Below are 56,178 nucleotides of genomic sequence, written 5' to 3' on the forward strand. Positions count from 1 at the left end.
CCGGTCGAGGGCCTGTTCGCCCGCGAGTCGGTCCAGCGCATCGCCAACATCATGCGCGACTAGCGTCTGGTCCGCCGTCCGGACAGATTCGTCCCGGAGCCAGACGGGCACAAGGAAAACGAGAAAACGTCCGATCCTATAGGGTCGGACGTTTTTCGTTCATCCGGACGTCTGTTGGCGTCCGATCCTGTAGTATCGGACGTTTCATGTCACGCGTAGAGCCTCTTTTCGTCCGATTCTGCAGGATCGGACGTGCTTCGGCGTGTGTGGCACGCCTCGACACGCCCGGTGCGATGTCATGCCCGGCGATATACTAGTGGATTGTTGTGTTTCCCTAAGGGGTCCTTCAAAGCGCTTTCCCACTCGCCATCGAGGACTTTCAGGGAGCCCACGGATAAAGAGGTCTGAGGCCTCTCGGGCCGCGCGTCTCCTACACGCACGCCGAGCAGCCGAAGCCCGGAACACAATATAGAAAAGGTAGAACAGTGAAGACTTTCACTCCGAAACCAGCCGATCTGACTCATGACTGGTACGTCGTCGACGCCACCGACGTGGTGCTCGGCCGTCTCGCCTCCCAGGTTGCTACCCTGCTGCGTGGCAAGAACAAGCCGACCTTCGCGCCGCACGCCGATTCTGGCAACTACGTTATCGTGATCAACGCTGACAAGATCGCGCTGACCGGCAACAAGATGGGCAAGGAACTCTACGCGCACTCCGGCCGCCCCGGTGGTCTGCGCCGTGACACCTACGCCCAGCTGCTCGCCAACAAGCCCGAGCGCATCATCACCGCTGCCGTCAAGGGCATGCTGCCGAAGAACCGTCTGTCCAAGGTGCAGCTCACCCGCCTGCGTGTCTTCGCCGGCGCCGAGCACCCGCACACCCCGCAGAAGCCGCAGGTCTTCGAGATCCAGCAGGTTTCTCAGCAGGCTAAGTGAACCGAAGGGAGATAGAGAACATGGCTGAAAACACCAACAACTCCGCGGTTCAGGAAACCGAAGAGGAGCTCACCAGCTACACCACCGAGACCAACGCCGGCGCTGGCACCGGCACCTCCGCGATCGAGCCGGGCTACGGCACCGGTCGTCGCAAGGAGGCTGTCGCCCGCGTCCGTCTGGTTCCGGGCTCTGGCAAGTGGACCATCAACGGCCGCACCCTGGAGGAGTACTTCCCCTCCAAGCTGCTGCAGCGTGAGGTCAACTCCCCGATCGTCCTCCTCAAGCTTGAGGGCAAGTTCGACGCTATCGTCCTCGTCGACGGCGGCGGTACCACCGGTCAGGCCGGCGCCATCCGTCTCGGCGTGGCCCGCGCGCTGAACGCCATCGATCGCGACGCCAACCGCGCCGCGCTGAAGAAGGCCGGCATGCTGACCCGTGACGCTCGCGTCGTCGAGCGCAAGAAGGCCGGTCTGCACAAGGCCCGTCGCGCTCCGCAGTTCTCCAAGCGTTGATTTTCGCGCTTGTCGCTGCACGCGATACGAAACCCCGTCACCGTTCGTTCGGTGGCGGGGTTTCGCCGTATCAGGGCCCGCGAGATTCGGCGGGCGGACCCGTCTAGTTCAGAAGCTGCTTCATCAGGGTGATGCTCAACGCCGGGAACGTCCAGACATTGTCGTCGGGAATCTCCTCGGGGACCTCTTCGAGGGACTCCTCGGACGCGGAATGCACACCGAGATCGCCCACAGTGGTGTCGTCGGCTTCGACCGAAGTCTCGTCCGAGGCTTCAGCGGCACTTGCACTCGTGGTTTCCACCGGCGTCATGCCGGCATTGCCGCCAGCATCGACGGCCTCTCCGCGAGCCGCCGACTCGGAACGTTCACCCGATTCATCGTCCGATTCATCGCCCGCAAGCGTGGCGTTTGCCTTCTCTGCGGCCCGCTGCGCCGCTTCGGCCAACGCCACCGCCTTCATATCCGCGTCGAACGCGTCGGTCAGATCTTGCATCTGCTTGGTGGACGGATCGGACTGCATGCGTTCCACCAGCTCGTGAATGTTGCTATCCTCCGGCACATTGCTCGCCCAGGTCGACTGGTGTTCGCTGAGTCGAACATCCTGCACGCGCAACCCGTGCCCGGGCAGATGTCCGGTGCTTTCGGCGGAACACCACGCCGGAGTCCATGAGCTGTCCGCCGGCAGACGGAACTGCCTGTCCTCCGGGACTCCGTTGATGACGATGATCACATCGGTTTCGCTCGCGTCGAGCAGCTGCATCGCGAAGCTGCGCTGCCCCAGATCGAACCAGTCGCGTTCCATCGGCGTCGTGCCATCCGGCAGGAACCACTGGATGCGGCTGGACGGCTTGAGCAACCCCAGCTGGGTCAGACGCGTGAAGAACCCCTCCTGATGGTAGAGATCCAGCGACTTGCGCAGTGAGATGAGCTTGGAGACGGTTTCGAGGCGATGCATATGCCAGTTCTTCTCCGCCGTGTACAGCCAATCCCATTTCAGGTAGCTGATCGGACCGTCCTGGCAGTACGCGTTGTTGTTGCCGGCCTGCGAATTGCCGTATTCGTCGCCGGCGAGCATCATCGGCGTGCCGAGGCTCAGCAGCAGCGTGCCGAGCATGTTCATCGCCGCGCGTTCGCGTCGGGCGATGATCGTCATGTCGTCCGTGCGGCCCTCCACGCCGAAGTTCGTGGAGTTGTTCACGTTCGAACCGTCGTTGTTGTTTTCGCCGTTCGCCTCGTTGTGCTTGTTCGTGTAGCGGGTCAGATCGGTGAGCGTGAATCCGTCGTGGCAGGAGACGAAGTTGATCGACGACGCGGCTCCACGCCCGGGATCGGTGGCGAACAGGTCGGCCGATCCGCACAGTCGGGTCGCCATCTCCTGCATGCCGATGCGCCCGACGCGACCGCCTCCGGCCACGTCGGTGAGCCAGAACTGGCGCGTGGTGTCGCGGAATCGGTCGTTCCATTCGGCGAACGGCAGGGAGAACTGTCCGGTGCGCCAGCCGAGATTGCCCAGATCCCACGGCTCCATGATGAGTTTGAGATTGCCGAGCAGCAGGTCCGAACGCAGCGCGTACAGGAACGGGTGATGCTGCGTGAACTCGCCGTTGAGCCTCGCCAGCGAGACGCCCAGATCGAAACGGAATCCGTCGATGCCGATGCGCTTGGCCCAGTATCGCAGCGAGTCGATGGCGAAGGTCACGACGTGCGTGTTCGTGAAGTCGAAGGTGTTGCCGCAGCCGGTCGTGTCCTCCAGCCGGGCGATGTTGTTCTTCTGACGCCGGTAGTAGGAGATCGCGTCGAGTCCACGCCAGCAGACGGTCGGCCCTTCGACGCCGCCCTCGCACGAATGGTTGTAGACGACGTCCATGATGACCTCGAAGCCGGCCTCGTGCAGCGCGCGCACCATGTGGAGAACCTCCTCGCGCACCGCCTCGGCGCCCTTCTCCTGTGCGGATTTCGTCGCGTAGGAGGGTTCGGGCGCGAAGAACCCCAAGGTGTTGTAGCCCCAGTAGTTGACACGTCCGCGCTCCTGGAGGAACACCTCGTTCTGCTTGGCCTGGATCGGCAGCAACTCGATCGAGGTGACGCCGAGCCCCTGCAGGTAGGCGAGCGTGGTCGGGTGGGCGAGTCCGGCGTACGTGCCGCGCAGCTCCTCGGGCAGCCACGGCGCCTGCGCGGTGAAGCCCTTGACGTGCAGTTCGTAGATGACGGTCTTGCTCCACGGGATGTGCGGGTGCACGGGGTCAGCGTCGTGCTTGCGCTCGTCGCGGTCGTCGATGGCCACGGAGATCGGCATGTGACCGAGCGAATCGACGGTGCTCATCGCGCCGAACGCCGAACCGGTCACGCGGTTGTCCTTCACCTCGCATTCGTAGGAGAACGCGGCGGGGGAGAGCTCCATCTTCCCGTCGATGCCCTTCGCATACGGGTCGAGCAGCAGCTTGTACGGGTTGAACCGCACACCGTGCTGGGGATCCCACGCGCCATCGACGCGGAACCCGTAGTGCATGCCGCTCCACGCCTTGGGGATGTGCACGTACCACAGGCCGTAGTTTGGACCTTCCATGCGGAACAGCGTCTCGCGCACGTACTGGTCCTCGATCAGGCGCATGCAGACCGGGAACTCGTGGATCTGGTCGACGAACGACACCCCCGGTGTGTCGAAGAGGCGGATCGCGTCCTGATAGAAGGCGGTGGGATCATCCAACGACTCGATGACGCTCAGCCACACCTGGTCGGCGGTCTCGGAACGGACGATGACGTCCGCGCCGCCGTCCTCGGTGAAGTAGAAGCCCGGGCGTGTGGCGAAGCGATGCAACGATGGATTTCTCATACACCCATTGTAGACGTGGCCAGTTACTACCCCATTCACCGCTGTACCATGCGGCCGTATCGCGGTGACAGGCGGTGATCGGCGGTGCTCGGTTACGGATAAAGTACCGGATTCCGACGAAAAGCGCGGCGATGTCCGTTGGCGGCATCCGCCGGCCGGCCGTACACTGAAGCCACATTCAATGCAAAGGAGAACCATCATGGCCAAGCCGATGACCGCATTCACCACCGATCTCCAGCATTCCGGCATGATTGCCAGGGATCTGGATGAGACCATCGAGTTCTATACCAAGAAGCTCGGTTTCGAGCTGGTCGGTGTCTACCCGAACGGTGAGAACCGTTGCGCGTTCCTGCGCTATGGCCACCTGACCATCGAGACCTGGGAGGGTGAGGAGGCGCCGATGCAGGCTGGTGCCATCAACCACTGGGCACTTGACACCCCGGACATCGAGGCCGCGTGGGCCAACGCCAAGGAGCTGGGTCTCGAGACCCGCGAGGACGAGATCGCCTCGATCCCGACCTTCTGGAAGAAGGGCATCCGCTACTTCAACGTCTTCGGCCCGAACCGCGAGACCATCGAGTTCTGCCAGATCGTCAAGTAGCTTCGATTCACTCCCCCATCGACTGATCCTTCAACCAACAACGGCGGACGGCCGGCATCCCCACACTCTGGGCATGTCGGCCGTCCGTCGTTTAGTCATACTCCTTTCTGTGATTCCGGCTTACAAGAAAGTATCAATTGTTGCCGATTGTCACGGAGAAAGACCGTGATTATTCGCTGGAAAATATAACTAACGCTCCAAAGACGAGCGGAAGTTGACAGTGATGTTGTATATGTTCTTGCAGGTAAGGAGAACGCATGGCACAGGGGCTTATGCGAAAGCTGTTGCCGGGATTCTTGGCGATAGCGGTATTCATGACAGGCGATGGTTTCGAATTGACGTTCCTGTCGAAATATGTGGTGGATCAGGGGTTCTCATCGGCGCAGGCGTCATTGATGTTCACCCTGTACGGTCTGGTGGCGGCGCTTGCCGGCTGGTCGTCCGGCGTGCTGGCCGAGTTGTTCGGAGCCAAGCGCATCATGATCGTCGGCGCTGGATCCTGGATCCTGCTGCATCTGGTGTTCATCGGCGTCGCCCTCCCGAGCCACCTCTATCCGTTGATGCTGGGTACGTACATGCTGCGCGGTATGGGGTATCCGCTGTTCATCTACTCGTATGTGGTGCTGTTGGCGCAGACCGTCGATCCAGGCAAACTCGCGTCCGCCATGGGATGGTTCTGGACTGCCTATTCATTCGGCATCGGTGTATTCGGCGCTTACCTGCCTGCATTCATCACACCGGTGATCGGTGAGTACTACTCGCTGTGGTTGTCTCTGCCGTTCGCCATCGTTGGCATGCTGATCTGCATCATGTTCGTGCCGACGACAGCCAACGTCGAACTTGAGACGATGAGCACGGCCGATAAGCTGCGTGAACTTTCCCGCGGTGTGACCATCCTCAAGGACAATCGTCAGATTGCCTTCGCCGCCGTGCTACGTGTCATTTGCAACTTGACCTTGTACGGATTCCCGGTCATCATGCCCCTCTATCTCTCCACTCACACCAATGGTGGTGGCGCATGGTTCAAGGTCACCGAATGGTCGACGATCTGGGGACTGCTGTTCGTGGTCACCGTATTCGGCAACGTGTTCTGGGGTCGTATGGGAGACCGTTTCGGATGGATGCGGCAGATGCGTTGGTGGGGATGCTGGCTCTCCGCGATCGGTACCCTTGCCATGTACTACGTTCCACAGTTCCTTGGACATAATCTGCCGGCGATGTACGCATGCGCGGTCGTACTTGGTCTGGGCATTTCGGCGTTCGTTCCCATGGGAGCTGTGTTCCCTGCATTGGAACCCGACCACAAGGGTGCCGCCGTTTCCGCCCACAATCTCGCGTCGGGTCTGACGACCTTCTGCGGCCCGTTCATCGCCACGCTGCTGCTGGAAACCGTGGGATTCGCCGGAGTGTGCTGGGCGTATGCGATCTGCTATATCGGAGGATCCGCTATTTCGCTGTGGATTCGCCCCCGGCAGCCTGGGTTCGATGAACGCGGCCGTCGCGTCGCGGTCAAGGAGCCTGTGGCCGACGCCGACCCGATGATCATGGTCGCGGCTCCGCAGACCGTCTGACCTCGCGTACAGGCGCGGATGGTCAAGTCGACGAGCCGATACTCAACGAAGCTAATACTCGACAAACCAACAACCAACAAACCAACAACACAAGGAGAAACATCATGAAGGCAGTGGTTCTGGAGAAGAAGGGCGTGATCAACGTTCGCGAGGTTCCGGATGTGCAGGCGCCCGGCCCCGGTGAGCTGCGCATCGCACCGCATACCGTGGGCGTGTGCGGATCCGATCTGCACTACTACACGCATGGCCGAGTCGGCAAATACGTTGTCGAGAAGCCGATGATCCTTGGACATGAGGCCGCGGGCACCGTGTTGGAGGTCGGTCCCGGCGTCACTGGATTCAAGCCGGGCGATCGTGTCGCTCTCGAGCCGGGCATCCCGGATATGACCTCGCGTGCGAGCCGTCTGGGCATGTACAACGTCGATCCGGCCGTCCGTTTCTTCGCCACTCCGCCGATTGATGGTTGCCTGTGCGAGGAGGTCGTCCACCCCGCCGCCTTCACCTACCACCTGCCTGATACCATGAGCTACGGCGAAGGCGCCCTGCTCGAGCCGACCGCCGTGGGTATGTGGGCTGCCACCAAGGCCCGTATCAAGCCTGGTGATGTGTGCGTGGTCACCGGTTCCGGCACCGTCGGTATGCTGACCGCGTCCGCGGCGCTCGCCGGTGGCGCGTCCAAGGTGCTCGTCTCCGATGTCTCTGCCGTCAAACTCGGCATCATCGGACAGATTCCCGGCATCATCCCCGTCGATCTGACCAAGGAGGATCTGGTCGAACGGGTCCGTGAGGAGACGGACGGATGGGGTGCCGACGTGGCGTTCGAATGCTCCGGCGCGCCGAAGGCGTATGAGACCTTCTGGAAGCTCATCGCTCCTGGTGGCTGTGCCGTCTTGGTAGGCATTCCAGTCAATCCGGTGTCCATCGACATCACCGAGTTGCAGGCCACCGAGGTGCGTATCGAGAACATCTTCCGCTATGCGAACGTGTATCAGAAGGCCATTGATCTGGTCGCCAGCGGCAGGCTGAACCTCAAGCCCTTTATCACCGACACGTTCGCGATGGACGATGCCAAGGCGGCCTTCGATCGCATGGACGAGGGGCGTCCGGGAGACATCAAGCTGCAGATCACGGTCGATCATCGTTGATGTGTCGAATGTCGTCCTTTTGGGCGCTGTCTCTTTGACGGCGGGTGAAAGGGAGTCCGAGTGTCCATTCGGTTGACGGTGATCACCAAAAAGATTCCAGTTGGTGTTCGCCGTCGCCGGTCGACGCTCGAACTCCGTTTCGTCATATGCAGGGCGTACGCCGACAATATATAAGCTGTGGATCAGCGGAGTGAGGAGGTTGGCTGTGACTGGTTCGGAAGGATTCGTCTCGTCGGGTACAGGTGCGGGTGTCGGTTCTGGTTCCCTGGAGGTCATTGTTCCTGATGCCGGTGCGGCGATTCGATGGGCGTGCCATGGCTATCCGAATTCATTGGCGAAATGGCATTACCATCCCCAATTCGAGATCCACCTGATTCGTGAGGGGACCGGTCAGCTGATGGCCGGTGACGGGCTGTTGCCATTCGAGCCGGGGCATGTGGCGTTGATAGGCTCCAATTTGCCGCATAATTGGCTTTCCGATCTCATGCCAGGGGAGCGGCTGGTGAACCGTGATGTGTTATGCCATGTCAGACTGCAGACCATTCGTATGCTGTCGTCGGCGTTCCCCGAAACCTCCGGTTTCGAGCAGGTGCTGCGGCGGGCGTCCCACGCGCTGGTCCTTTCCGGCGGATCGGCCCGTGACGTCGCTGATGTGCTGGTGGGGATGGGTGATCATTCGCCATCTCGGCGTGTGGCCGATTTGATCACCATGCTTTCGGTCTTTGAACAGGCTCCTGCGGGTGAGAGCCGAACCGTGGTCACTCCGGAATACAACCCGGCAGTGGCGGTGGGCGCCGAAAGCGGCGTCAATGCCGCGATCACTTATATTTCAGCGCATCTTGACGATGTGAGTCTGGAGGGTGCCGCCAACGCCGCATCGATGAGCGTGTCCACGTTCTCACGCTTCTTCAAACGTGTGGCGGGTGTCGGGTTCGCCGACTTTGTACGACGTCTGCGGGTCGGTCGCGCCTGTCGCATGCTGATTTGCACGGACATGCCGATCTCTCGTATCCAGCGGATCAGCGGCTATGACAACGCCTCTAATTTCAACCGTCGTTTCCGTGATGAAACCGGCATGACCCCTTCCGCGTATCGGAAGATGCACGCGATGCGGTGATGGATTTCTCATGCAGCCGTTGTTGGTGTGACGTGGTCAGTGGTACGTCACGCCCGAACCGGTGAAGTGCAGGGTGCATTGAACTTACGACACGCCGGTATGAACTTGTTTTAGAAAACAGATTTGCAAAATAGGGATAAGGAAGTTATAGTGTGAGTCAACACCCCGCAAGGAACGCGGGATGGCAGCCGAACGTCGCACCACATCCGACAACACGCCTTCGTAGTGGAAGGCGGTAGAAAGGAACCACCATGAAGGCACTCGTGCTCACCGGAGTCAAGCAGTTCGAGATCCGGGACCTGCCCACCCCCGAAATCAACCCCGACGAAGTGCTCGTCAACACCGCATACGCCGGCGTGTGCGGCACCGACCATGACCTGTACGCGGGCCGTCCCGGCTCCGCCGCCGCCGTGCCGCCGATCGTGCTCGGCCATGAGAACTCCGGCGTCGTCGCCGCAGTGGGCGCCGCCGTAACCAACGTGAAGCCCGGCGACCGCGTCGCCGTCGACCCGAACATCTACTGCGGCCAGTGCGACTACTGCCTCACCCAGCGTCCCGAACTGTGCGACCACCTCTCCGCCGTAGGCGTGACCCGCGACGGCGGCCTCGCCGAACAGTTCACTGCACCTGCGTCCGTGGTCTACAAACTGCCGGACAACGTCTCTCTCAAGTACGCCGCCGCCATCGAGCCGATCTCCTGCGCCGTGCACGGCGTCGATCTGCTCAAGCTGCGTCCCTACCAGAAGGCGCTCGTCATCGGAGACGGGTTCATGGGCCAGCTGTTCGCGCAGATCGTGCAGGCCTACGGCGTGCATCAGGTTGACCTCGCGGGTATTTTCGACGACAAGCTCAAGCGCAACCAGGAGCTGTTCGGTGTGAGGAACGTGTACAACACCACGCGCGAGTCCATTCCGGAGGAGTCCTATGACGTGATCATCGAGGCCGTGGGGCTGCCGACCACGCAGGCGCAGGCCGTAGCGGCCGCGCGCAAGGGCGCCCAGGTGCTCATGTTCGGCGTCGGACCGCAGGAGGCGCACTTCGAGATGAACACCTATGACATCTACAAGAAGCAGCTGACCATTCAGGGCTCCTTCATCAACCCGCTCACCTTCAAGGACGCCATCAGCCTGCTCGAATCCGGCAAGTTGGACGTCGCGCCGCTCATCAGCCATGAGCTCGGACTCGACGAGGTTCAGGACTTCCTCGACGGGAAGATCAAGGGCGTCTCCAAGGCCGTCGTCAAGTTGGGCGACTGAGCTTCACCATACTTGGCCGCCGGTTTTCCCTTTTCCCGGCGGCCATCATCTTTTCCTCTGTCTGTTCTTCTCGTGATTCGTCCTTTCCGTGACCCACATTCGACAACGACGTTCCTGTAAGGGTTATCTATGATTCGATTCTTTGAAAAATTCGGCATCCCCCGTGCGCTGCTGCTCGGATTCCTCGCCGTGGCCATCTTCATGACAGGCGATGGATTCGAACTCACCTTCCTGTCCAAATACATGGTCGATCAGGGCTTCACCGCCGCACAGGCGTCCGGCCTGGTCACCGTCTACGGCTTGTTCGCTGCGCTTGGCGGATGGACGGCCGGCGTGCTTGCCGAGATGTTCGGCGCCCGCCGCGTCATGATGTTCGGCGCCTGCTGGTGGATCGGCGTCCATCTGGTGTTCCTCGCCTTGGCGTTGCCGAGCGGCGTCTACCCGTTCGTCCTGTCCGTCTACGCGGTGCGTGGACTCGGTTACCCGCTGTTCATCTACAGCTTCGTGGTACTCATGGCGCAGTACATCAGCCCTGCGCGCCTCGCCTCTGCCGCCGGCTTCTTCTGGACCTGCTTCTCGCTGGGCATCGGCGTGTTCGGCGCTTACTTGCCGAGCTTCATCATGCCGGTCTTCGGCGAATACCGGACCTTCTGGTTCGCACTGCCGTTTTCCATCGTTGGCACCGTCATGTGCTTCCTGTTCGTGCCGAAGAACAAGGTCGTCAAAGGAGAGGGTCTGAGCACCAAGGAAAAATTGAGGGAACTTACCGACGGTGCCACCATCCTGTTCACCAACCGCAAGATCGCCGTCTGCGCCATCATCCGCATCATCAACAATCTGCTGCTGTATGGTTTCCCGGTCATCATGCCGCTCTACCTGTGCACCACGAAGTATGGTGGCATCAACATCTTCAAAACCGAGGAGTGGATGCGTATCTGGGGCTTCGTGTTCGTCGTCACCCTGATCTTCAACACCTTCTGGGGCTGGTTCATGGATCGCTTCGGATGGGTGTGGCCGATGCGCTGGTTCGGCTGCGGCGTGCTCGCTGTCGGGTCCGTCGCCTTCTACTACATCCCGCAGTGGTTCGGTGCGAACGCGGCGATGATGATCGTCGCCTCCATCATCGTCGGCATCGGCACCTGCGCGTTCTCCTGCCTGCCGACCATCATGACGCTCGAGGCCCCGGGCAAGCAGGGCGCAGCCCTTTCCGCCTACAATCTGGCCGCAGGCCTGACCACGTTCGTCGGTCCCGGCATCGCCACGGTTCTTCTGCCGTCGATCGGCATCGAAGGCATCTGCTGGACGTATGCAGCGCTGTATGTGGTGGCGTTCCTGCTCACCTGCACTCTGCATCCGAAGCAGCCCGGCTTCGACGAGAGGGGACGCCGTATTGCAAACGAAGGGTCGACCGATGGCGAGACGGCGCAGGCGCCGGCCTCCTCCGTCTCCGATATGCGTCCGGTCGAGGTGACCGTGGTGGCAAGCCGTTCCGCGGTGGACCTCGTCTGAACACGGGGCCGGCGCGATATTTTGGGCCGTATCGATTCGATCACATTCAATTCAAAGGAAACTATCATGACCAAGTCTATGACCGCATTCACCACTGATTTCCAGCATTCCGGCATGATCGCCAGGGATCTGGACGAGACCATCGCCTTCTACCGTGAGAAGCTCGGCTTCGAACTTGCCGGTCTTTATCTGAACGGCGGGAACCGCTGCGCGTTCCTGCGCTACGGCCACCTGACCATCGAGACGTGGGAGGGTGAGGAGGCCCCGATGGCCGCCGGCGCCATCAACCACTGGGCGTTCGACACCCCGGACATCGAGGCAGCGTGGGAGAACGCCAAGGAACTGGGGCTCAGATTCAAGGAGACTGAGATCCAATCGATCCCTACGTTCTGGAAGAAGGGCATCCGCTATTTCAACGTCTATGGCCCCAACGGTGAGACCATCGAATTCTGCGAGATCGTCAAGTAGATTTGATCTCGCGTCGCGTCGCGATCCATCGGCCGGTGCGCTCCATTGCGCATCGGCCCTTCGCATATGTGAGGAGGGTCAGCGCTTCTCGATGGCCTCGATGGCGTTGAGGGTGGATTCGCTGTAGCCTGCCTGGGCGAGGGCGTTCACGCCGCTGACCTCGAGTCCGCGAAGCACGGCCGCCATGATCTTCTTCTTGTTCAACATGATTGGTTCCTTTCCGTTGTTTGCATCCTAGGATGTGATCGGCCGGTGTCTTCGGTCGTCGGTGACAGCGTAACGCTTGACCGCGACTTATATGAATTGTTTTTCAAAAACCTAATTGCATTACAGATCGAATCTATTCGCTGCAGATCCCGTTCAGATAGGTCTCGACGTAGCGCAACGCCGCGCCGATGATGTTCTGATCCTCCGCGCAGTGGCTGCGGCGTAACGTGAACCGTTCGGTGCCGAACGGTGTGTGATCGACGACACGGCGTCTGAGATCGTCGATGTCATCGTCCTCCAGATACTGTGCCGCCTCGCCGCCGACGATCACATCCCCGGCGACGACCGACCGCGCGTTGACGATCGCCTGCGTCACGTAGTCGAGCCATTCGTCCATGCGCTCGCGGTGATGCTGTTCGCCCTGTTCGAGCACGCTGAAGAATCCGGGAATGGATTCGTAGTCCTCTGGCAGCGATTCCGGTGAGCAGTAAGGGTCCATGCACCCGCGCTGGCCGCAGTAGCATTCGCGTCCTCCCGGCACGAGCGTCATGTGCTCGATCGCCCCGTTGCACAGGTTCGGTCCCTGGTTCAGCTTGCCGTCCACGATCACCGCGCCACCGGGGCGTCGTTCGAGGTAGATGCACACGGCGTCGGTGATCGTCTTGTCAAACCACAGCTCCGCCATGGCGGAGGCGTCGGAGTCGTGAATCATCATGCAGGGACGGTGTATGGACTGTGCGAGGGTATCGAGCGTAAGCCCGGTGTTGTGCATGATATTGCCGAAGACGATCGTGCTTCCGTCGTGGCAGATGATGCCTTGAATCGCAAAGGATACGCCAAGCACGGGGCCGTGCCGCTTCTCGACGTCCGCCGCAAAGTTCTCGATGATGCCGCCGATGCGCTGGTAGTAGGCGTTCATGTTGCGGTAGGGGAGCGTGCGGCTGAAACGCTCGACGACGGTGCCGGCGAGGTCCACCGCGCACATGCGCACCTCGTTTGCCCGCATGGTCACGCCGATCGCGGTGCGGTGGTCCGGATTGAACTCGTACGCCTGCGCTTTTCTGCCGCCTGTCGACTCGCGAAGGTCGCCTTTGCGGATGATATCGTCCTGTTCGAGGGCGCGCAGGTTCTGCGTGATGGTGGGCAGGCTTAGCCCCAACTCGCGTTCCAGCTCCTGCTTGGTGACGTGATTGTGTGCGTACAGGTATTGAGTCATCGCCTTGCGGTTGTGCGCTTTGACCGCCGTCGATGGCATCGCCCTCATGTGGTGACCTCCGCTGTGATGTCGTTCTATCCTTCGTCGGTGCAGCCATTATACAAGATTACTTTGTAAAAGCGTGTTCTCGTTCATTGGAAGAGGGTGTCCGGGGTGCAGGGCAGTGGATGTAGGCTTCGAGGAGTAGGAGATGGTGAGTCGTCGTTGATCGCCCATCTTTTTGTAACTGGCTTTCTTGAATTGTGAATGAACTGTATACATTTAGAAAACAACTTTCTAAAAGATTGTGCAAGCAATGTTTGGTTCTTGTGGTTGAATTATCAAAAAATGAACAAAAGGCATCAATATGGAGCTGTTTTTTTGATTTTGTGAGGTTTTCTGAACAGGAAATCACAAAAATCTCTCATAAACTCTCATGAAACGCCGACGTTTTTGTGCGTATGCGCCACTGCGTGGTCTTCGATATATTGTGACCTAGGCCACATGCGGATGGTCGTGCGCCGGAAGCGACGGACGGGACCCGCATGCTGGAGATGTCCATACATATGACATGTTGTGCAAATACCACCGATCGAGGAGGATTCATGGCAGACGCTAAGAAGGCCGACACCCCCACCAAGCCGACTCCGGAGGAGAAGCAGGCGGCGGCTGAGGCCGAGGTTGACGCGCTGGTGAAGAAGGGCCTGAAGGCCCTGGCGGAGTTCGAGAAGCTGGATCAGAAGCAGGTCGACCACATCGTAGCGAAGGCGTCGGTCGCGGCGCTGAACAAGCATCTGGTGCTGGCGCGCATGGCGGTCGAGGAGACCGGTCGTGGCCTGGTCGAAGACAAGGCCACGAAGAACATCTTCGCGTGTGAGCACGTCACGAACTACATGGCGGGTCAGAAGACCGTCGGCATCATCCGCGAGGACGACGTGATGGGCATCGACGAGGTCGCCGAGCCGGTGGGTGTGGTCGCGGGCGTGACCCCGGTGACGAACCCGACGTCGACCGCGATCTTCAAGTCGCTGCTGGCGCTGAAGACCCGTTGCCCGATCATCTTCGGCTTCCACCCGGGCGCCCAGAAGTGCTCGGTCGAGGCCGCGCGCATCGTGCGTGACGCCGCGATCGAGGCGGGCGCGCCGGCGGATTGCATCCAGTGGATCGAGCACCCGTCGATCGAGGCGACCGGCGCGCTGATGAAGCATGACGGCGTGGCCACGATCCTGGCGACCGGCGGTCCGGGCATGGTCAAGGCCGCGTACTCGTCGGGCAAGCCGGCCCTGGGCGTGGGCGCGGGCAACGCGCCGGCCTATGTCGATGCGGACGTGGACATCGTGCGCGCCGCGAACGACCTGATCCTGTCCAAGCACTTCGACTACGGCATGATCTGCGCCACCGAGCAGGCCATCATCGCCCACAAGGACGTGTACGCGCCGCTCGTCAAGGAATTGAAGCGCCGCAAGGCCTACTTCGTGAACGCCGACGAGAAGGCCAAGCTCGAGCAGTACATGTTCGGCTGCACAGCGTTCTCCGGTGGCACGCCGAAGCTCAACTCCGTGGTGCCGGGCAAGTCCCCGCAGTACATCGCCAAGGCCGCCGGCTTCGAAATCCCCGAGGACGCGACGATCCTGGCCGCCGAATGCGCGGAGGTGTCGGATAACGAGCCGCTGACCCACGAGAAGCTCGCCCCGGTGCAGGCCGTGCTCAAGGCCGACAACAAGGAGCAGGCGTTCGAGATGTGCGAGGCTATGCTCAAGCTGGGCGCCGGCCACACCGCCGCGATCCACACCAACAACCAGGACCTCGTGCGCGAGTACGGCCTGAGGATGCACGCGTGCCGCATCATCTGGAACCAGCCGAGCTCGCTGGGCGGCATCGGCGACATCTACAACGCGATCGCCCCGTCGCTGACCCTGGGCTGCGGCTCGTACGGCGGCAACTCGGTGTCCGGCAACGTGCAGGCCGTGAACCTGCTCAACATCAAGCGCATCGCCCGGAGGAACAACAACATGCAGTGGTTCAAGATCCCGCCGAAGACGTACTTCGAGCCGAACGCCATCAAGTACCTGCGTGACATGTTCGGCATCGAGAAGGCCGTCATCGTGTGCGACAAGGTCATGGAGCAGCTCGGCGTCGTCGACAAGATCATCGACCAGCTGCGCGCCCGCGCGAACAACGTGACCTTCCGCATCATCGACTACGTCGAGCCGGAGCCCTCGGTCGAGACGGTCGAGAAGGGCGCGGAGATGATGCGCGAGGAGTTCGAGCCGGACACGATCATCGCGGTCGGCGGCGGCTCGCCGATGGACGCGGCCAAGATCATGTGGCTGCTCTACGAGCACCCGGAGATCAGCTTCGGCGACGTGCGCGAGAAGTTCTTCGACATCCGCAAGCGCGCGTTCAAGATCCCGCCGCTGGGCAGCAAGGCCAAGCTCGTGTGCATCCCGACCTCGTCCGGCACCGGTTCGGAGGTCACGCCGTTCGCGGTGATCACGGACCACAAGACCGGCTACAAGTACCCGATCACCGACTACGCGCTGACCCCGTCGGTCGCGATCGTCGACCCGGTGCTCGCGCGCACCCAGCCGCGCAGGCTCGCCTCGGACGCCGGCTTCGACGCGCTGACCCACAGCTTCGAGGCGTACGTGTCGGTGTACGCGAACGACTTCACCGACGGCATGGCGCTGCACGCGGCCAAGCTGATCTGGGAGAACCTGGCCGAGTCGGTCAACGGCGAGCCGGGTCTGGCCAAGACGGTCGCGCAGGAGAAGATGCACAACGCGGCCACGATGGCCGGTATGGCGTTCGGTTCCGCGTTCCTGGGCATGTGCCACGGCATGGCCCACACGATCGGCGCCCTGTGCCACATCGCGCACGGCCGCACGAACTCGATCCTGCTGCCGTACGTGATCCGCTACAACGGCCAGGTGCCCGAGGAGCCGACGAGCTGGCCGAAGTACAACAAGTACGTGGCCGACGAGCGCTACCGCGACATCGCCCGCAACCTGGGCGTGGACACCGGCAAGACCCCGGCCGAGGCCGTGGAGAACCTGGCGCGCGCGGTCGAGGACTACCGCGACAACAAGCTCGGCATGAACAAGAGCTTCCAGGAGTGCGGCGTGGACGAGGACTACTTCTGGAGCGTGCTCGACCAGATCGGCATGCGTGCCTACGAGGACCAGTGCACGCCGGCCAACCCGCGCATCCCGCTGATCAACGACATGAAGGACATCGCCATCGCCGCCTACTACGGCGTCAGCCAGGCCGAAGGCCACAAGCTGCGCGTCGAACGCGAAGGCGAAGCCGCCACCGAGGAAGCCTCCGAGCGCGTCTGAGTCAAGTCTGCCAGATCGCAGGCTGAGCTGATCATCGGCTGAGCTCATCGTCCACCGAAACAGGGTCGGTTCCCGAACATCAATCGGGAGCCGACCCTGTTGCCGTATGGTTGCCGTAAGTCCGCGCGCTATCTAACGGTGCGTGTCGCCCTCCGCGTGCGTGATCGCCTCGCCGATGTTGTCCTGACTGAAATCGTGATTGCGATAGTCGGGGTTGTCCACCGGCAGGTGCGTGACCAGCGTGTCGAACACCTGACTCAATATCTCACCGCGCTCCAGCACCGCGTCGAGCACATGCCCGCCGATCGAATGATCGTCGGCGAGGAAATGCTCATGGAATCCGGCCACCGCGGCGCCATGGAACATGACGGGGGAGAAGTAGCCGAGCATCACGCCGCGCACGTCATGGCCCAGGAAGATCGCCTGACGGTCGGCCACCTCCTCCAGTGTGGGGTATGGGGCCTGCTGCTTGATGACCGCACGTGTCTTGATGAAGCTGAACGTGCCGCGCACGATCACCGAGAAGAACGTGTTCGCGCGTCCGTTCGCCTCCACGATGCGTCGGTTGAGCTCCTCCAGACCGATATCGCTGCGCTCGCACTGGTATTGGAACGCCGCGCGATGGATGTTCGCGAACGGCAGCGTCAGATCATCGGGAACGGCTTCGACCGCGCCGGTGCGTCCGACCTTCCACGCCTTGCCGTCAAGTACGATGATCTCGCCGTCGAGTCCCTCGCCGGTGCCGATGCCGGTGTCTCCATGGGTGAGTAGTTCGCCCATCGTGGTGGTGCCCTCCAGAAGGCCCGGCACCAATAGCGCCAGTGTGCCGTGCTGATAGAGGACGTTCGCCCTGTGCTCGTGGATCGGCTCGATGGCCTTGCCTTTGAGTTCGCTCACAATTCGTAATATAAAGGTCTCGCGATTCGTCCCTCAAGACCTCGCGCAACGCAATGGACGTGACTTGTCTCACATGCTTGTCCGCACTCATGCCCGTGGCGTAATCCCCTGTAACGGTACAGAGGTGGGTATAGCGTATCCGAGTGCTTTCAGGGGGCGCCCGACAAGAACGTCGGTGCAATCCCGGTGCGGCACGGGAAGAAGTATGCGGCATATGGCAACCAAGCGCGGTATCGATACGGTGCTCACCAGCGAGGAATCGTACGTCGACGGCAAACTCACGCACACGGCGTTCGTCTCCCTCGCGATTCTCACGTTCATCACGTTCGTCGGCAACTTCACCCAGCTGCAGCTGAGTGCGGCCCTGCCGTCGATCGTCGACGAGTTCGGCGTCAACGTCACCACCGGCCAGTGGCTCACCTCCGTCTTCCAGCTCGTGATGGGCGTGATGGTGCCGCTGACCGCGTTCCTGACCCGTCGATTCTCCACGCGTCAGATCGTCATCGTGTCGATGGCGGTGTTCACGCTCGGTTCGGTATGCGCGTGGCTTGCCCCGTCCTTCCTGATTCTGCTGCTCGGACGTGTGCTCGAGGCGATAGGCACAGGAGTCATGTGGCCGGTGCTGCAGATCACGGTCTTCTCCATCTATCCGCTGTCCCGCCGCGGCGCCGCGATGGGCATGGTCGGCATCGCGATGAGCGTCGCCCCGGCCATCGGACCGACGCTCGGCGGCCTCCAGACCGACGCGAACGGATGGCGTTCGATCTTCCTGACCCTGACTGCCATCGGTGCGATCTCCCTGATCGCGGCGTGTCTGTGGCTGCACAACTTCGGCGAGCACGACGCGGCCGCCCGCGCCGACTTCTTCTCCGTGGCCCTGTCGATCTTCGGTTTCGGCGGATTGATGTTCGGCTTCACGAATATCGAGAACTATCCGTTCGTCAACCCGATGGTGTGGGGTTCGATGCTCGTCGGCATCGTCGGCATCATCTGGTTCGTGGTACGCCAGATCCGTCGCGCACATATATATAAGGAGTACGCCAAGGAACACGTCACGCGGGAAGCCGCCGCGTCCGCCGGCGCACGTTGCGCAAACACTCCCGAACCGCCGCTGCTTGACCTCGGCGTCCTGAAGAACCGCTCGTTCACCGTCGGCACGGTGACCGCCTCGCTCGCGTTCTTCGCGTTCAGCTCGATTCTGGTCATCATGCCGCTGTACATCCAGAACGATCGCGGCTTCTCCGCGACGATGAGCGGACTGATCATGCTGCCCGGTGCGATCGGCCAGTGCATTTCCCAGCTGTTCGGAGGCAAGGCCCTCGACCGTTTCGGCGCACGCCCGGTCGCTCTGTTCGGTGCGATCGTGCTCACCCTCGGCACCATCGGCATGAGCCTGATCTCCTCCGATACGTGGATCTGGTGGGTATCGATCTGCCAGTTCATCCGCCAGATCGGCATGGGATCGCTGCTGATGCCGATCACCACCTGGTCGCTCAACTGCCTCGAGCCCGGGGAGATCTCCGCGGGATCCTCCGTGACGAACACGGTCCGACAGGTCGCCGGCGCGATGGGCGCGCCGATCCTCGTCATCCTCATGGAGACGTTCACCGCAGTCCGCCACGCCGCGGGCGTCGACGCGGTCACCGCCAACATCTTCGGCATCCAGTGGGCGCTGCGCATCTCCGCCGCGATCTGCTTCGTCATGGTGATCCTCGTGCTCGTCGGCGTACGAGGCGACGGCGCCGGCTCCACCCGCGAAGCCACCCGTCGCGCCCTCTCCCGCATGCGTCACTAGACCACTGTGATTTCGCGGAGCGGGTCTGAGGGGTAGTGCATGGTTGGAGCCTATGACTACCAGACACACCTATCGCACGCGACGCGCGTCGACCATCAGAACGTGGATCCCCGATCAGCCCGGCGCATGGGCCATGGCCCTGTCTCCTGCACTGTCCGGACTCATCGTGGGCGGCGCGAACACCGATTCCGTCTGGCTGTTCGTGGCATGGACCCTGTGCTACTGCGTGCAGTTCACCGCATCCCGGTGGCTGAAATCGCGGATGTCGCGCCGTTATCTCAAGCCGATGCTGGGATATCTGACGGCATTGGCCATCGTCGGACTGCCGTTCGTCATCACCCGACCGGGCATCATGCGATGGGCTCCCATATATATGGTGCTGGCCGCGCTGTCGCTCCTCGCCGCGTGGACGCGGCGCGAACGCTCGCTGTGGGGCAATGGCGTCGCCGTCGCCGCCTCGTCGCTGATGGCCGCCGTCGAGACGTCGTTCGGTACGCGCAACATCGCCGGGGCGGCTTGCGCCGTCATCAACGGCTCCCTCAATCGGTTCCTCGGCGATGGCCCGTCGACAGTTGTGGCGGCGGCTGGCAGATGCGAGACGTCGATCAACGCGGGCATGGATGCCGTCCGTTCGCTGCCCGTGCCGGGGGATTGGTGGAACGCGTATTCGCTGCCGATCGTCGGCGTGCTGCTGGCGGCGCTGTTCGCCGTCGTTCAGTTCGGTTCGGTCCTGTTCGTCAAAACGATGATCCGCGAGCGTGGCAAACGATCATATGTGGCGGCGTCGTGGATCTGGCACGGCGTGATGCTGCTTGGGGCGGGTGGTACTGCTGGCGTCTCGGTCTCGCGGGGGTGGGATCGTCTCGACGCGGCGAGCGTGCTGTTGGTGGTGCTGGTCGTGTGGCTCCTCGCCCGCGCAGTCGTGTTGCCGATCCTGGGTCGATTCAGGCCTCTGAAGCCGTTGATCGCAGGCGTCACGGAGATGATGTCGACGGTGCTGACCTTCGCCCTGTCGCTCACGCTCGGTCTGCCGTTGACCATGTGAATCGCGACACGCCGAGACATCCGTCCTGATGATTTAGTCCGGCCTCGATGCTTAGATAAACAAGTTGCCTGATTTGGGCTCGCACATTTGGAAATAACAAAGCGAGCACGGGGCCGGAACCATCCACTTGGTTTCGGTGGGCCGTGCACTGATGTCGGATGACCGCCAGAGGACGTATGTCCAAGGGAGGCCATGCGCGCCGGTGCCCTTAAGAAGCAGGCTGGTAAACAGTACACGAATCGCTAGAAAGGGCGGACGGCAATGGCGGGACAGAAAATCCGCATCAGGCTTAAGTCCTATGACCACGAGGTCATCGACCAATCGGCGAAGAAGATCGTCGAAACGGTGACGAACGCGGGCGCAACTGTTGTTGGCCCCGTTCCGCTGCCGACCGAGAAGAACGTTTTCTGTGTTATTCGTTCTCCTCATAAGTACAAGGATTCTCGCGAGCACTTCGAGATGCGCACGCACAAGCGCCTCATCGACATCGTGGACCCGACCCCGAAGGCCGTGGATTCCCTGATGCACATCGATCTGCCTGCGGACGTCAACATCGAGATCAAGCTGTAAGGGAGGAGGGAACCACTATGTCGCAAAGGAACGATTGCAAGGCTCTGCTGGGCAAGAAGATCGGCATGTCTCAGGTCTGGGACGAGAACGGTTTCTTCGTCCCCGTCACGCTGGTGGACGTTTCCACCAACGTGATCACGGCCATCAAGACCGATGAGACCGACGGCTACACCGCCGTCCAGATCGGCTACGGCCAGATCGATCCGACCAAGGTGACCAAGCCGCTCGCCGGCCACTTCGCCAAGGCCGGTGTCACCCCCCGTCGTCACCTCGTCGAGGTGCGCGAGGACAACGCCACCGAGTACACGGTCGGTCAGGAACTGACCGCCGAGCTCTTCGCCGAGGGTACCGAGGTCGATGTGACCGGCACTACCAAGGGCAAGGGCTTCGCTGGCACCATCAAGCGCTGGGGCTTCAAGTCCTACCGCCGTTCCCACGGCTCTCACAAGAACGAGCGTCGCCCCGGTTCCGTCGGCGCGTGCGCTACCCCGGGCCGTATCCTCAAGGGCAAGCGTATGGCCGGCCGCATGGGTCATGTGACCGCCACCGCGCAGAACCTCACCGTCGTCTCCGCTGATGTCGAGAACGGCATCCTCGCCATCAAGGGCGCCATTCCGGGCCCGAAGGGCGGCATCGTTCTCGTCCGTTCTGCGGTGAAGGGAGCCTGATAAACCATGGCAAACGTTACTCTGAACGTCACTGACAACGCCGGCCAGAACGCGGGCACCGTCGAGGCCCCGGCCGAGCTCTTCGGCATCTCCGCCGAGGACGTGCAGGCGCACGTCCCGCTGATCCACCAGGTCGTCGTGGCCCAGCTGGCCGCTGCCCGTCAGGGCACCCACGCCACCAAGACCCGCGCCAACGTTTCCGGCGGCGGCAAGAAGCCGTGGAAGCAGAAGGGCACCGGTCGTGCTCGTCAGGGCTCCATCCGCGCGCCGCAGTGGTACCACGGTGGTGTCGTGTTCGGCCCGCAGCCGCGCAACTACGCGCAGCGCACCCCGAAGAAGATGAAGGCCGCCGCTCTGCGCTACGTGCTGTCCGACCGCTTCAACGCCGGTCGCGTCGCCGTGGTCGACTTCGGCATCGGTGAGACCCCGTCCACCAAGGCCGCCGTCGCCGCTCTGACTCCGGTCACCAACGACAAGTTCACCACCGTCGTGTTCACCCGCGACAACGTGAACGAGTGGCTGTCCGTGCGCAACATCCCGACCGTTCATCCGATTTTCGTCGATCAGCTCAACACGTACGACGTGGTCACCGCGCAGTACGTCGTCTTCACCAAGGAGGCCCTCGAGGCCTTCGTCGCGGCGAAGACCGAGCCGAAGGAGGCCTGATTTTCATGGTCGCTATTCACAAGCCGGCACACGACGTCATCCTTAAGCCCGTCGTCTCCGAGAAGAGCTACGCCAACTCCGATCGCGGCCAGTACACCTTCGTGGTGGCCCCGTCCGCGAACAAGGTGCAGATCAAGCAGGCTATCGAAGAGATCTTCAATGTCAAGGTGACGAGCGTCAACACCCTCAACCGCGCTGGCAAGAAGCAGCGCACCCGCACCGGTTTCGGCCGTCGCGTCAACGAGAAGCGCGCGATCGTGACCGTCGCCGAGGGTCAGACGATCGACATCTTCGGTAACTGAAGGCTAGCCGAGAAAAGTTAAAGGAAGAACTATATTATGGCTATCCGCGTTTATAAGCCGACGACCGCAGGCCGCCGTAACGCGTCCGTCTCGGACTTCGCCGAGATCACGCGCTCCACGCCTGAGAAGTCGCTGGTTCGCAAGCTGTCCAAGACCGGTGGTCGCAACTCCTACGGCCGCATGACCTCCCGCCACCGCGGCGGTGGCCACAAGCGCCAGTACCGTCTCATCGACTTCCGTCGTTGGGACAAGGACGGCGTGCCCGCCAAGGTCGCCCACATCGAGTACGACCCGAACCGTACCGCCAACATCGCCCTCCTGCACTACGCCGATGGCGAGAAGCGTTACATCATCGCGCCGAAGGGCATCAAGCAGGGTGACGTCATCGAGACCGGCGCCCAGGCCGATATCAAGCCGGGCAACAACCTGCCGCTGAGGAACATCCCGACCGGTACCATCGTGCACGCGATCGAGCTCCGCCCGCTGGGTGGCGCCAAGATCGCCCGCTCCGCCGGTGCCGCCGTTCAGCTCGTCGCCAAGGACGGTGCGTACGCCCAGCTGCGTATGCCGTCCGGTGAGATCCGCAACGTCGACGCGCGCTGTCGCGCCACCGTCGGCGAGGTCGGCAACGAGGACCACGCCAACGTCCAGCTCGGCAAGGCCGGTCGCGCTCGTTGGATGGGCAAGCGCCCGATCACCCGTGGTGAGTCCATGAACCCGGTCGACCACCCGCACGGCGGTCGTACCCGCGGTGGCAAGCCGCCGGTTTCCCCGTGGGGCAAGGGCGAGGTTCGTACTCGTCGTCCGAAGAAGGCCTCGAACAAGATGATTGTTCGTCGTCGTCCGAATGGCAAGAACCGCAAGTAAGGAAGATTCGAAGAGATGACTCGTAGCATCAAGAAGGGCCCCTTCGTCGACGCCCACTTGCAGAAGAAGGTCGACGAGCAGAACGAGAAGGGCACCAAGAACGTCATCAAGACGTGGTCCCGCCGTTCGATGATCACCCCCGATTTCATCGGCCACACGTTCGCTGTTCACGATGGTCGCAAGCACGTCCCGGTGTTCGTCACCGAGGCGATGGTCGGCCACAAGCTCGGTGAGTTCGCCCCCACGAAGACCTTCAAGGGTCACGTGAAGGACGACAAGAAGGCCCGCCGCTAAAGGAGAGCATGACTTATGGAAGCTAAAGCAATCGCTCGTCACGTCCGCGTGACGCCGCGCAAGGCTCGTCGCATGGTCAACCTCATCCGAGGCAAGCAGGCGACCGAAGCCGTCACCATTCTGAAGTTCGCCCCTCAGGACGCGTCCCTGCCGGTTCGCAAGGTCCTCGAGAGCGCGATCGCCAACGCTCGTTTCCAGGCCGATAAGGCCGGCGAGCCGTTCCGCGAGAACGACCTGTTCATCAAGGAGACCTACGTGGACGAAGGCGTGACGCTCAAGCGTTTCCGCGCCCGCGCCCAGGGCCGTGCCGCTCGCATCAACAAGCGCACGAGCCACATCACGGTCGTCGTCGCCAACAAGGAAGGAGCCCGCTAAAGATGGGTCAGAAGATCAATCCGTTTGGCTACCGTCTTGGCATCACTGAGAACCACCGCTCCAAGTGGTTCTCCGACTCCAACAAGGCCGGCGAGCGTTACTCCGACTTCGTGCTTGAGGACGACAAGATCCGCAAGGAGATGAACAAGGACCTCGAGCGTGCCGGTGTGAGCAAGATCGTCATCGAGCGCACCCGTGACCGCGTCCGCGTCGACATCCACACCGCCCGTCCGGGCATCGTGATCGGTCGTCGTGGCGCCGAGGCCGAGAAGGTCCGCGCCAAGCTCGAGAAGCTGACCGGCAAGCAGGTCCAGCTCAACATCTTCGAGGTCAAGAACGCCGCGCTGGACGCCCAGCTCGTCGCTCAGGGCATCGCGGAGCAGCTGACCAACCGCGTCACCTTCCGTCGCGCCATGCGCAAGGCCCAGCAGGACGCCATGCGCGCCGGTGCCAAGGGTATCCGCATCAAGCTCTCCGGCCGCCTCGGCGGTGCGGAAATGAGCCGTTCCGAGTTCTACCGTGAGGGCCGCGTTCCGCTGCAGACCCTCCGCGCCCTGATCGACTACGGCTTCTTCGAGGCCAAGACCACCTACGGCCGCATCGGCGTCAAGGTGTGGATCTACAAGGGCGATATGACCGAAAGCGAGTTCGAGGAGCAGCAGGCTCAGCAGAACAACCGCCCCGGCCGTCGTGGCGATCGTCGTCCGCGCCGTGGCAACCGTAACGCTGGTGCCGGCCGTCAGCAGGCTGAGGCTCCGAAGGCCGAAGCCGCCGAGGCTCCCGCCGCCACGGAAACGAAGGAGTGAGCAAGAATGCTTATCCCAAAGAGGACCAAGTACCGCAAGCAGCATCGTCCGGTCCGTTCTGGCATGTCCAAGGGCGGCAACGAGATCAACTTCGGTGATTACGGCATCCAGGCGCTGGCCCCGGCCTACGTGACCAACCGCCAGATCGAGGCCGCGCGTATCGCCATGACCCGCTACATCAAGCGTGGTGGCCGCGTGTGGATCACGATCTTCCCGGATCGCCCGCTGACCAAGCACGCCCTCGGTGCCCGAATGGGTTCCGGTAAGGGTACGCCTGAGTTCTGGATCGCCAACATCCACCCCGGTCGCGTTATGTTCGAGATCGGTGGTGTGTCCGAGGATGTCGCACGCGAGGCTCTTCGCCGCGCCATCGATAAGCTCCCCATGAAGTGCCGTGTGATTGCTCGTGAAGGCGGTGACATCTGATATGGCAGTCGGAACCGAAGAGTACTCCATCAAGAACCTCAATGAGAAGACCAACGCGGATATCGAGGGCTTCCTGAAGAAGTCCAAGGAAGAGCTGTTCAACCTGCGCTTCCAGCACGCGACCGGTCAGCTCGAGAACACCGCCCGCCTCAAGGCTGTCAAGCGTGACATCGCCCGCATGTACACCGTGCTGCGCGAACGTCAGCTCGGCATCACCGTTGAGCCGGCCGCCACTGAAACCGCTAAGGAGAAGTGATCATGGCTGAAGAGCGTAACTTCCGCAAGGTTCGTCGCGGTTACGTCGTGTCCGATACCATGGACAAGACCATCACCGTCGAGCTCGAGAAGCGTTCGACCCACCCGCTGTACGGCAAGGTCGTCCGCACCACCAAGAAGGTTAAGGTCCATGATGAACACAACGAGGCCCAGATTGGCGACCTCGTGAGTATTATGGAGACTCGGCCTCTGAGCAAGACCAAGCGTTGGCGTCTCGAATCCATCATCGAGCGCGCCAAGTAAAACAAGTTCGGCAAGGCTCGCCGTCCACCGGGCGCGGTATGAATAGGTATTCTGTGCTTATTCCTCTACCGCGCCCGGTGTGCGGGGAGAACCAGCTCGGCTAAGGAGAATCAATGATTCAGCAGGAAACGCGGCTTCATGTCGCCGACAACACGGGTGCCAAGGAACTCCTTGCCATTCGCGTGCTCGGTGGTTCGAAGCGACGCTATGCCGGCCTGGGCGACGTGATCGTCGCCTCGGTCAAGGACGCGATCCCTGGCGGATCGGTCAAGAAGGGCGACGTGGTCAAGGCCGTCGTCGTCCGTACCGTCAAGGAGTACCGTCGTGTTGACGGCTCCTACATCAAGTTCGACGAGAACGCCGCCGTCATTCTCGGCTCCGGCCGTGAACCGAAGGGCACTCGTATTTTCGGACCGATTGCTCGTGAGCTGCGCGACAAGCGCTTCATGCGCATCGTGTCCCTCGCCCCGGAGGTGATCTGACAATGGCAGCCAAGATCAAGGCTGGCGACCAGGTGAAGGTCATCCGCGGTAAGGACCGCGGCAAGGAGGGCACCGTCAAGCGCGTGCTGTCCGATGACCGCCTGATCGTCGAAGGCGTTCAGATCGTCAAGAAGCACGTTCGCGCGACCCAGCAGGGTCAGCAGTCCGGCATCGTCTCCACCGAGGCCCCGATCCATCGCTCCAACGTGATGGTCATCGACCCGGAGACCAAGCAGCCGACCCGCGTGGGCATCGTCGTGAAGGAAGAGGCGCGTGACGGCAAGGTCAAGACCGTGCGCGTGCGCGTCGCCAAGAAGTCCGGAAAGGAGCTGGCATGACCGACACCACTACCGTCGAAGCGCCGGCCACCCCGCGCTTGAAGGTGCAGTACAACGAGCAGATCATCCCTGAGCTCGAGAAGGAGTTCAAGTACTCCAACCCGATGCAGGTCGCTCGTGTGCAGAAGGTCGTCGTCTCCATGGGCGTCGGCGCTGCAGCGCGTGACTCCAAGCTCATCGAGGGCGCCGTCAAGGACCTCACCCTGATCACCGGCCAGAAGCCGAAGATCACGAAGGCCAAGAAGTCCGTCGCGCAGTTCCACCTGCGTGAGGGCCAGGCCATCGGCGCGTACGTCACCCTGCGTGGCGAGCGCATGTGGGAGTTCCTCGATCGTCTTCTGACGCTGGCTCTGCCGCGTATCCGCGACTTCCGCGGTATCAACGGCCACCAGTTCGATGGTCAGGGCAACTACAACTTCGGTCTCACCGAGCAGTCCATGTTCCACGAGATCGATCCCGACTCGATCGATCACCAGCGCGGTATGGACATCACCGTGGTGACCAGCACCAAGGATGACAAGGAAGCTTACGCTCTGCTGAAGCACCTTGGCTTCCCCTTCAAGGAGAACTGATATGGCAAAAACCGCTCTTAAGAACAAGGCGGCCGGCAAGCCGAAGTTCAAGGTGCGTGCCTACACGCGCTGCCAGGTCTGCGGTCGTCCTCATTCCGTGTACCGTAAGTTCGGCCTGTGCCGCATCTGCCTTCGTGAGAAGGCCCACCGCGGCGAGCTCCCCGGCGTTACGAAGTCCAGTTGGTAAACATCGACGCTGAAGGTCCGCGGCCTAGCTCCCGATAGGGGAGCGGGCGGCGGAAACCACGGCGAGAAAGGGCACTAGCCCACATGACAATGACAGATCCGATCGCAGACATGCTGACGCGTCTGCGTAATGCGAGCGCGGCGAAGCACGAGACCGTGGATATGCCGTACTCCAAGTTCAAGGCGAACATCGCCGAGATCCTCAAGCGCGAAGGCTACATCAAAGACTTCACCGCGAAGGAGGCCAGGGTCGGTCAGACCCTCGAGGTCACCCTCAAGTACGGCCCCAACGGCGAACGCTCCATCCAGGGCATCAAGCGCATTTCCAAGCCGGGCCTGCGTCGTTACGCCAAGTCCGACTCCCTGCCGATGCCGCTCGGCGGCCTTGGCATCGCCATCATCTCGACCTCGTCGGGACTGCTGACCCAGAAGGAATGCCTCGACCGAGGCATCGGCGGCGAGATCGTCGCCTACGTGTGGTGAGAAAGGAGAGCTGACACATGGCATCGCATATTGGTAAGCTCCCCATCGCCATCCCCGCTGGCGTTGAGGTCAAGATCGACGGTCAGAACTTCGAGGCCAAGGGCGCCAAGGGTTCCGACTCTTACGTCCTGCCTGAGGGCATCACCGCGGCCGTCGAGGGCAACGAGATCATCGTTACCGCTGCCGACGACCTGCGTCCGACCCGTGCCAAGCACGGTCTGGCTCGCTCCATCATGGCCGGCATGGTCAAGGGCGTTCACGATGGCTACTCCAAGACTCTTGAGATCGTCGGCACCGGTTACCGCGCCGTCGCCAAGGGCCAGGGCATCGAGTTCTTCCTCGGCTACTCGCACACCATCACCATCAACCCGCCTGAGGGCATCACGCTCAAGGTGACCGACCCGACCCACGTGGTCGTCGAGGGCACCGACAAGCAGTCCGTTGGTCAGGTCGCCGCGAACATCCGCAAGCTGCGCGCTCCGGAACCCTACAAGGGCAAGGGTGTGAAGTACGCCGACGAGCATATTCTGCGCAAGGCTGGAAAGGCTGGTAAGTGATATGAGCGTCACTATTTTCGGCAAGGGCAAGAAGGTTGCGCGCCTGCGTCGCCACGCCCGCATCCGCAAGCACATCACCGGTACCGCCGAGCGTCCGCGCCTGGTGGTCACCCGTTCCAACCGCCACATGGTTGCTCAGATCGTCGACGACACGCAGGGCAAGACCCTCGTGTCCGCTTCGACCCTGACCGCCGAGTTCGCCGGTTTCGAGGGCACCAAGGTTGAGGCCGCCAAGAAGGTCGGCGAGCTGATCGCCGAGAAGGCCAAGGCCGCTGGCATCGAGGCCGTCGTGTTCGACCGTGGTGGCAACAAGTACACCGGCCGTGTCGCCGCCGTCGCCGAGGGCGCCCGTGAGGGAGGTCTGGCACTGTGAGCGAAGAAATGAAGGAAACCCAAGTGGCTGAAGAGACTCAGAACACTCAGGCTGCTCCGGCTGAAGAGAACAACGCCAACGACGATCGTCGTGGTGGCCGTCGCGGCGAGGGCCGTGGTGGCCGTCGCGGTGAGGGCCGTCGTGGTGAGCGTCGCAACCGTCGCGAAGAGAACAAGGGCGATGAGCTCCTCGATCGCGTCGTGACGATCAACCGCGTGTCCAAGACCCACAAGGGTGGTCGTACGTTCAGCTTCGCCGCCCTCGTGGTGGTCGGCGACGGCAACGGCACCGTGGGTGTTGGCTACGGCAAGTCCCGTGAGGTCCCGGCGGCTATCGCCAAGGGCCAGCTGGATGCCAAGAAGCACATGTTCAGCGTGCCGCGCGTTCGTGGCACCGTTGTCCACCCGGTGATCGGTCACGACGCCGCGGGCACCGTCCTGCTGCGCCCGGCCGCCCCCGGTACCGGCGTTATCGCCGGTGGCCCGGTCCGCGCCGTCATGGAGTGCGCCGGCATCACCGACGTGCTGTCCAAGTCCATGGGCTCGCCGACCGCAATCAACATGGTGCGTGCGACCGTCGACGCCCTCAAGCAGCTTGAGGAGCCGGAGGAGATCGCCGCCCGTCGTGGCCTTTCCCTCGAGGAAGTCGCTCCGGACGCCCTGCTGCGCTCCCGCGCTCTCGGCATCGCCGAGGCCCGCAAGGCTCGCGAAGAGGCTCAGGCCGCCAAGGCCGCCGAAGCGAAGGACGGTGAGTGAGTATGGCCAAGAACCTGAAGATTACGCTGCATCACGGTCTCGTGAACCGTAAGCCGAACCAGCGCGCTACCGCTCAGACTCTGGGCCTGCGCAAGATCGGTCAGACGGTCGTCCGTGAGGACACCCCGGCCGTGCGTGGCATGGTGAACGCTTTGCGTCACCTGGTCACTGTCGAGGAGGTCGACTGATTATGGCAGACAACGAAATCCTGCAGATGCACGATCTGAAGCCTGCCCCGGGCGCCAAGAAGGACCGCACTCGTGTCGGTCGTGGTGAGGGCTCCAAGGGTAAGACCGCGGGTCGTGGCTTCAAGGGCCAGACCAAGCGCACGAACGTGCGTCCGGGCTTTGAAGGTGGCCAGCTCCCGCTGTACATGCGCCTTCCGAAGCTCCGTGGCTTCAAGAACCCGTTCCGTACGGTGTTCCAGGTCATCAACATCGCCAAGCTCGCCGAGATCTTCCCGGAGGGTGGCGAGGTGACCGTTGCCGACCTCGTGGCTAAGGGTGCCGTGCGCGCCAACCAGCCGGTGAAGGTCCTTGGCGAGGGCGAGACCTCCGCCAAGTTCACGCTCAAGGGCGTGAAGGCCTCCGCTTCCGCCAAGGCCAAGATCGAGGCCGCCGGCGGCAGCATCTCCGAGGACTGATCGCAATCGGTTCCGCGGAACACATGATGTGATCAATGACCCCTTCGCTCATCCGGGCGGAGGGGTCATTGTCATGTTCCGTGTCATGTCTCAAGTTTTGGGGCCGATGAGCCGGTCCATTGACATTAAGTAGGCACGGTAGGATATGCTGTTGCGCTAGCGTTCAAAAACGTGCTTGTATGTGTACGCGCCATGGGGCGCGGTATGGGAGGATTTCAGGTGAGGACGTTAATCCAGGCCTTGAAGACGAAGGAACTGAGGAAGAAGATCCTCTTCGTTCTGTTCATCATCATTATCTACCGCATCGGTTCGTTCATCCCCACCCCGGGCGTGGACTACACCGTCGTGCAAAAGTGTCTGACCACCCTGCAGGGCAGCCAGGAGAACTTCATCGGACTGGTGAATCTCTTCTCCGGCGGCGCCATGCTGCAGCTGTCCATCTTCGCGCTGGGTGTGATGCCGTACATCACCGCATCCATCGTGGTTCAGCTGCTGCGTGTGGTCATCCCGCGTTTCGAGGCCCTGCACAAGGAGGGCCAATCCGGTGAGGCCAAGCTCACGCAGTACACCCGTTACCTGACCATCGGTCTGGCCGTGCTGCAGTCCACCACCATCCTGGTGACCGCCCGCTCCGGCGCCTTGTTCAACTACGCCTGCTCGCAGGTCATCCCCGACGGATCGGTGTGGAACCTCATCGTCATGGTCCTCATCATGACCGGTGGCACCGGCCTGATCATGTGGATGGCCGAGCTCATCACCGACAAGGGCATCGGTCAGGGCATGTCCGTGCTCATCTTCATGTCCATCTGCTCCGGCTTCCTGCCGCAGCTGTGGGAGATCGGCTGGGGCACCAACGGCACCGACGGCGACTGGGCCAAGTTCGCCATCGTCGTCTCCGTGCTCGTCGTCATCCTGATCTTCGTCGACTTCGTCGAGCTGTGCCAGCGTCGTATCCCCGTGCAGTACACTCGCCGCATGATCGGCCGCAAGATGTACGGCGGCTCCTCCACCTACCTGCCGCTGAAGATCAATATGTCCGGCGTCATCCCGCCGATCTTCGCCTCGTCGATCCTCGCCATCCCGACCCTCATCGCGCAGTTCGGCAAGTCGGACCAGAGCTGGGTCAAGTGGATCAACAGCAACCTGGCGAACACCACCAGCATCTGGTACATCGCGCTGTACGCGCTGATGATCGTGTTCTTCTGCTTCTTCTACACCGAGATCACGTTCAACCCGGACGAGACCGCGGACAACATGAAGCAGTACGGTGGCTTCATCCCGGGCATCCGTGCGGGCAACGCCACCAGCCGTTACCTGAGCTACGTCATGAACCGCCTGAACACCGTGGGTGCCGTCTACCTGCTGTTCGTCGCGCTCATTCCGACCGTGCTCATCATGGCGCTCGGCCTCAACACCCAGCTGCCGTTCGGTGGCACCACCATCCTGATCATCGCGGGCGTCGGTCTTGACACGCTGCGTCAGGCCAAGGCCCAGACCGAGCAGTTCCAGTACGCCGGATTCCTGTTCGAGAACACCGACCACAAGGAAGGCTGACACTCGTCTGGCAGATGCCAGTCGGAGTCATCCGCAATCAACCATTAGGCAACATTAGGAAGGATTGACATGCGTCTTCTTATCATGGGCCCGCAGGGCGTCGGCAAGGGCACCCAAGCCGCGCTGCTCGCCGAGCATTACGGCATCCCGGCGATCTCCACCGGCGATATCTTCCGCGCCAATATCAAGGGCAAGACCGAGCTCGGCCTCAAGGTCATCGCCTACACCGACAAGGGCGAGCTGGTTCCGGACGAGCTGACCAACTCCATCGTCAAGGATCGTCTCGCTCAGGACGATGCGAAGAACGGCTGGATCCTCGACGGATATCCGCGCAACGCGGCCCAGGTCGAGGCGCTGGACGCCATGCTCGAGGAGCTCGGCACCCCGCTTGACGCCGTCGTGGCGCTTGACGCCGATCACGATGTACTGATGCAGCGCATCGCTAAGCGCGCCGAGGAGCAGGGCCGTACCGACGACAACCCGGAGGCCATCGCCAAGCGTCTGGCCACCTATGCTCAGGAGACCGCTCCGCTGCTGGACACCTACAAGTCCCGCGGCCAGCTGGTCGAGATCGATGGCGTCGGCGAGATTGACGCGATTCAGGCCAGCATCGTCGCTGCGCTCGATGCCCGCTGAACATGATGTTCAGCCAGTCGACGGCTGACGACTAGCACATGTCACGCACAAGCCGGACATGCGACACACCCATGTGTCGCATGTCCGGCTCGCGTGTATTCTAGTAACTTGGTGTGTCTTCGGATACACATGTAATGCAACCGAGGAGTGGAAGCGGGAGTAATGGCAAAAGACGGTGTGATTGAAGTCGAAGGTAGGGTAGTCGAAGCGCTGCCGAACGCGATGTTCCGCGTTGAACTCGAGAACAAGCACATCGTGCTGGCCACCATCTCCGGCAAGATGAGGAAGAACTACATCCGAATCCTTCCGCAGGATCGTGTCGTGCTCGAGATGAGCCCGTACGATCTCAACCGTGGACGCATTACGTACCGCTATAAGTAAAGGTACAAGCAAAGGAAAACCATGAAGGTCAGCCCTAGTGTGAAGAGGATCTGCGAGAACTGCCGCGTGATCCGTCGTCACGGCCGCGTCATGGTGATCTGCTCCAACCCGCGCCACAAGCAGCGTCAGGGCTGAGAGAAGATTCTCCAGCGGCACTAATCAGGCACTTATTCACAGTGCTTCCCGCAAGGGAACGACACTGAACCACGGGCACGTAGGCCCGTGCCGGGGAACCGGACGAATGGGTGCAAGACCTACGTTAACAAGAAGGAATCGCAATGGCACGTCTTGCCGGAGTCGACATCCCCAATGAGAAGCGCATCGAGATCGCCCTCACCTACATTTTCGGTGTGGGTCGCACTCGTGCCAAGGAAACGCTTGCCGCGACCGGTATCAACCCGGACATCCGCGTCAAGGATCTTACCGACGAGCAGCTGATCACGCTGCGTGACTACCTCGAGGGCAACTACAAGATCGAGGGTGACCTGCGTCGTGAGATCGACGCGGACATTCGCCGTAAGATTCAGATCAACTGCTACCAAGGCCAGCGTCACCGTAAGGGACTTCCTGTGCGCGGTCAGCGCACCAAGACCAACGCCCGTACCCGCAAGGGCCCGAAGCGTACGGTTGCCGGAAAGAAGAAGGCCACCAAGTAGTAGGTGGCTCCGATTCGGGCCACGGGGTCACACCCATCGCCCGAATCACCATTTCACAACAATAAGTTCGTTACAAGGAAACGAGGGTCAATGGCAGCGCCTAAGCAAGCCGCTCGTAAGCCCCGTCGTCGTGATCGCAAGTCGATCCCGGTCGGCCAGGCTCACATCAAGTCTACATTCAACAACACGATCATTTCGATCACCGACCCGTCGGGCGCCGTGGTGTCCTGGGCTTCCGGTGGCGATGTCGGTTTTAAGGGCTCCCGTAAGTCCACGCCGTACGCCGCTGGCATGGCCGCCGAGTCCGCCGCCCGCAAGGCGATGGAGCACGGTCTGAAGAAGGTCGACGTCTTCGTCAAGGGCCCGGGTTCCGGTCGTGAGACCGCGATCCGCTCCCTGCAGTCCGCTGGCCTTGAAGTTGGTTCCATCACCGACGTCACCCCGCAGGCACACAACGGCGTTCGTCCCCCGAAGCGTCGTCGCGTCTGAGCACTACTAGACAATATTCATCCAACCCGCTTTATGTCCGGTGAGTGCACCACCGGTCAGAAGCTGAAAGGATACCACAGTGCTTATTGCACAGCGTCCGACTCTTACCGAGGAATCGCTGACCCCTCAGCGTTCTCGCTTCACCATCGAGCCGCTCGAACCGGGCTTCGGCTACACGCTTGGCAACTCGCTGCGTCGAACCCTGCTGAGCTCGATCCCGGGTGCCGCTGTGACGTCGGTGCGTATCTCCGGTGCTCTGCATGAGTTCACCACTCTGCCGGGTGTTCAGGAGGACGTCACTGAGATTCTGCTCAACGTCAAGGGCATCGTGCTCACCAGCGAGTACGACGAACCTGTCGTGATGTATCTGCGCAAGAGCGGGAAGGGCGAAGTCACCGCCGGTGACATCACCCCGCCTGCCGGTGTGACCATCGCCAACCCCGATATGCACATCGCCACCCTCGCCGAGGACGGCGAACTCGAGATCGAGTTCACTGTCGAGCGCGGCCGTGGCTACGTGCCGGCGGCGATGAACAAGCAGGATACCGATGAGATCGGCCGTATTCCGGTCGATTCCATCTATTCCCCCGTGCTCAAGGTGAGCTACAAGGTCGAGGCGACGCGTGTCGAACAGCGCACCGATTTCGACAAGCTCATCCTGGACGTGGAGACCGAGCCGGCCATCTCCCCGCGTGATGCGGTGGCTTCCGCCGGTTCCACCCTGGTGGAGCTCTTCGGCCTGTGCCGTGAGCTGAACACCCAGGCTGAAGGTGTCGAGGTCGGCCCCGCTCCGGTGGTGGAGGAGTCCAACCCCGAACTCGCCGTGCCGATCGAGGATCTCAACCTCACGCAGCGCAGCTACAACTGCCTCAAGCGCGAGGGTATCCACACCATCGGCGAGCTGGTCTCCCACACTGAGCAGGATCTGCTCGATATCCGCAATTTCGGTATGAAGTCCATTGACGAGGTCAAGGAGAAGCTCCAGTCCTTGGGTATGTCGCTCAAGGCCTCGCCGCTTGGTGGCTTCGATACCAACAATCTCGAAGGCGGCACCTTCTTCTCGCCTGAGGACGAGTGAGAACCCGTTAGCCGCAGTTCGACCAATCACGGGACCGGTTCGGACGTTCGGGCCACTGCCCACCTGAACCGGCCCTGCCAATAAGGAGTTACTATGCCCACACCTAAGCAGGGCCCGCGTCTGGCTTCCAGCCCGGCGCACGAGCGTCTGATGCTCGCGAACATGGCCACCAGCCTGTTCCAGAACGGCCGCATCGTCACCACGCTGCCGAAGGCCAAGCGCCTTCGTCCGCTGGCTGAGCGTCTGGTCACCTTCGCCAAGCGCGGTGATCTGCACTCCCGCCGCCGCGTGATGCGCGTCATCCGCAACAAGTCCGTCGTGCACGTGCTGTTCACCCAGATCGCCGAGCAGATGGAGCAGCGTGAGGGTGGCTACACCCGCATCGTGAAGATCGCCCCGCGCAAGGGCGACGCCGCTCCGGCCGCCATCATCGAGCTCGTCACCGAGCCGGTGAGCGCCAAGCAGGCCGTCGTGAAGGAAGCCGAGGCCGCGACCAAGGTCGCCGCTCCGGCCGAGGAGGCCCCGGCTGCCGAGGCTCCCACCGAGCAGGCTCCGGTCGAGGAGACCGTCGCCGAGCAGGCCGAGTGAGTCGTTCGACACCGAGCGCTCGATAACGCGATTCGAGGACCGAAATCCCGCAAGGGGGTTTCGGTCCTCGTCGTATATATGCCGCCCGTCTAGCCGTGAAACCATGTGTGATGGCACGTGATGGCGTGAGACGGCGTGTGACGGCATGTGAGGCGTGTGATGGTACAAGCCAAGTCACGTGTCACGTGCCCAAGCCGGCAATCACGAACGCTCCGCCGTGCGGTATCTTGGGACCCATGAGCGAGACGACGAACGAAACATGCAGAATACGGTTGCGCATCGATCTGGCGTATGACGGCGGTGCATTCTTCGGATGGGCAACGCAGCCCGCGATCCGCACCGTGCAAGGCGAGATCGAAACCGCGTTGCACCGTATCCTCCACGTCGAGGCGAGCGACCCCGATGAGCCGCTGCGACTGGTCGTGGCCGGACGTACGGATACCGGCGTGCACGCCAGCCATCAGGTCTGCCATCTCGACATCTCACCGGCCGTGCTGGAACGCGCCGTCGGACACATGCAGGTGCCGGCGACCACCGCGCTCGAACATCGCCTGCAGCGATTGCTGCCTCATGACATCGCAGTCCACCGCATCGGCGTGGCGCCTGCGGGGTTCGACGCGCGATTCTCCGCACTGGAACGCACGTACGTCTATCGCATCGCCGACCGGAAGAGCGAGGTCGATCCGCGATTGGCCGGATGCGTGCTGCACATCGACGACGATCTCGATCTCGACGCGATGAACCGGGCGGCGGCCGCCACGATCGGACTGCATGACTTCGGCTCCTTCGCCACGCCGAATCCGGGAGGAACGACGATCCGCGAAGTCAAACGCGCCTTCTGGACGCGCGTGCCATCCCGACCGCTCATCCCGGATGAGGGGCTGTCGGACACGGTGACATCGGACACGGTGACATCGGGCGCGTATATCGTGCCCACGCTCGAATCGGGACTCGTGTGCTTCACGATCGTGGCCGACGCGTTCGCCCGCAACATGGTGCGCTCCCTGGTCAACGCATGCGTGCAGGTCGGCATCGGCAAACGCGATCTCGACTGGTTCCTCGGCAAGATGGTCACACCGAAGCGCGAGGGATCCACCGGACCGATCGCCCCGCAGGGATTGACGCTCGAACACGTCGCCTATCCGGCGGACGATCTGCTCGCCAGTCGGGCGCAGGCGATTCGCGCCGTACGTACGCTGCCCGATACCGGTACTTCAGTGACGAGCGACACGCAAGAGCGGTGACGCATTCGTAACATTCCAGCGCGTTTGCCGAAACGGGGTCCGCATACGTTAGTCGTCATATCGGCGAGAAGCCTGGAGCACAACCTCAAGATTGCAAGGAAGTGGCACGATGATCGAATCGGCGGCGCAAAAGCTGGCTGCGGAACTGGTGGAACGACGAGAGGGCATCAATCGTGAACTGGCCCGCAACGGCGTGCGTTTCGGCGTGTACAAGAACGGCGAATACCATGACCGGCTGTTCCCCTACGATCCGATTCCGCGCATCATCGAATCCGACGAGTTCGACGAGCTGGAAGCCGGCCTCAAGCAGCGCGTCAACGCGCTCAACGCCTACCTGAAGGACATCTACTCGGACAAGAACATCATCCACGACGGCGTCGTCCCCGAGGAGTTCGTCTACACGTCCGCGGGGTACTATCCGCAGGTCAACGGCGTGACTCCGCCGGCCGGTGTGTTCGCGCACATCGCCGGCGAGGACCTCGTACAGGGGGAGGACGGCCGCTGGTGGGTGCTCGAGGACAACCTGCGCATCCCCTCCGGCGCCAGCTACCCGCTGTTCGCCCGTGACATCGAACGCCGAGCCAACCCTCGCCTGTTTCGCGAGGTGCGGGTGCGCGACAACCGCGACTACCCGCGACTGCTGCGCAAGGCCATGGACTTCGTCTCCACCGAGGGCATCGCCGTGGTGCTGACGCCGGGACGCTACAACTCCGCGTTCTTCGAACACGCCTACCTCGCCGAGAAGACCGGAGCCACGCTCGCCTTCCCCGAGGATCTCGAGGTCATGGAGAACAAGCTGTTCTTCCTCGACTACGCCGGCAACCGCCATCGCGTCGGCGTCGTCTACCGTCGTCTCGCCGACGACTATCTCGATCCGTTCGCGTTCAACCCCGACTCCGTGATCGGCGTGCCGGGGCTCCTGTCCGCATATCGCGCCGGCAACGTGGCCATCGTCAACGCGCCGGGCAACGGTGCTGCCGACGACAAGGCGATCTACTACTTCGTGCCCCAGATGATCAAGTACTATCTGGACGAGGAGCCGATCCTGCACAATGCGCCCACCTACATGCCGATGTTCGAGAAGGACCGCAAGGAGGTCCTGAGCCGCATGGACGAACTCGTCATCAAGGACGTGGCCGAGGCCGGCGGATACGGCGTGGTGTTCGGACGCGATCTCGACAAGGAGCATCGCGAGGAGCTCGCCGACCGTATCAAGGAGGATCCGCGCCGTTTCATCGCGCAGGAGATCATCCAGTTCCGCGACATCGATGTGGTCGACCCGGCCACCGGCGAGCACAGTCCGCGCAAAGCCGATCTGCGCGCGTTCGTCGTGACCGGCCAGAACACGCATGTATGGTATTCGGGCCTGACGCGCTACTCGTCGGTGCCCGGTCAGATGATCGTCAACTCCTCTCAGGGAGGCGGTTTCAAGGACACGTGGGTGCTTGCTCCCAAGAACCGTACGATTCCGAACCACGGCGAGGAGATCGAATCGGTCAACCTCATGCCGCATGCGCGCAAGCATTCGCTGCAGCTGGTCACCGCGTCCAAGGCCGACAACCTGTACTGGCTGGGCCGCTACACCGAGCGTGCGTTCACCACGCTGGTCCAGTTCTACCCGTTCTACGACCGCGTGATGGACGACAATCCGGATGCCTTCCGTCCCTTCGCCCGCGCGCTCGATCTGCCCGAGGACTTCGAGGACTTCGATACGTTCATCCACTCGTTCCTCTACGACGGCACGAACCCCGATTCGGTGCGTAGTGCCATCGTCTCCGCGTTCAACAATGCGGTCGTGCTGCGCCCCGAGCTGTCGTCGCGTCTGCTGCAGTACGTCGAACTGGCGGTGACGAACATCACCAACGCCGCCGAACGCTCCGCCAGCTCCTCGGACATCTACTCCCAGCGCGACATCGCCGACGACATGCTGGCCTTCTGGGGCGGCATCGAGAACTCGGCAGCCGACATGACGCTGAAGGCGTTCATCTTCATCGGCAAGTACATCGAGCGCCTCGACCTGTACACGAGGTTCGGCATGCCCATCGAGGAGATGGAGGCGCCGTTGAGGAAGCTCAGCTCGTACTCGCATGCGCTGGACGGCATGCCGCTGCCGCAGTGCTTCGCCGAGGGCGTCGGCTGGCTGCTCGGCCAGCTGCCGCAGCGCGGCTACCCCGAGCTGACGGCTCGGCTGCAGGAGTTCCTCGACGACTTCGGCAAGCGTTCGATCACCGGCGATCGCAAGGATCCGGGATCATTCAGCGCGATGAATATGGACGCGCGCCGTCCGTGAACCGAGACGAAGCTGGTAAGGTGGAAAGAGATTCATCACATCTTACGGAGCCCTGATTCATGAAAAAACTGGTGTTTGACTACGAGATGAAGCTCAGCTTCAGCTCGCCCGTCACCGATCACCGTTTCCAGCTGCGGTGCATCCCCTCGACCGGTCCGCGTCAGCAGGTCGTTGATGTGGAGATCGACATCGAACCTCAGGTGGAGTTGGAAACGACCATCGACTCCTTCGACTCGGTGGTGAAGACCGGCTATATCGCCGAGCCCCATGATGTGTTCAACTACAAGGTGACCGGCATCGCGTTCGTCGACAACGAGCACATCAAGACGGAGATCTACAAGCCGCTGTATCGCTTCGACTCGGCGCTGACGATCCCCGGGCCCGCAGTCGATGCGCTGACCGACATCTGTCGTCGGCGTCTCGAGGCGCTGCCCGAGGATGCGTCGCCGGTCGACAAGGCGCGCGAGATCATGGATGAGGTGTACAAGGCGTTCGTCTACACGCCCGGATCCACCACCATTCGCACCACCGCCGAGGAGGCGCTCGCCCAGCGCAAGGGCGTATGTCAGGACTATGCGCATGTGATGCTGTCCGTGTGCCGCCATTGCGGTCTGATCGCCCGGTACATCGCCGGTCTGCTCGGCGGCGAGGGCGCCACGCACGCATGGGTGGAGATCTATCAGGGGCATCGCTGGATCGGTCTTGATCCGACGCACAACCGCATGGTCGATGACAACTACATCACGATCGCCCACGGGCGTGACTACCGCGACTGCATGCTCGACATCGGCATCTTCTCCGGGTACAACGTCCAGCAGCATCAATGGGTCAACGCCTCCGTCCACGAACAGGCGCTGTAATCCTCTCCCTCTCCTATGCCCCTATATCCCTCGTATTCGGATCCTCGTATTCGGATCCCTTGTCGGGGTGCTGCACTGCGAAGCGGGTCTGAGGGAGTGTCGTGATGAGGAACCGCTGATGCGCGACGCGCCCGACTTGCGCCGGTCGTGCTGGTGCTTATAATAAACAGGTTGCGTTTTCGCAGCGAATGGATGAATGTCCGAGCGGTCTAAGGAGCACGCCTCGAAAGCGTGTGAGGGCAACCCCCTCCGCGAGTTCGAATCTCGCTTCATCCGCCCTTGAGGGTTCCGAGTGATTCACTCGGACCCTTTTTTCATGCCGAAACCGTTGGTGAAGGAAAGCCATCTCCCCATCCCGACGCCCTGAACGTTGCTTCGTTCTGGGTGTCGCTTCGTCTTGAATATCACTTCGTTCTGAGCGTCACTTATTACCGAAATTCGTCCATTGTCTGGAAATTTGTGACGCTGAGTAATCGCCAGCGTCACAAATTTCCGAGGTGTGGGGCGATTTCGGGAAAACATGACGCTGAGGAGTGATCGGGGGCAGTTGACCGGGGTAGTTGACCGGGGGCGCCGGTCAACTGAACAGGGCGGCGTCGAAGGTGGGGTAGCCGAGGTCGAAGGCGCGCCAGGCTCGTGCCGTTGCGACTTGGGACAGCCATTTCAGGGTCTTGGCCGAGGCACGGATCGCGGCGTCCGATTCGTTGTCCGTCGTGGATTCGTTGGATGTCGTGGCTTCGCCGATGGCTCCGCTGATCGCGTCGAGATATTCGCGGGCGCAGTTCATCTCCACGACGGAAACGGTGTTCGCGGTGATTCCCGTGGCGGGATCGCTGATCGAATCGGGGTGACTGATCAGATCGTCGACGGTGTAGACCTTGCGACGTGGGTCCTTGTCCGTACCGGAGAGCGAGAACAGGTGCTGTGCGGCGGTTTTGTGGTTGTCGGACATCGCGAGCGTGGCGCCGTTCACCTTGCGGGCGGCGAGGACCTCGATGGAGAATCCGGCGCGATCCTCGGCCAGGGCGATCGCGTCGAGTGCCTGATCGGCGATATCCAGCTTCACGACGTCGCCGTAGTCAACGGTGGCGGGGGAGAGCGCGGGCAATCCCAATCGGGAGGCCAGCTGCTGCGCGGCATACGATGCCTGTGCGGCATGAAGCGTGCCCTCGGCGAATCGCCCCGTGCAGTTGACGGCCACGTCGGTCCACGCATCGGCGGCGGTGCGGGCGGCGAGGTATCGCATCATCATCGGCCGGCCGTCGGCTCCTTCCCCTCCGGAGGTGGCGGCCAGATAGGAGCTTTCGCAGACGCTCAATGCGGTCGCGTCGTCGACCTGAGCCTGAAGATGGGGCAGACCGGAGGCGCAGCCGGAAAGTGAGGCGATCATGGCGAGCGAGACTGCCGCCGCGGTCCATACGCGTGCGTGGCGTGCGCGAAGTATGCGGTGCGTACGACGAACGTGCATCGCGCATACGCCGAGGGCCGAACCGGCATGGGTGTCCGAATCCCGAAGTGTCTGCATAAAACAGTAGAGTAAACACCGACTATGACCATATCGGCCGAAGACGGGCCAATCGTCGCGACAAGCCGTAATAACTTAAGGGAGGTCTTGCGAAATGGAACTGGACCTGACGTCAATCCACAAGCTCGCAGCGGAGCAGAACATCGATGCGGAAACGCTTGATGCCGCTCTTTCGGAGGCGCTCCGACTCGCGTATCTCAAGACCCCGCATGCGGCCAAGCACGCCCGCGTCGAACTTGACGAGCGTGCCGGCACCCTCACCATCTGGGCGGCGGACGAGATTCCGGGCACGCCCACCGAGGACGATCCGCATCCGGCCCCGACGATCGGCGAGGAGTACGATGACACGCCGAAGGACTTCGGACGTCTCGCCGCCTCCACCGCCCGTCAGGTGCTGTCCCAGCTGTTCCGCCATGCGGAGGACGAGCGCGTGCTCGGTGCCTTCGCTGATCAGAAGGGCAAGCTCATCACGGGCATCGTCCAGCAGGATGTGAAGGACCCGTCCAACGTGCATATCGCCGTGGGCGACGTCGAGGCCCTGCTGCCGCGTCGTGAGCAGGTGCCCGGCGAACGGTACCGTCACGGCGAGCGTCTGCGCGTGTTCGTCGTGAACGTCGGTCGCGGCGTGAGAGGTCCGGAGGTCGTCGTCTCCCGTTCCCACCCGGATCTGGTGCGTTGCCTGTTCGAGCGCGAGGTCCCGGAGCTGGCGTCCGGTGCGGTGTCGATCATGGCGATCGCCCGTGAGGCCGGCGCCCGAACGAAGATCGCGGTGAAGGCCAACACCGATGGAGTGAACCCCAAGGGTGCGCTCATCGGACCGGGAGGTGCGCGAGTGCGTGCGGTGATGGAGAACCTCGGCCCGGAGAAGATCGATATCGTCGACTACTCCGAGGATCCGGCCAAGTTCGTCGCATCCGCCCTCTCGCCCGCAGTGGCGACCGGCGTGCAGGTCATCAGCGAGAAGAACAAGACGGCCATCGCCTTCATCCACGACGACCAGCTCTCCCTCGCCATCGGCAGGGAAGGGCAGAACGCCCGTCTTGCCGCCAAGCTCACCGGCTGGAAGATCGGCATCGAGTCCGCCGAGGCTCATGCCAGGAAGGTCGCCGCCGAAAAGGCCGACTGATCCGAATACATGACCACGCCCGGCGGCGCAATCGCCGGGCGTGGCACATCCAGCGTACTGAGTATGCTTGTTGCGGTATGCCGGGCGCAAGCATGCCCGGCCGAAGAATGAGGAATTCACAATCATGGTCGTACGATGAACAGGCTCGCCGTCATCGAGATTTGACCGCGCCGGCGCGTGGTCACGATAAGGAGAACAAGTAGTGGCGAAACCACGCGTTTATGAAATTGCCAAGGCCCTTGGCGTCGACAGCAAGACCGTGCTGGAGAAGCTCAAGGATATGGGGGAGTTCGTCAAGTCCGCCTCCTCCACCGTCGAACCTCCGGTGGTTCGCAAATTGAAGTCCGCCTTCGCCGACCAGAATGGTCACGGCGACAAGGGCGGCAAGCAGGGTCAGGGCGCGCGTCCCGCGACCCCGGGTCCGAGGCCCTCCAAGCCGGTCGCTCCTGCGCCGCACGCCCCGCACGATAATTCGCATACGCACGATGCTGCGCCGAAGCCGGCAGCACCGTCCCCGGCTCCGATGCCGGGTCCGTCCCACGCCGCACACGCCGGCGCGGAGAACCGTCAGTATGCGACGCCGACCCCCGGCGCCCGTCCCGGTCCGCGTCCGGCCCGTCCCGGCCAGCAGCACGATCAGCAGTCCGGACAGCGTCGTGACCGTCAGGATCGCGGTGAGCGCGGCGAACGCGGAGATCGTCAGGATCGTCGCGATCGTCAGGATCGCGGCCGTCGTTCCCCGATGCAGGGCCGTCCGTCCCGTCCGGGTGCACGTCCGCAGGGCGATCATCGCGGCGGCCAGAACGGTCAGGGACAGAACCCGGCCGGTGGCCAGCACACCTCCGCCACCCCGTCCGCGCCGACTCCGCATACGCCGGGTCCGCGTCCGGGCAACAACCCGTTCAGCCGCAAGCAGGGCATGCATACCCCGACTCCCGGCGACATCCCGCGTCCGCACCCGATGGCCCGTCCGACCGTGAACGACAACCGCGGCGGCGGCCGAGGCCGTGGTGGTCAGGCACAGCGCGGCGGTTTCCGCAACGGTCGTCCCGGTCAGGGCGGCGCTGGTGCACAGGGCGCACGTCCGGGCCAGTGGGGCCACAATCGTCCGGGTCAGGGCGGCGGCCAGCAGGGTACGGGTGCGCAGCACGGCGGCTTCCGTCCCGGTCAGGGCGGCGGCTTCCAGAACAACGGTCCGAGCAGTGGCAACAGCGGTCCCGCGCGCGGCGGTCGCGGCGGTCGCGGCGGCGCTGCAGGCGCGTTCGGCCGTCAGGGCGGCAAGAGCTCCAAGGCCCGTAAGAACAGGCTGGCGAAGCGCCGCGAGTACGAGGAGATCAAAGCGCCGACCATCGGCGGCGTGCGCATCCCCCGCGGCAACGGCCAGACCATCCGTCTGCGTCAGGGCGCGTCCCTGGCCGATCTGGCGGAGAAGATCGACGTCAATCCGGCTGCTCTCGTGACCGTGATGTTCCATCTCGGCGAGATGGCCACGGCCACGCAGTCCCTGGACGAGTCCACGTTCCAGATCCTGGGCGAGGAGATCGGCTGGAACATCCAGATCGTCTCCGCCGAGGAGGAGGACAAGGAGCTGCTCCAGCAGTTCGACATCGATCTGGACGGCGAGGAGCTGCAGGAGGACGAGGATCTCAAGCCCCGTCCGCCGGTCGTCACCGTCATGGGCCATGTCGATCATGGTAAGACCCGACTGCTGGACACCATCCGCAAGACCAACGTCATCGAAGGCGAGGCCGGCGGCATCACCCAGCGCATCGGCGCCTACCAGGTGACGGTCACGCTGGAGGGCGAGCAGCGCAAGATCACGTTCCTCGATACCCCTGGCCACGAGGCGTTCACCGCCATGCGTGCCCGTGGTGCCGAGCTCACCGACGTCGCGATCCTCGTGGTCGCGGCCGATGACGGCGTGATGCCGCAGACCGTCGAGGCCATCAACCACGCGCAGGCGGCCAAGGTACCGATCGTCGTGGCGGTCAACAAGATCGATAAGCCGGGTGCGAACCCCGAGAAGGTGCGCGGCCAGCTCACCGAGTTCGGTCTGGTGCCGGAGGAGTACGGCGGCAACACGATGTTCGTCGACATCTCGGCCAAGCAGAACATCAACGTGGACAAGCTCCTCGAGGCGGTGCTGCTCACCGCCGACGCGGATCTCGATCTGCGTGCGAACCCGAACATGGACGCCCGTGGCGCGACCATCGAGGCCAGGCTCGACAAGGGCCGCGGCGCCGTGGCCACCGTGCTCGTCCAGCAGGGCACCCTGCACGTGGGCGACGCGATCGTGGCCGGCACGTCCTACGGCCGTGTGCGCGCCATGCTCGACGAGAACGGCAAGCATATGGAGGAGGCCGCTCCGTCCACGCCGGTCCAGGTGCTGGGTCTGACCTCCGTGCCGACCGCAGGCGACCTGTTCCTGGTGGCTCCGGACGACCGCACCGCGCGTCAGATCGCCGAGAAGCGTCAGGCCACCGAGCGTGCCGCTCAGCTGGCCAAGCGCCGCAAGATCGTCTCCCTCGAGTCCCTCAAGGAGCAGTTCGCCAAGTCCGAGGTGGATATGCTCAACATCGTCATCAAGGGCGATTCCTCCGGCTCCGTCGAGGCGCTTGAGGACTCCCTGATGAAGATCGAGGTGTCCGATGAGGTCGGCATCCAGGTCATCCACCGCGGCGTCGGCGCGATCACCCAGAACGACGTCAACCTCGCCACGGTCGACAAGGCCGTCATCATCGGCTTCAACGTGCGTCCGAACCGCCAGGTGCAGGACCTCGCCGACCGCGAGGGCGTGGAGATCAAGTACTACTCGATCATCTACAAGGCCATCGAGGACATCGAGGCCGCCCTCAAGGGCATGCTCAAGCCGGAATACGAGGAGGTCGTCACCTCCCACTCCGAGATCCGCGAGATCTTCCGCTCCTCCAAGTTCGGCAACATCGCCGGCGTCATGGTGCAGGACGGCGAGGTCAAGCGCGGTACGAAGTGCCGTATTCTACGCAACGGCGTCGCCACGGTCAACGATCTGGAGATCTCCTCGCTGCGTCGTTTCAAGGACGACGTCCAGTCGGTCAAGGAAGGCTACGAGGCCGGTATCAACCTCGGCTCCTTCAACGACATCGAGATCGGCGACATCATCGAGACCTTCGAGATGCGCGAGATCGAGCGCAAGTAAGCGCGCACACAGGTACGCGCACAGGTAATCGGAAACCGGTTTTCCGTCCCAGCCGATGGCCCCCTCCACTCGAGGGGGCTTCGGCCGTTTGAAAGGAACTTCCATGGCAGGATCCAACCCCCGCGCCGCGAGGATCGCGGCCCTGATCCAGCGTGTCATCGCCTCGTCGATCGAACGTGAGCTGCATGACAAGCGTCTGTCGAACATCACCATCACCGAGGTCCGCGTGACCAACGATCTGCAGATCGCCAAGGTCTACTGGACCCAGTACGGACACGAGGGCCGCGAGCAGGGCGAGCGCAAGCGCGCCCAGCAGGCCCTCGATCAGGCCAAGGGTCATCTGCGCACGCTCGTCGGCCACAAGGCCGGCCTGCGCCTGACCCCGCAGCTGCAGTTCGTCTTCGACGAGGTGCCCGGCGAGGCCCACGAGATCGAGGACATCCTCGCTCTGGCCCGCAAGCGCGACGAGGATCTCGCCCGCGCCCGCGCGAACGCCCAGTACGCCGGCGACGCGGATCCGTACAAGCACGACGACGAGCCCGCGGACGATGCGTCCGACGGCTTCGACGACGACGGCTTCGGTGACGACGACGGCTTCGACGATTTCGACGAGCCCGACGAATCCGCTGATGATACGTCCGCTGACGATACGGCTCCGGACGATACGGACGGCCGCGCGTGAGTGACGGTCTGCTCATCGTCGACAAGCCGCTGGGCGTGACCAGCTTCGACGCGGTCGCCGCCGTACGTGGCGCCCTGCACACGAAGAAGGTCGGACACGCCGGCACGCTTGATCCGATGGCCACCGGCATGCTGGTCATCGGATTCGGTCGTGCCACGCGTCTGCTCCAGTACATCGTCGAACATGACAAGACCTACGAGGCGACGATCCGTCTTGGCATGCGCACCACCACCGACGACGCCGAAGGCGAGACAATCATCGATCCCGAGGCGTCCGAGCGGTGGTCGGCGCTGTCCGATCGAACCGTCGAGCCGGAGACGGAAGCGGAAACGGATGAAACGGGCGATTCGGCGCAGGCCGTCGCGTCATCGACCGCGAGGGCCTGGCGGGGCCTGATCGAACGGACCATCGCCGAGCGGTTCCTCGGCGACATCGAGCAGGTGCCGAACACCTTCTCCGCCATCAAGATCAACGGCAAACGCGCATACGATCTCGCCCGCGAAGGCAGGGACGTCGAACTCAGGTCGCGCCCCGTGCACATCGCCGAGTTCTCGGTGCTGGACGTGAGGATCGGGCGCACGTCGTCCGTGCTCGCCGGCGCCCCGCTGATCACCACGGGTGACGCAAAGGTCGACGCGACGATCCCGGTCATCGACGTGGACGTGCGCGTCAGCTGCTCGTCGGGCACGTATATCCGCGCGCTGGCACGTGATCTGGGCGAGACGCTCGGCGTCGGCGGTCATCTGACACGCCTGCGTCGCACGCGCGTCGGACGGTTCGCGCTACCCGACGACCGTTCCGGACTCGGCACCACGGTGCAGGCGATCACCGCGCACGCCGAGCAGAGAACCTTCACCAATCGCGAGGGAGAGACGATCACCCGCGCTCGATGCGTGCTGGACACGCCCGAAGAGCTGTCCGGCGAGGAACGGACCGACTGGCTTCTCGCCCGGGCCGTTCCCATGGGCGATGCCGCACGCGGTGCGATGCCCGTCATCGAGATCGACGACGCCGAGGCGCGCGAACTGCGGTTCGGGCGTCGTCTCGAACGCCGGCTCGCCGGTGATGTCATGCAGGCGGCCGCCATCGTCCCGGCCACGGCAGGCACGTCCGATCAGCGGTCCGAGACACGGTCCGGTGCGCAGGACGATGTCGTAGCGATCGTCGAGCGGGCCAACGCGCACCAGATCAAGCCGAGCGTCGTCTTCCCCGCCGAATAGCCACTGAATCCCCATGTAGCCCCCGCATAATCGCCCGCATAACCCGCCCGACCGCGAGCCACCAGTACTGCTAAAGTGGACGCGGACGGCGCCGGGAATCGCGCGGAATATCCCCGACCCCTTGAAAACACTGGAATCCCCGAGGAACGACCATGGCAATGAACATCACGTATCTGACCCCAGACGAGAACGGCGACGTCGCATGGCCCGCCTTCGACAACGACAAGCGCGCCGTGGTCACGCTGGGCGCGTTCGACGGTATGCATCTGGGACATCAGGCGGTCATCCGCCGCGTGGTCGAGCTCGCCCACCGGCATGACGCGTTCTCCATCGTCATTCTCTTTGATCCGCGTCCCGCGTTCGTGCATCGCTGGACCGCCGCGCATGACGGCGAGGAGCCCGGCGAGGGCATCATCGACGCGAACGCCCTCAACGGTGTGGATGATCGACTGAAGACGCTGGAGGAACTCGGCGTCGAACACACGCTCGTCGTGCGATACACGATGGCGTTCGCCGCGAAATCGTACATCTTCTTCCTTGGCCAGCTCACCGGCAAGCTCGGCATGCGCACGCTCGTGCTCGGTTCCGACGCCGCCATGGGCGCCGGACGCAAGGGCGACGTCAAGTCGATCGAGAACCTCGCGGCCGCGACCGGCGTGTTCGAACTCGACGTGGTCGACGACCGCGGCCCCGGCGAGGTGCGCATCCCGCTGGGCTGGAAGCCTGAAATGCCGGGGGAGTGGGGCGAGCCCGCCGACCCGCTCGCCTTGATGAGCAAGGCCGAACGCCGAGCCTGGAGCAAGCGGAACCAGGCGAGGGCCACGCGCTCATGGAGCTCCAGCAACGTGCGCTATCTGCTCGGTCATGGCCGTATCAAGGATGCGAACGCGATCCTCGGACGTCTCCACGCCGTCACCGGCGTCGTCGTCCACGGCGAGGAGCGCGGACGGACGATCGGCTTCCCGACGGCGAACCTCTCCGAGGACGTCATCGGATACCTGCCGGTCGACGGCGTGTACGCCGGATGGCTCGTCGACGGCGAGAGCCGCTGGCCTGCCGCGATCTCCATCGGCACCAAGCCCACGTTCAGCGAGAAGACGGGCCTCAACGAGCGGGTCGTCGAAGCATATGCGATCACCGATGACTGGCTGGAGCTCTACGGACACACCGTGCGCGTCGAATTCGCCGGATTCCTGCGTCCCCAGGTCAGGTTCGACGGCGTCGACGAGCTCACGGCCGAACTGAAGCGCAACGTCGAGGAGACGAGGCGGCTCCTCGCCTGACGACGGACTGCACAGCGACAGCGGCGAAGCGCTACAGCAGCGCGTCCAACGCCGCCTTGACCGACGACACCTGCACGATCGTGAGCCCCGGAATCGCCACGTGCTTGCGTAGCCGGGGCGTCACGGCCGTCGTGAAGCCCAATCGCGCCGCCTCGCGCAGACGGTACTCGAGCCGCGGCGCGGGCCGCACCTGACCGGTCAGCGAGATCTCGCCGATCGCGCAGGTCGTGCGGGCGATCGGCGCATGCTTCGCGGCGCTCGCCAACGCGGCTACGATCGCGAGGTCACAGGCAGGTTCCTTCGCCAACCCACCGGCGATCGTCGAAACATACAGATCGTTCGACAGCAGATTCACCCGTCCGTGACGGTACAGCACCGCCACCAGCATCGCGATGCGATTGGCGTCCACGCCGTTGACGGCGCGGCGCGGCGTCGGCAGCACCGAGTTCGTCACCAGCGACTGGATCTCGATCGGCAGGGAGCGGTGGCCGTCCAGTGTGAACGTCACGCAGGTGCCCTCCACAGGGGCGTCGGCCTGCGCATCGTCCGCCGACTCGGTATCCGCCGACTCGACCCCCGCCGCAGTGGACAGGAACAGCCCAGCCGGGTCGGTCACCTCCTCGATGCCCTCGCCGCTCATATCGAAGCAGCCGACCTCGTCGGTCGGACCGAAACGGTTCTTCACCGCGCGCAGCATCCTGAGCGCCGTCTCCGCATCGCCCTCGAACTGGCAGACCACGTCCACCAGATGCTCCAATGTGCGAGGACCGGCGATCGAACCGTCCTTCGTGACGTGTCCGACGAGCAGCACCGGCACGTCCAGGGTCTTGGCCACGTCGATCAGGGCGCTCGCCACCTCGCGCACCTGCGTGGACCCGCCGGAGATGCCGTCGACGTCCTGCGAGACGATCGTCTGCGCCGAATCGACGATCGCCAGCGTCGGGCGCTCCTGTTCGATCAGTCCCAGCACGGTGGCGAGGTCCGTCGTGGCGGCGAGCAGCAGATTCGGCTCGACCGCGTTGATGCGGGAGGCGCGCAGCCGCACCTGCCCCTGCGATTCCTCTCCGGACACGTACAGCACGCGACCGCCGGCCGCGGCGTGGGCGCGCGCGATGTTGCCGGCGGTCTCCAGCAGCAGCGTCGACTTGCCGATGCCCGGCTCGCCGGCCACCAGCACCACCGAACCGGGGACGATGCCCCCGCCGAGAACGCGGTCGAATTCCAAGAATCCCGTGGGGATGCGCGTCACGTCGTCGGTGCCGATCTCGGTGATCGGACGGGCGGCTCCGGCCGCCACTGCCACCGACCTTGTACGGGACACGCGCCCGTCCGCGCCGATGCCCGTTGCGGCTCCCGCGGCGCCCGATGCGCGGCGGGCGGCCGAGGTGCGCGTTGCCGCCGCGGGGCGTGCCTCATGGAATTCGTCGATGGTGCCCCATTGCCCGCACTCGGGGCATTTGCCGAACCATTTCGCGCCGGTCCACCCGCATTCGGAACACAGGTAATGCACATTCGTTTTTGCCATATTCCGACGCTAACGCCGCAAAGCGACAGCGTGTGATAGCGGGCGGCGCGTCAGGCGGATGTGCCACAATCGGAGTCATGTCGAAGTCGAGTATCCGTCCGAAAAACCGTCCGCAATCCGGCAGGAATGCACGTGTCCCATCGAGTGGATCGCACGCCAGACTGTTCGTCGTCGTCGTGGCGGCGGTCGTGGCGATCATTCTGGCGTTCCTGTCCGCGTTCGTATGGCCCGGATGGGCGCTCAACAAGGACGTCGCGCCGAAGGCGGATCAATCCCAAAGCGCGGAGCCGACCACGCCGAGCATCAAGGCCGAGGCATTGCCGTCGGACGCGACCGAACTGCTCAAGGCCATGCCGGACAGCGTGCTGAACTTCGCGCGCACCAAGGCCGAGGATTCGACCACATGGAGCTCCTCCTCGCCGCTCGAGGAGTACACGCTCACCTATTCGACCGGCAAGAAGACCGAGAACGTCACGCTGGTCGTGGCGCAGTGGAGCACGTCCACGCCCGCGAAGACGCAGTATGATGCGCTCGCCAAGGCGCTGGGGGGCAAGACGATCGCCTCCGGATCGGTCAAGGTGCAGGGAAGCTCCACCGGCGACTACGTCGTCAAGGGCGGCGCGGAGGACGGCGCTCAGGCCACGGCCGTGTGGCGCAACGACACGGTGGTGTTCCAGGCCACCGGCGCGAAGTCCTCGGTGCAGCGGTTCTACCAGAAGTTCCCGCTGTAGGCTCCTCGAGCCCTGTAGACCGAGCGCAACGCGTGGCCGTCCTTGGATGGTGCCGGTCGAAGACAGGCGTCGAGACCCCTCATGTGTGGACGTGTGTATGGACGTTCGATGAACCTTTGGTGACCGTTGCGGGTGGCATCGTCCGAGATCATGTGTATACTCGTGCGAGTTGCAACTTTTACGATTAATCGGAATGGAGGCTTCAGATGGGTTCCGTCATCAAGAAGCGCCGCAAGCGGATGAGCAAGAAGAAGCACCGCAAACTGCTGCGTAAGACCCGCCACCAGCGTAAGTAGTCTTACCTGCTTTCAAGGCGTGAAAACCCCGTGAACCGCAAGGTTCCGGGGTTTTCTTATATGCGTCTTATATGCGTCATACGCACCGAATCGGTGCGATCGTCTCGACTTGGTACGTACTACGAAGGACGGGTCCTCTCCCCATGGGTTGCGCCCAAGGGGAGAGGACCCGTCCTTCGTGAATATCCGCGATCTACGACGCGATCACTTGTTGGAGTTGGTCAGCACGCGCGGGCCGTTTGGATCGCCGACGATGACGGTGTCGACCATGTTGAGGAACAGGCCGTGCTCGACGACACCCACCGTGTTGATGAGGTCCTCGGCCAGATCGAACGGGTGGTCGATGCGCTCCAGATGCAGATCCACGACGAAGTTGTTCTCGTCGGTGCGCACCTCCTCGCCGTCGGCGTCGAGACGCAGCACCGGCTTGTAGCCCTTGGCCTCGAACTTCTTGACGACGTGGCCGGCGCCGAAGGGGATGACCTCGACCGGCAGCGGGAACTTGCCGATGGTGTCGACGACCTTGGACTCGTCGACGATCCACACGATCTTGTTGGAGTTGGTGGCCACGATCTTCTCCCACAGGAGGGCCGCGCCGCCGCCCTTGATGCCGTTGAAGTTCTTGTCGACCTCGTCGGCGCCGTCGATGGTCACGTCGATGTGGTCCACGTCATCGATGTCGACGATCTTGATGCCGTAGCTTTCGGCCTGGGCCTGGGTGCGGCGGGAGGTCGTCACGCCGGTGAACTGAAGGCCCTCCTCCTGAACGCGGCGGCCGAGCTCGTCCACAAGGAACTTGACGGTCGAACCGGTGCCGAGGCCGGCGATCATGCCGTTCTCGACGAGCTTGGCGGCCTCGATGCCGGCGGCCTTCTTCAGGGCGTCCTGCTGTGCCTTATCCATGGTGGTGATTCCTTTCCTGACCTGTTGAAAGTCCGCTTCCATCCTAACGCGGGTGGGAGATTGTGTGCGGTCGTGTCCACTCGTGTTCGCCGGCTGTTCAGCTTCGTCGGATGGGATCCGTCGTTTAGCGCAGGAAGTCCGCGTCGGTGATGGTGAGGTTGCCGTCGCCATCCACGAATCCGTCCACCGCGATGTAGCCGCGTACGTGCATGCTCTCGCCGGTGAAGTACGGGCTGGTCTTCGGAGCGGGGGAGAAGTGCACCTCACCCGAGACCTTGAGGCCGCTCGGAGTCGGTGTATTCGCAGGTTGTGCGGGGCGTACGGGCTGCTGCTTGCCTGACTGTGCGGTCACGTGCCGTGTATCGGCGTCTGCCGGCCGGCTCTCCGACGTCTCCGTCGTTTCGGTCGATGCGATTGGTGTGGCTGATGCGACCGGCGCAATCGATGCGATCAGCGATGTTTCCTGCTCTTGCAGGCCCTTGCGTCCTGCCGAATCCGTCTTGTCCTTGGACGCGGACCTGTTCCTACGCGGCAGTCCCCTGGCTCCGTCACGATCGATCGTCGTCTCATGTCGTTCGTCGACGGGCTTGAGGCCCGCAGCGGCGCGATCCAGCATCAGCTGCGCGTCCGGCGGCACATCGGTGCCCTTCGCATATGGCGAGTTGAGCAGCGACTGCCATCCTTCGAGCGGCAGGTAACCGTCCTGCGACCTCTTGCGGCATTCCTGCGCGTATGTCCTCGCCAGCTCGTCCACGAGTTCGTTGCCCGCGTTGCCGGCGTGTCCCTTGACCCACTTGAAATCGACCGGGCCGGGGCGTTTGGCGATTTCGGCGTCGATGGCCTTGATGACCTCGACGTTCTTCACCGGCTGCTTCTGGGAGTTCCTCCAGCCGTTCTTCTTCCAGCCCTTGAGCCATTTGGTCGAGCAGTTGATCGCATACTGCGAGTCCGATTCGATGAGCAGCGGTTCGGGCCCGGGGTGCGCGCGCAGCACCATCAGCACCGCGCACAGCTCGCCGATCTGGTTCGTGCCGTTCGTGGCGCCGCCGGCGTCGTACCCTCTGGAATCGTGTTCATGACCGGGAATGCGGCCGTCTCCGGCGTTCGTGTCATGGTCGGCCCACGCCCACCCCATCGGTCCGTTCGGATTGCCCAACGCCGATCCATCGGTGGACACCACAATCTTCTTACCCATGCCCACCACCATACAAAAGGGGATTCCCGCGATTCAACATTGCGCGGGAATCCCCTTTTGTCTAATCGATGTGTCGACTGGCGACTAGCGCCGAATCACTCGGCCAGCGCCTTGTCGACGACGACCTCGGCCTCGGCGAGGACCTTGTCGAGGGCCTCCGGGCTCTCGAAGGACTCGGCGTAGACCTTGTAGATGTTCTCGGTGCCGGAAGGACGGGCGGCGAACCAGTTGTCCTTCGTGGTGACCTTCAGACCGCCGATCTTGGCGTGGTTGCCCGGCGCCTCGGTGAGCTTGGCGGTGATGTCCTCGCCCGCGAGCTGCGTGGCGGTGACGTCGTCGCCGGTGAGCTTGCCGAACTTCTGCTTCTGCTCGAGCGTGGTCGGGGTGTCAACGCGCTTGTACCAGGACTCGCCGAAGCGGGCCACCTGGTCCTTGTGCAGCTCGGCCGGGTTCTTGCCGGTCTTCGCGGTGATCTCCGCGGCGAGCAGGTCGGGGATGAGGCCATCCTTGTCGGTGGTCCAGATGCGGCCGTCCTTGCGCAGGAAGGACATGCCGGAGCTCTCCTCGCCGCCGAACGCGACCTCGCCCTTGAACAGCGGGTCGACGAACCACTTGAAGCCGACCGGGACCTCCATGACCTTCGCGTTGATCGACGCGGCCACGCGGTCGATCAGGGAGGAGGAGACCAGAGTCTTGCCGACCGCAGCGCCCTCGGGCCAGCCCGGACGGTTGCCGCCGAACAGGTACTCGACGCACACGGCGATGTAGTGGTTCGGGTTCATGACACCCCAGTCGGGGCACACGATGCCGTGACGGTCGGCATCCGGGTCGGTGCCGCCGACGAGATCGTACTTGTCCCACGCGCCGGCGTTGAGCTCGTCGACGAGACCCTTCATCGCGTACGGCGAGGACGGGTCCATGCGGATCTTGCCGTCGTGGTCGATGGTCATGAAGCGCCAGGTCGGGTCGACCTCGGGGCGCACGACGCCGATCGTGAGGCCGTACTTCTCGTTGATGAGCGGCCAGTAGTTGACGGACGCGCCGCCGAGCGGGTCGATGCCGAGACGCACGCCGGAGGAGCGGATCACATCGAAATCGATGACGTTGCCGAGGTCGGCGACGTAGTGCTCACGGAAGTCGAAGGGCTCGACGTACTCGGACTTGATGGCCTCCTCGTACGGCACGCGCTTGACGTTCTTGTAGTCGGCGAGCAGCTCGTTGGCGCGGGCGGCGATCGCGTTGGTGGTCTCGGCCGGGGCCGGGCCGCCGGTGACCGGGTCGTACTTGAAGCCGCCGTCGGTGGGCGGGTTGTGCGACGGGGTGACGACGATGCCGTCGGCCAGACCCTCGCCCTCGAAGCGCTGGGTGCCGTCGGCCGCACGGTTGTGCGTCAGGATGGCCTGGGAGACGACCGGCGTCGGCACGAAGTCGCCGCGGGAGTCGACGCGCACGTGCACGCCGTTGGCGACGAGCACCTCGATGGCGGTCTTGCGGGCCGGCTCGCTCAGGGCGTGGGTGTCGGAGCCGAGGTACAGCGGGCCGGTGACGCCGGCCTTCTTGCGGTATTCGGCGATGGCCTGGGAGATGGCGACGATGTGGGCCTCGTTGAACGAGGTCTTCAGGGACGAACCGCGGTGGCCGGAGGTGCCGAAGATGACACGCTGCTCCGGAACGGCCGGGTCGGGGACGAGGTCATAGTACTTGCCGATGACCTCATCGACGTTGATCAGATCTGCTGGGGTGGCGGGCTTGCCCGCATTGTTAGCTACCATGTCTCCATTCTACGGCGTCCGACATGTACGGTGAGTAACATTTTGTGCTCAATTGTTCTGAAATGTGAGTGAATGGATGTTGAATTGTATGACCGTGGCGATGACGGGATGACGCCGGGGTGGCGCAAGGGGCGGTAGGATGCGGCATCCGGGCATCGTCGGATCGTCCGCGCGCATATCGACGGATCGTCGTGAGGGCGGCGGTCGCCGCGTGTCGTGCCGCGACACGCGGCGATCAGTAAACGTTTGCGCGATATTTGGAGGCATGGTACACTGACCTCCGTCAGTTTCCTTAGCAGGGTTGCTACTCAAGATTTCGAGGCAAGACCTGAGACATGGACTCGCCGTAGGTGTATTCGCCCCACGGCTCCATATGGTCCTTGTCTCGGGTCTTTTCTGTTATCTGGGGTCGATGACGATCACGCAAGGTGACTAGAAACAGTGGAAGAACAGTAGGAAATGGAGAATCCGATGTCGCATCAGGACGATGTCAAGGCGATCATCACCGCCGTCGGCGGCGCCTCCAACGTCAAGTCGCTGACGCACTGCGCCACTCGACTGCGTTTCGAATTGAAGGACAACGGCAAGGTCGATCAGGCCTCGCTCGATGCCAACAAGGTCGTGCTCGGCGGCGTGCCGCAGTCCGGTAATCGTTATCAG

At 62.9% G+C, this 56,178-nt stretch carries 62 protein-coding genes and 1 tRNA gene (2 of these 63 running past the window's edge); 54 read left to right on the forward strand and 9 right to left on the reverse strand.

Going from position 1 to position 56,178, the window contains the following annotated elements:
- The 3 genes from malQ to rpsI form a co-directional block, all read left to right on the forward strand.
- A protein-coding gene (malQ, locus tag BW11_RS02815; RefSeq protein ID WP_140444514.1) for a 4-alpha-glucanotransferase crosses the window boundary here: on the forward strand, window positions 1-63 show its end. The gene continues 2,103 nt to the left of window position 1, outside the view; only the last 63 of its 2,166 coding nucleotides appear in the window; its start codon lies off the left edge, out of view; it ends in the stop codon at window positions 61-63.
- Window positions 64-485: 422 nt separating this feature from the next.
- Window positions 486-935, forward strand: coding sequence for a 50S ribosomal protein L13 (gene rplM / locus BW11_RS02820; protein ID WP_043164549.1), 450 nt, complete (start codon window positions 486-488; stop codon window positions 933-935).
- A gap of 20 nt (window positions 936-955) precedes the next feature.
- Entirely contained in the window at window positions 956-1,447 is a 492-nt protein-coding gene (gene rpsI / locus BW11_RS02825) for a 30S ribosomal protein S9 (RefSeq protein ID WP_043164548.1), read from the forward strand.
- Window positions 1,448-1,550: 103 nt separating this feature from the next.
- On the opposite strand, the gene glgX is transcribed toward rpsI, so the two are convergent.
- On the reverse strand, window positions 1,551-4,280 hold the full coding sequence (gene glgX / locus BW11_RS02830) for a glycogen debranching protein GlgX (protein WP_140444513.1): 2,730 nt from the start codon (window positions 4,278-4,280) through the stop codon (window positions 1,551-1,553).
- Between the two features lie 199 nt (window positions 4,281-4,479).
- Between glgX and BW11_RS02835 the strand changes: the two genes are divergently transcribed.
- The 7 genes from BW11_RS02835 (at window position 4,480) to BW11_RS02865 (ending at window position 11,947) form a co-directional block, all read left to right on the forward strand.
- Window positions 4,480-4,881 carry a VOC family protein gene (locus BW11_RS02835; RefSeq protein ID WP_140444512.1) on the forward strand — a complete coding sequence of 134 codons (402 nt, stop codon included), beginning with the start codon at window positions 4,480-4,482 and terminating at the stop codon, window positions 4,879-4,881.
- Between the two features lie 257 nt (window positions 4,882-5,138).
- On the forward strand, window positions 5,139-6,452 hold the full coding sequence (locus BW11_RS02840; protein ID WP_140444511.1) for an MFS transporter: 1,314 nt from the start codon (window positions 5,139-5,141) through the stop codon (window positions 6,450-6,452).
- 104 nt (window positions 6,453-6,556) lie between these two features.
- Window positions 6,557-7,597 (forward strand): NAD(P)-dependent alcohol dehydrogenase, encoded by a 1,041-nt coding sequence (locus BW11_RS02845; protein ID WP_140444510.1) that lies wholly within the window; start codon window positions 6,557-6,559, stop codon window positions 7,595-7,597.
- A 205-nt stretch (window positions 7,598-7,802) separates the two neighbouring features.
- Window positions 7,803-8,714 (forward strand): AraC family transcriptional regulator, encoded by a 912-nt coding sequence (locus tag BW11_RS02850; RefSeq protein WP_181162454.1) that lies wholly within the window; start codon window positions 7,803-7,805, stop codon window positions 8,712-8,714.
- Window positions 8,715-8,965: 251 nt separating this feature from the next.
- The gene (locus tag BW11_RS02855) at window positions 8,966-9,970 is read left to right on the forward strand and encodes a zinc-dependent alcohol dehydrogenase family protein (protein WP_140444509.1); all 1,005 of its coding nucleotides are present in this window, start codon (window positions 8,966-8,968) and stop codon (window positions 9,968-9,970) included.
- A 129-nt stretch (window positions 9,971-10,099) separates the two neighbouring features.
- Window positions 10,100-11,479: an MFS transporter gene (locus BW11_RS02860; RefSeq protein WP_140444508.1), complete on the forward strand. Its 1,380-nt coding sequence runs from the start codon at window positions 10,100-10,102 to the stop codon at window positions 11,477-11,479.
- A gap of 66 nt (window positions 11,480-11,545) precedes the next feature.
- Window positions 11,546-11,947 (forward strand): VOC family protein, encoded by a 402-nt coding sequence (locus tag BW11_RS02865; RefSeq protein WP_140444507.1) that lies wholly within the window; start codon window positions 11,546-11,548, stop codon window positions 11,945-11,947.
- Window positions 11,948-12,025: 78 nt separating this feature from the next.
- On the opposite strand, the gene BW11_RS11765 is transcribed toward BW11_RS02865, so the two are convergent.
- Both BW11_RS11765 and BW11_RS02870 read right to left on the reverse strand, forming a co-directional pair.
- On the reverse strand, window positions 12,026-12,154 hold the full coding sequence (locus BW11_RS11765; RefSeq protein WP_258184490.1) for a hypothetical protein: 129 nt from the start codon (window positions 12,152-12,154) through the stop codon (window positions 12,026-12,028).
- 133 nt (window positions 12,155-12,287) lie between these two features.
- A complete protein-coding gene (locus BW11_RS02870) occupies window positions 12,288-13,418 on the reverse strand; it encodes an ROK family transcriptional regulator (protein ID WP_140444506.1) in 1,131 nt (376 codons plus the stop codon).
- A 536-nt stretch (window positions 13,419-13,954) separates the two neighbouring features.
- On the opposite strand from BW11_RS02870, the gene adhE reads away from it, so the two are divergent.
- Complete coding sequence (gene adhE, locus BW11_RS02875; protein WP_140444505.1) at window positions 13,955-16,687, forward strand: bifunctional acetaldehyde-CoA/alcohol dehydrogenase; 2,733 nt, start codon at window positions 13,955-13,957, stop codon at window positions 16,685-16,687.
- A gap of 132 nt (window positions 16,688-16,819) precedes the next feature.
- On the opposite strand, the gene budA is transcribed toward adhE, so the two are convergent.
- Window positions 16,820-17,584 carry an acetolactate decarboxylase gene (gene budA, locus BW11_RS02880; protein WP_043164528.1) on the reverse strand — a complete coding sequence of 255 codons (765 nt, stop codon included), beginning with the start codon at window positions 17,582-17,584 and terminating at the stop codon, window positions 16,820-16,822.
- A 214-nt stretch (window positions 17,585-17,798) separates the two neighbouring features.
- Between budA and BW11_RS02885 the strand changes: the two genes are divergently transcribed.
- The 35 genes from BW11_RS02885 (at window position 17,799) to BW11_RS03055 (ending at window position 40,358) form a co-directional block, all read left to right on the forward strand.
- The gene (locus BW11_RS02885) at window positions 17,799-19,379 is read left to right on the forward strand and encodes an MDR family MFS transporter (protein WP_140444504.1); all 1,581 of its coding nucleotides are present in this window, start codon (window positions 17,799-17,801) and stop codon (window positions 19,377-19,379) included.
- 52 nt (window positions 19,380-19,431) lie between these two features.
- Window positions 19,432-20,424 carry a YwiC-like family protein gene (locus tag BW11_RS02890; protein WP_140444503.1) on the forward strand — a complete coding sequence of 331 codons (993 nt, stop codon included), beginning with the start codon at window positions 19,432-19,434 and terminating at the stop codon, window positions 20,422-20,424.
- 261 nt (window positions 20,425-20,685) lie between these two features.
- On the forward strand, window positions 20,686-20,994 hold the full coding sequence (gene rpsJ, locus BW11_RS02895; protein WP_003827292.1) for a 30S ribosomal protein S10: 309 nt from the start codon (window positions 20,686-20,688) through the stop codon (window positions 20,992-20,994).
- Between the two features lie 17 nt (window positions 20,995-21,011).
- Window positions 21,012-21,662 (forward strand): 50S ribosomal protein L3, encoded by a 651-nt coding sequence (rplC, locus tag BW11_RS02900; RefSeq protein WP_043164521.1) that lies wholly within the window; start codon window positions 21,012-21,014, stop codon window positions 21,660-21,662.
- 6 nt (window positions 21,663-21,668) lie between these two features.
- On the forward strand, window positions 21,669-22,328 hold the full coding sequence (gene rplD, locus BW11_RS02905; RefSeq protein WP_043164519.1) for a 50S ribosomal protein L4: 660 nt from the start codon (window positions 21,669-21,671) through the stop codon (window positions 22,326-22,328).
- 5 nt (window positions 22,329-22,333) lie between these two features.
- A complete protein-coding gene (gene rplW, locus BW11_RS02910; protein WP_043164517.1) occupies window positions 22,334-22,630 on the forward strand; it encodes a 50S ribosomal protein L23 in 297 nt (98 codons plus the stop codon).
- A 36-nt stretch (window positions 22,631-22,666) separates the two neighbouring features.
- The gene (gene rplB, locus BW11_RS02915; RefSeq protein ID WP_043164515.1) at window positions 22,667-23,497 is read left to right on the forward strand and encodes a 50S ribosomal protein L2; all 831 of its coding nucleotides are present in this window, start codon (window positions 22,667-22,669) and stop codon (window positions 23,495-23,497) included.
- A gap of 15 nt (window positions 23,498-23,512) precedes the next feature.
- Window positions 23,513-23,791: a 30S ribosomal protein S19 gene (rpsS, locus tag BW11_RS02920; protein ID WP_003814508.1), complete on the forward strand. Its 279-nt coding sequence runs from the start codon at window positions 23,513-23,515 to the stop codon at window positions 23,789-23,791.
- Window positions 23,792-23,806: 15 nt separating this feature from the next.
- Window positions 23,807-24,166: a 50S ribosomal protein L22 gene (rplV, locus tag BW11_RS02925; protein WP_043164513.1), complete on the forward strand. Its 360-nt coding sequence runs from the start codon at window positions 23,807-23,809 to the stop codon at window positions 24,164-24,166.
- Between the two features lie 2 nt (window positions 24,167-24,168).
- On the forward strand, window positions 24,169-24,972 hold the full coding sequence (gene rpsC / locus BW11_RS02930) for a 30S ribosomal protein S3 (protein WP_043164511.1): 804 nt from the start codon (window positions 24,169-24,171) through the stop codon (window positions 24,970-24,972).
- Between the two features lie 6 nt (window positions 24,973-24,978).
- Entirely contained in the window at window positions 24,979-25,398 is a 420-nt protein-coding gene (rplP, locus tag BW11_RS02935) for a 50S ribosomal protein L16 (RefSeq protein ID WP_043164509.1), read from the forward strand.
- 1 nt (window position 25,399) lies between these two features.
- Entirely contained in the window at window positions 25,400-25,654 is a 255-nt protein-coding gene (rpmC, locus tag BW11_RS02940; RefSeq protein WP_043164506.1) for a 50S ribosomal protein L29, read from the forward strand.
- Between the two features lie 2 nt (window positions 25,655-25,656).
- Entirely contained in the window at window positions 25,657-25,917 is a 261-nt protein-coding gene (rpsQ, locus tag BW11_RS02945) for a 30S ribosomal protein S17 (protein ID WP_043164504.1), read from the forward strand.
- A 113-nt stretch (window positions 25,918-26,030) separates the two neighbouring features.
- On the forward strand, window positions 26,031-26,399 hold the full coding sequence (gene rplN, locus BW11_RS02950; protein WP_043164503.1) for a 50S ribosomal protein L14: 369 nt from the start codon (window positions 26,031-26,033) through the stop codon (window positions 26,397-26,399).
- A gap of 2 nt (window positions 26,400-26,401) precedes the next feature.
- Window positions 26,402-26,737, forward strand: coding sequence for a 50S ribosomal protein L24 (gene rplX / locus BW11_RS02955; RefSeq protein ID WP_043164502.1), 336 nt, complete (start codon window positions 26,402-26,404; stop codon window positions 26,735-26,737).
- Window positions 26,734-27,309, forward strand: a complete 576-nt coding sequence (gene rplE / locus BW11_RS02960) for a 50S ribosomal protein L5 (RefSeq protein WP_043164500.1) — start codon at window positions 26,734-26,736, stop codon at window positions 27,307-27,309. Before rplX ends, rplE begins: the two co-directional genes overlap by 4 nt.
- Before the next feature lies 1 nt (window position 27,310).
- On the forward strand, window positions 27,311-27,496 hold the full coding sequence (locus BW11_RS02965; protein ID WP_003814530.1) for a type Z 30S ribosomal protein S14: 186 nt from the start codon (window positions 27,311-27,313) through the stop codon (window positions 27,494-27,496).
- An 83-nt stretch (window positions 27,497-27,579) separates the two neighbouring features.
- Window positions 27,580-27,978, forward strand: a complete 399-nt coding sequence (gene rpsH / locus BW11_RS02970; RefSeq protein ID WP_043164495.1) for a 30S ribosomal protein S8 — start codon at window positions 27,580-27,582, stop codon at window positions 27,976-27,978.
- A gap of 17 nt (window positions 27,979-27,995) precedes the next feature.
- Window positions 27,996-28,535, forward strand: a complete 540-nt coding sequence (rplF, locus tag BW11_RS02975) for a 50S ribosomal protein L6 (RefSeq protein ID WP_140444502.1) — start codon at window positions 27,996-27,998, stop codon at window positions 28,533-28,535.
- Between the two features lies 1 nt (window position 28,536).
- The gene (gene rplR, locus BW11_RS02980; RefSeq protein WP_043164490.1) at window positions 28,537-28,908 is read left to right on the forward strand and encodes a 50S ribosomal protein L18; all 372 of its coding nucleotides are present in this window, start codon (window positions 28,537-28,539) and stop codon (window positions 28,906-28,908) included.
- Complete coding sequence (gene rpsE, locus BW11_RS02985; protein ID WP_043164488.1) at window positions 28,905-29,663, forward strand: 30S ribosomal protein S5; 759 nt, start codon at window positions 28,905-28,907, stop codon at window positions 29,661-29,663. The genes rplR and rpsE overlap by 4 nt, the downstream gene beginning before the upstream one ends.
- A 2-nt stretch (window positions 29,664-29,665) precedes the next feature.
- Complete coding sequence (rpmD, locus tag BW11_RS02990) at window positions 29,666-29,851, forward strand: 50S ribosomal protein L30 (RefSeq protein ID WP_043164486.1); 186 nt, start codon at window positions 29,666-29,668, stop codon at window positions 29,849-29,851.
- A gap of 2 nt (window positions 29,852-29,853) precedes the next feature.
- A complete protein-coding gene (rplO, locus tag BW11_RS02995) occupies window positions 29,854-30,306 on the forward strand; it encodes a 50S ribosomal protein L15 (RefSeq protein WP_043164484.1) in 453 nt (150 codons plus the stop codon).
- A 219-nt stretch (window positions 30,307-30,525) separates the two neighbouring features.
- Complete coding sequence (gene secY, locus BW11_RS03000) at window positions 30,526-31,860, forward strand: preprotein translocase subunit SecY (protein ID WP_043164715.1); 1,335 nt, start codon at window positions 30,526-30,528, stop codon at window positions 31,858-31,860.
- Between the two features lie 69 nt (window positions 31,861-31,929).
- Window positions 31,930-32,496, forward strand: coding sequence for an adenylate kinase (locus BW11_RS03005; RefSeq protein ID WP_140444501.1), 567 nt, complete (start codon window positions 31,930-31,932; stop codon window positions 32,494-32,496).
- A 162-nt stretch (window positions 32,497-32,658) separates the two neighbouring features.
- Window positions 32,659-32,877 carry a translation initiation factor IF-1 gene (infA, locus tag BW11_RS03010; RefSeq protein ID WP_004268611.1) on the forward strand — a complete coding sequence of 73 codons (219 nt, stop codon included), beginning with the start codon at window positions 32,659-32,661 and terminating at the stop codon, window positions 32,875-32,877.
- A gap of 21 nt (window positions 32,878-32,898) precedes the next feature.
- Complete coding sequence (gene rpmJ, locus BW11_RS03015; RefSeq protein WP_043164480.1) at window positions 32,899-33,012, forward strand: 50S ribosomal protein L36; 114 nt, start codon at window positions 32,899-32,901, stop codon at window positions 33,010-33,012.
- A 143-nt stretch (window positions 33,013-33,155) separates the two neighbouring features.
- Window positions 33,156-33,533 (forward strand): 30S ribosomal protein S13, encoded by a 378-nt coding sequence (gene rpsM, locus BW11_RS03020; protein ID WP_003808138.1) that lies wholly within the window; start codon window positions 33,156-33,158, stop codon window positions 33,531-33,533.
- Window positions 33,534-33,623: 90 nt separating this feature from the next.
- A complete protein-coding gene (rpsK, locus tag BW11_RS03025) occupies window positions 33,624-34,022 on the forward strand; it encodes a 30S ribosomal protein S11 (RefSeq protein ID WP_043164473.1) in 399 nt (132 codons plus the stop codon).
- Window positions 34,023-34,101: 79 nt separating this feature from the next.
- Entirely contained in the window at window positions 34,102-35,100 is a 999-nt protein-coding gene (locus BW11_RS03030; protein ID WP_140444500.1) for a DNA-directed RNA polymerase subunit alpha, read from the forward strand.
- Window positions 35,101-35,193: 93 nt separating this feature from the next.
- A complete protein-coding gene (gene rplQ / locus BW11_RS03035; protein ID WP_140444499.1) occupies window positions 35,194-35,688 on the forward strand; it encodes a 50S ribosomal protein L17 in 495 nt (164 codons plus the stop codon).
- Between the two features lie 236 nt (window positions 35,689-35,924).
- The gene (locus BW11_RS03040; protein WP_181162453.1) at window positions 35,925-36,932 is read left to right on the forward strand and encodes a tRNA pseudouridine(38-40) synthase TruA; all 1,008 of its coding nucleotides are present in this window, start codon (window positions 35,925-35,927) and stop codon (window positions 36,930-36,932) included.
- A 109-nt stretch (window positions 36,933-37,041) separates the two neighbouring features.
- A complete protein-coding gene (locus tag BW11_RS03045) occupies window positions 37,042-39,222 on the forward strand; it encodes a circularly permuted type 2 ATP-grasp protein (protein WP_140444498.1) in 2,181 nt (726 codons plus the stop codon).
- 59 nt (window positions 39,223-39,281) lie between these two features.
- Window positions 39,282-40,082 carry a transglutaminase family protein gene (locus BW11_RS03050; protein ID WP_043164466.1) on the forward strand — a complete coding sequence of 267 codons (801 nt, stop codon included), beginning with the start codon at window positions 39,282-39,284 and terminating at the stop codon, window positions 40,080-40,082.
- Window positions 40,083-40,272: 190 nt separating this feature from the next.
- Window positions 40,273-40,358, forward strand: a tRNA-Ser gene (locus BW11_RS03055).
- 301 nt (window positions 40,359-40,659) lie between these two features.
- Here the strand turns inward: BW11_RS03055 and BW11_RS03060 are convergent.
- A complete protein-coding gene (locus BW11_RS03060) occupies window positions 40,660-41,607 on the reverse strand; it encodes a hypothetical protein (protein WP_140444497.1) in 948 nt (315 codons plus the stop codon).
- Window positions 41,608-41,701: 94 nt separating this feature from the next.
- Between BW11_RS03060 and nusA the strand changes: the two genes are divergently transcribed.
- From nusA to BW11_RS03085, 5 genes are all read left to right on the forward strand, one after another.
- Window positions 41,702-42,733 (forward strand): transcription termination factor NusA, encoded by a 1,032-nt coding sequence (gene nusA, locus BW11_RS03065; protein WP_107043727.1) that lies wholly within the window; start codon window positions 41,702-41,704, stop codon window positions 42,731-42,733.
- Between the two features lie 202 nt (window positions 42,734-42,935).
- Window positions 42,936-45,911, forward strand: coding sequence for a translation initiation factor IF-2 (gene infB / locus BW11_RS03070; RefSeq protein WP_140444496.1), 2,976 nt, complete (start codon window positions 42,936-42,938; stop codon window positions 45,909-45,911).
- A 103-nt stretch (window positions 45,912-46,014) separates the two neighbouring features.
- The gene (gene rbfA / locus BW11_RS03075) at window positions 46,015-46,593 is read left to right on the forward strand and encodes a 30S ribosome-binding factor RbfA (RefSeq protein WP_140444495.1); all 579 of its coding nucleotides are present in this window, start codon (window positions 46,015-46,017) and stop codon (window positions 46,591-46,593) included.
- Complete coding sequence (locus BW11_RS03080) at window positions 46,590-47,813, forward strand: tRNA pseudouridine(55) synthase TruB (RefSeq protein WP_258184482.1); 1,224 nt, start codon at window positions 46,590-46,592, stop codon at window positions 47,811-47,813. Before rbfA ends, BW11_RS03080 begins: the two co-directional genes overlap by 4 nt.
- Window positions 47,814-47,971: 158 nt before the next feature.
- The gene (locus BW11_RS03085; protein ID WP_140444530.1) at window positions 47,972-49,096 is read left to right on the forward strand and encodes a riboflavin kinase; all 1,125 of its coding nucleotides are present in this window, start codon (window positions 47,972-47,974) and stop codon (window positions 49,094-49,096) included.
- Between the two features lie 31 nt (window positions 49,097-49,127).
- Here BW11_RS03085 and radA read toward each other — a convergent pair whose 3' ends face one another.
- Window positions 49,128-50,621 carry a DNA repair protein RadA gene (gene radA / locus BW11_RS03090; protein WP_140444494.1) on the reverse strand — a complete coding sequence of 498 codons (1,494 nt, stop codon included), beginning with the start codon at window positions 50,619-50,621 and terminating at the stop codon, window positions 49,128-49,130.
- A gap of 77 nt (window positions 50,622-50,698) precedes the next feature.
- On the opposite strand from radA, the gene BW11_RS03095 reads away from it, so the two are divergent.
- Window positions 50,699-51,352, forward strand: a complete 654-nt coding sequence (locus BW11_RS03095) for a hypothetical protein (RefSeq protein WP_258184481.1) — start codon at window positions 50,699-50,701, stop codon at window positions 51,350-51,352.
- 206 nt (window positions 51,353-51,558) lie between these two features.
- Entirely contained in the window at window positions 51,559-51,648 is a 90-nt protein-coding gene (locus tag BW11_RS03100) for a 30S ribosomal protein bS22 (RefSeq protein ID WP_004268639.1), read from the forward strand.
- 204 nt (window positions 51,649-51,852) lie between these two features.
- Here the strand turns inward: BW11_RS03100 and rpiA are convergent, their stop codons facing one another.
- The 3 genes from rpiA to pgm form a co-directional block, all read right to left on the reverse strand.
- Entirely contained in the window at window positions 51,853-52,551 is a 699-nt protein-coding gene (gene rpiA, locus BW11_RS03105) for a ribose-5-phosphate isomerase RpiA (protein WP_140444493.1), read from the reverse strand.
- A gap of 124 nt (window positions 52,552-52,675) precedes the next feature.
- The gene (locus BW11_RS03110) at window positions 52,676-53,686 is read right to left on the reverse strand and encodes a ribonuclease H (RefSeq protein ID WP_375137626.1); all 1,011 of its coding nucleotides are present in this window, start codon (window positions 53,684-53,686) and stop codon (window positions 52,676-52,678) included.
- Window positions 53,687-53,841: 155 nt separating this feature from the next.
- Window positions 53,842-55,518, reverse strand: coding sequence for a phosphoglucomutase (alpha-D-glucose-1,6-bisphosphate-dependent) (gene pgm, locus BW11_RS03115; RefSeq protein WP_140444491.1), 1,677 nt, complete (start codon window positions 55,516-55,518; stop codon window positions 53,842-53,844).
- Window positions 55,519-55,989: 471 nt separating this feature from the next.
- Between pgm and BW11_RS03120 the strand changes: the two genes are divergently transcribed.
- Window positions 55,990-56,178, forward strand: partial view of a glucose PTS transporter subunit IIA gene (locus BW11_RS03120; protein ID WP_140444490.1) — the 5' end (the start) only. 1,938 nt of this gene lie beyond the right edge of the window; 189 of the gene's 2,127 nt are visible here — the first part of the coding sequence; its start codon is at window positions 55,990-55,992; its stop codon lies off the right edge, out of view.

The sequence above is a fragment of the Bifidobacterium sp. UTCIF-38 genome (assembly GCF_006454495.1).
Lineage (GTDB): Bacteria > Actinomycetota > Actinomycetes > Actinomycetales > Bifidobacteriaceae > Bifidobacterium > Bifidobacterium callitrichos.

Coding starts and splice junctions, on each gene's coding strand:
- rpsI (WP_043164548.1), top strand. CDS start 956: ATGGCTGAAAACACCAACAACTCCGCGGTTCAGGAAACCGAAGAGGAG.
- glgX (WP_140444513.1), bottom strand. CDS start 4,280: ATGAGAAATCCATCGTTGCATCGCTTCGCCACACGCCCGGGCTTCTAC.
- BW11_RS02835 (WP_140444512.1), top strand. CDS start 4,480: ATGGCCAAGCCGATGACCGCATTCACCACCGATCTCCAGCATTCCGGC.
- BW11_RS02840 (WP_140444511.1), top strand. CDS start 5,139: ATGGCACAGGGGCTTATGCGAAAGCTGTTGCCGGGATTCTTGGCGATA.
- BW11_RS02845 (WP_140444510.1), top strand. CDS start 6,557: ATGAAGGCAGTGGTTCTGGAGAAGAAGGGCGTGATCAACGTTCGCGAG.
- BW11_RS02855 (WP_140444509.1), top strand. CDS start 8,966: ATGAAGGCACTCGTGCTCACCGGAGTCAAGCAGTTCGAGATCCGGGAC.
- BW11_RS02860 (WP_140444508.1), top strand. CDS start 10,100: ATGATTCGATTCTTTGAAAAATTCGGCATCCCCCGTGCGCTGCTGCTC.
- BW11_RS02865 (WP_140444507.1), top strand. CDS start 11,546: ATGACCAAGTCTATGACCGCATTCACCACTGATTTCCAGCATTCCGGC.
- BW11_RS11765 (WP_258184490.1), bottom strand. CDS start 12,154: ATGTTGAACAAGAAGAAGATCATGGCGGCCGTGCTTCGCGGACTCGAG.
- BW11_RS02870 (WP_140444506.1), bottom strand. CDS start 13,418: ATGAGGGCGATGCCATCGACGGCGGTCAAAGCGCACAACCGCAAGGCG.
- adhE (WP_140444505.1), top strand. CDS start 13,955: ATGGCAGACGCTAAGAAGGCCGACACCCCCACCAAGCCGACTCCGGAG.
- BW11_RS02885 (WP_140444504.1), top strand. CDS start 17,799: ATGGCAACCAAGCGCGGTATCGATACGGTGCTCACCAGCGAGGAATCG.
- BW11_RS02890 (WP_140444503.1), top strand. CDS start 19,432: ATGACTACCAGACACACCTATCGCACGCGACGCGCGTCGACCATCAGA.
- rpsJ (WP_003827292.1), top strand. CDS start 20,686: ATGGCGGGACAGAAAATCCGCATCAGGCTTAAGTCCTATGACCACGAG.
- rplC (WP_043164521.1), top strand. CDS start 21,012: ATGTCGCAAAGGAACGATTGCAAGGCTCTGCTGGGCAAGAAGATCGGC.
- rplD (WP_043164519.1), top strand. CDS start 21,669: ATGGCAAACGTTACTCTGAACGTCACTGACAACGCCGGCCAGAACGCG.
- rplW (WP_043164517.1), top strand. CDS start 22,334: ATGGTCGCTATTCACAAGCCGGCACACGACGTCATCCTTAAGCCCGTC.
- rplB (WP_043164515.1), top strand. CDS start 22,667: ATGGCTATCCGCGTTTATAAGCCGACGACCGCAGGCCGCCGTAACGCG.
- rpsS (WP_003814508.1), top strand. CDS start 23,513: ATGACTCGTAGCATCAAGAAGGGCCCCTTCGTCGACGCCCACTTGCAG.
- rplV (WP_043164513.1), top strand. CDS start 23,807: ATGGAAGCTAAAGCAATCGCTCGTCACGTCCGCGTGACGCCGCGCAAG.
- rpsC (WP_043164511.1), top strand. CDS start 24,169: ATGGGTCAGAAGATCAATCCGTTTGGCTACCGTCTTGGCATCACTGAG.
- rplP (WP_043164509.1), top strand. CDS start 24,979: ATGCTTATCCCAAAGAGGACCAAGTACCGCAAGCAGCATCGTCCGGTC.
- rpmC (WP_043164506.1), top strand. CDS start 25,400: ATGGCAGTCGGAACCGAAGAGTACTCCATCAAGAACCTCAATGAGAAG.
- rpsQ (WP_043164504.1), top strand. CDS start 25,657: ATGGCTGAAGAGCGTAACTTCCGCAAGGTTCGTCGCGGTTACGTCGTG.
- rplN (WP_043164503.1), top strand. CDS start 26,031: ATGATTCAGCAGGAAACGCGGCTTCATGTCGCCGACAACACGGGTGCC.
- rplX (WP_043164502.1), top strand. CDS start 26,402: ATGGCAGCCAAGATCAAGGCTGGCGACCAGGTGAAGGTCATCCGCGGT.
- rplE (WP_043164500.1), top strand. CDS start 26,734: ATGACCGACACCACTACCGTCGAAGCGCCGGCCACCCCGCGCTTGAAG.
- BW11_RS02965 (WP_003814530.1), top strand. CDS start 27,311: ATGGCAAAAACCGCTCTTAAGAACAAGGCGGCCGGCAAGCCGAAGTTC.
- rpsH (WP_043164495.1), top strand. CDS start 27,580: ATGACAATGACAGATCCGATCGCAGACATGCTGACGCGTCTGCGTAAT.
- rplF (WP_140444502.1), top strand. CDS start 27,996: ATGGCATCGCATATTGGTAAGCTCCCCATCGCCATCCCCGCTGGCGTT.
- rplR (WP_043164490.1), top strand. CDS start 28,537: ATGAGCGTCACTATTTTCGGCAAGGGCAAGAAGGTTGCGCGCCTGCGT.
- rpmD (WP_043164486.1), top strand. CDS start 29,666: ATGGCCAAGAACCTGAAGATTACGCTGCATCACGGTCTCGTGAACCGT.
- rplO (WP_043164484.1), top strand. CDS start 29,854: ATGGCAGACAACGAAATCCTGCAGATGCACGATCTGAAGCCTGCCCCG.
- BW11_RS03005 (WP_140444501.1), top strand. CDS start 31,930: ATGCGTCTTCTTATCATGGGCCCGCAGGGCGTCGGCAAGGGCACCCAA.
- infA (WP_004268611.1), top strand. CDS start 32,659: ATGGCAAAAGACGGTGTGATTGAAGTCGAAGGTAGGGTAGTCGAAGCG.
- rpmJ (WP_043164480.1), top strand. CDS start 32,899: ATGAAGGTCAGCCCTAGTGTGAAGAGGATCTGCGAGAACTGCCGCGTG.
- rpsM (WP_003808138.1), top strand. CDS start 33,156: ATGGCACGTCTTGCCGGAGTCGACATCCCCAATGAGAAGCGCATCGAG.
- rpsK (WP_043164473.1), top strand. CDS start 33,624: ATGGCAGCGCCTAAGCAAGCCGCTCGTAAGCCCCGTCGTCGTGATCGC.
- rplQ (WP_140444499.1), top strand. CDS start 35,194: ATGCCCACACCTAAGCAGGGCCCGCGTCTGGCTTCCAGCCCGGCGCAC.
- BW11_RS03040 (WP_181162453.1), top strand. CDS start 35,925: ATGAGCGAGACGACGAACGAAACATGCAGAATACGGTTGCGCATCGAT.
- BW11_RS03045 (WP_140444498.1), top strand. CDS start 37,042: ATGATCGAATCGGCGGCGCAAAAGCTGGCTGCGGAACTGGTGGAACGA.
- BW11_RS03050 (WP_043164466.1), top strand. CDS start 39,282: ATGAAAAAACTGGTGTTTGACTACGAGATGAAGCTCAGCTTCAGCTCG.
- BW11_RS03060 (WP_140444497.1), bottom strand. CDS start 41,607: ATGCAGACACTTCGGGATTCGGACACCCATGCCGGTTCGGCCCTCGGC.
- nusA (WP_107043727.1), top strand. CDS start 41,702: ATGGAACTGGACCTGACGTCAATCCACAAGCTCGCAGCGGAGCAGAAC.
- rbfA (WP_140444495.1), top strand. CDS start 46,015: ATGGCAGGATCCAACCCCCGCGCCGCGAGGATCGCGGCCCTGATCCAG.
- BW11_RS03085 (WP_140444530.1), top strand. CDS start 47,972: ATGAACATCACGTATCTGACCCCAGACGAGAACGGCGACGTCGCATGG.
- radA (WP_140444494.1), bottom strand. CDS start 50,621: ATGGCAAAAACGAATGTGCATTACCTGTGTTCCGAATGCGGGTGGACC.
- BW11_RS03095 (WP_258184481.1), top strand. CDS start 50,699: ATGTCGAAGTCGAGTATCCGTCCGAAAAACCGTCCGCAATCCGGCAGG.
- BW11_RS03100 (WP_004268639.1), top strand. CDS start 51,559: ATGGGTTCCGTCATCAAGAAGCGCCGCAAGCGGATGAGCAAGAAGAAG.
- rpiA (WP_140444493.1), bottom strand. CDS start 52,551: ATGGATAAGGCACAGCAGGACGCCCTGAAGAAGGCCGCCGGCATCGAG.
- BW11_RS03110 (WP_375137626.1), bottom strand. CDS start 53,686: ATGGGGTGGGCGTGGGCCGACCATGACACGAACGCCGGAGACGGCCGC.
- pgm (WP_140444491.1), bottom strand. CDS start 55,518: ATGGTAGCTAACAATGCGGGCAAGCCCGCCACCCCAGCAGATCTGATC.